The organism is Kribbella sp. NPDC026596 (assembly GCF_040638415.1).
Classification (GTDB): domain Bacteria; phylum Actinomycetota; class Actinomycetes; order Propionibacteriales; family Kribbellaceae; genus Kribbella.
Map to the genome: position 1 here is coordinate 1 of NZ_JBEZYF010000070.1, position 44,164 is coordinate 44,164.

The 44,164-nt window shown below is 69.0% G+C and carries 45 protein-coding genes; 36 read left to right on the forward strand and 9 right to left on the reverse strand.

Annotated elements, in window-relative coordinates:
- Positions 1-158 precede the first annotated feature (158 nt).
- The 12 genes from AB0E63_RS37720 to AB0E63_RS37775 all read left to right on the forward strand — a co-directional run bounded on the left by AB0E63_RS37720 (position 159) and on the right by AB0E63_RS37775 (position 13,572).
- Entirely contained in the window at positions 159-1,040 is an 882-nt protein-coding gene (locus tag AB0E63_RS37720; protein ID WP_360376973.1) for a TIM barrel protein, read from the forward strand.
- Complete coding sequence (iolC, locus tag AB0E63_RS37725) at positions 1,040-1,990, forward strand: 5-dehydro-2-deoxygluconokinase (RefSeq protein WP_360376975.1); 951 nt, start codon at positions 1,040-1,042, stop codon at positions 1,988-1,990. Before AB0E63_RS37720 ends, iolC begins: the two co-directional genes overlap by 1 nt.
- Positions 1,991-2,367: 377 nt before the next feature.
- On the forward strand, positions 2,368-3,246 hold the full coding sequence (locus AB0E63_RS37730) for a deoxyribose-phosphate aldolase (protein WP_360377084.1): 879 nt from the start codon (positions 2,368-2,370) through the stop codon (positions 3,244-3,246).
- A 76-nt stretch (positions 3,247-3,322) separates the two neighbouring features.
- Positions 3,323-4,222, forward strand: coding sequence for a 5-deoxy-glucuronate isomerase (gene iolB / locus AB0E63_RS37735; protein WP_360376977.1), 900 nt, complete (start codon positions 3,323-3,325; stop codon positions 4,220-4,222).
- The gene (iolD, locus tag AB0E63_RS37740) at positions 4,219-6,144 is read left to right on the forward strand and encodes a 3D-(3,5/4)-trihydroxycyclohexane-1,2-dione acylhydrolase (decyclizing) (protein WP_360376979.1); all 1,926 of its coding nucleotides are present in this window, start codon (positions 4,219-4,221) and stop codon (positions 6,142-6,144) included. The genes iolB and iolD overlap by 4 nt, the downstream gene beginning before the upstream one ends.
- A gap of 115 nt (positions 6,145-6,259) precedes the next feature.
- A complete protein-coding gene (locus AB0E63_RS37745) occupies positions 6,260-7,249 on the forward strand; it encodes a sugar ABC transporter substrate-binding protein (RefSeq protein WP_360376982.1) in 990 nt (329 codons plus the stop codon).
- 66 nt (positions 7,250-7,315) lie between these two features.
- Positions 7,316-8,374, forward strand: a complete 1,059-nt coding sequence (locus tag AB0E63_RS37750) for an ABC transporter permease (protein ID WP_360376984.1) — start codon at positions 7,316-7,318, stop codon at positions 8,372-8,374.
- Positions 8,371-9,270: an ATP-binding cassette domain-containing protein gene (locus AB0E63_RS37755; RefSeq protein ID WP_360376986.1), complete on the forward strand. Its 900-nt coding sequence runs from the start codon at positions 8,371-8,373 to the stop codon at positions 9,268-9,270. The genes AB0E63_RS37750 and AB0E63_RS37755 overlap by 4 nt, the downstream gene beginning before the upstream one ends.
- On the forward strand, positions 9,267-10,193 hold the full coding sequence (locus AB0E63_RS37760) for a sugar phosphate isomerase/epimerase (RefSeq protein ID WP_360376988.1): 927 nt from the start codon (positions 9,267-9,269) through the stop codon (positions 10,191-10,193). Before AB0E63_RS37755 ends, AB0E63_RS37760 begins: the two co-directional genes overlap by 4 nt.
- A complete protein-coding gene (locus tag AB0E63_RS37765; protein ID WP_360376991.1) occupies positions 10,193-11,209 on the forward strand; it encodes a Gfo/Idh/MocA family oxidoreductase in 1,017 nt (338 codons plus the stop codon). Before AB0E63_RS37760 ends, AB0E63_RS37765 begins: the two co-directional genes overlap by 1 nt.
- A 3-nt stretch (positions 11,210-11,212) precedes the next feature.
- Positions 11,213-12,079, forward strand: a complete 867-nt coding sequence (locus AB0E63_RS37770; protein ID WP_360376993.1) for a sugar phosphate isomerase/epimerase — start codon at positions 11,213-11,215, stop codon at positions 12,077-12,079.
- On the forward strand, positions 12,076-13,572 hold the full coding sequence (locus AB0E63_RS37775) for a CoA-acylating methylmalonate-semialdehyde dehydrogenase (protein WP_360376996.1): 1,497 nt from the start codon (positions 12,076-12,078) through the stop codon (positions 13,570-13,572). The genes AB0E63_RS37770 and AB0E63_RS37775 overlap by 4 nt, the downstream gene beginning before the upstream one ends.
- Before the next feature lie 391 nt (positions 13,573-13,963).
- Here the strand turns inward: AB0E63_RS37775 and AB0E63_RS37780 are convergent, their stop codons facing one another.
- Complete coding sequence (locus AB0E63_RS37780) at positions 13,964-14,995, reverse strand: LacI family DNA-binding transcriptional regulator (protein ID WP_360376999.1); 1,032 nt, start codon at positions 14,993-14,995, stop codon at positions 13,964-13,966.
- 108 nt (positions 14,996-15,103) lie between these two features.
- Between AB0E63_RS37780 and AB0E63_RS37785 the strand changes: the two genes are divergently transcribed.
- The 3 genes from AB0E63_RS37785 to AB0E63_RS37795 all read left to right on the forward strand — a co-directional run bounded on the left by AB0E63_RS37785 (position 15,104) and on the right by AB0E63_RS37795 (position 18,356).
- Positions 15,104-16,282, forward strand: a complete 1,179-nt coding sequence (locus AB0E63_RS37785) for a Gfo/Idh/MocA family oxidoreductase (RefSeq protein WP_360377001.1) — start codon at positions 15,104-15,106, stop codon at positions 16,280-16,282.
- Between the two features lie 18 nt (positions 16,283-16,300).
- Complete coding sequence (locus tag AB0E63_RS37790) at positions 16,301-17,296, forward strand: sugar phosphate isomerase/epimerase (protein WP_360377004.1); 996 nt, start codon at positions 16,301-16,303, stop codon at positions 17,294-17,296.
- 148 nt (positions 17,297-17,444) lie between these two features.
- Positions 17,445-18,356 carry a hypothetical protein gene (locus AB0E63_RS37795; protein WP_360377006.1) on the forward strand — a complete coding sequence of 304 codons (912 nt, stop codon included), beginning with the start codon at positions 17,445-17,447 and terminating at the stop codon, positions 18,354-18,356.
- Here AB0E63_RS37795 and AB0E63_RS37800 read toward each other — a convergent pair.
- Entirely contained in the window at positions 18,342-19,241 is a 900-nt protein-coding gene (locus AB0E63_RS37800; RefSeq protein ID WP_360377008.1) for a LysR family transcriptional regulator, read from the reverse strand. The two genes, AB0E63_RS37795 and AB0E63_RS37800, sit on opposite strands and share 15 nt — an antisense overlap.
- 65 nt (positions 19,242-19,306) lie before the next feature.
- Here AB0E63_RS37800 and AB0E63_RS37805 point away from each other — a divergent pair, with 65 nt between their 5' ends.
- Both AB0E63_RS37805 and AB0E63_RS37810 read left to right on the forward strand, forming a co-directional pair.
- Positions 19,307-19,999, forward strand: coding sequence for a hypothetical protein (locus AB0E63_RS37805; RefSeq protein ID WP_360377011.1), 693 nt, complete (start codon positions 19,307-19,309; stop codon positions 19,997-19,999).
- A 24-nt stretch (positions 20,000-20,023) separates the two neighbouring features.
- Positions 20,024-20,617 carry a histidine phosphatase family protein gene (locus AB0E63_RS37810; RefSeq protein WP_360377014.1) on the forward strand — a complete coding sequence of 198 codons (594 nt, stop codon included), beginning with the start codon at positions 20,024-20,026 and terminating at the stop codon, positions 20,615-20,617.
- Here AB0E63_RS37810 and AB0E63_RS37815 read toward each other — a convergent pair.
- Positions 20,614-21,615, reverse strand: a complete 1,002-nt coding sequence (locus tag AB0E63_RS37815; protein WP_360377016.1) for a Gfo/Idh/MocA family oxidoreductase — start codon at positions 21,613-21,615, stop codon at positions 20,614-20,616. The two genes, AB0E63_RS37810 and AB0E63_RS37815, sit on opposite strands and share 4 nt — an antisense overlap.
- A gap of 187 nt (positions 21,616-21,802) precedes the next feature.
- Positions 21,803-22,927, reverse strand: coding sequence for a phytanoyl-CoA dioxygenase family protein (locus tag AB0E63_RS37820; protein WP_360377019.1), 1,125 nt, complete (start codon positions 22,925-22,927; stop codon positions 21,803-21,805).
- 106 nt (positions 22,928-23,033) lie between these two features.
- Here AB0E63_RS37820 and AB0E63_RS37825 point away from each other — a divergent pair, with 106 nt between their 5' ends.
- The gene (locus tag AB0E63_RS37825; protein ID WP_360377021.1) at positions 23,034-24,050 is read left to right on the forward strand and encodes a LacI family DNA-binding transcriptional regulator; all 1,017 of its coding nucleotides are present in this window, start codon (positions 23,034-23,036) and stop codon (positions 24,048-24,050) included.
- On the opposite strand, the gene AB0E63_RS37830 is transcribed toward AB0E63_RS37825, so the two are convergent.
- The gene (locus AB0E63_RS37830) at positions 24,025-25,551 is read right to left on the reverse strand and encodes an FAD-dependent oxidoreductase (protein WP_360377023.1); all 1,527 of its coding nucleotides are present in this window, start codon (positions 25,549-25,551) and stop codon (positions 24,025-24,027) included. The genes AB0E63_RS37825 and AB0E63_RS37830 overlap by 26 nt on opposite strands.
- Before the next feature lie 50 nt (positions 25,552-25,601).
- Here AB0E63_RS37830 and AB0E63_RS37835 point away from each other — a divergent pair, with 50 nt between their 5' ends.
- Positions 25,602-26,330, forward strand: coding sequence for an AraC family transcriptional regulator (locus AB0E63_RS37835; RefSeq protein ID WP_360377026.1), 729 nt, complete (start codon positions 25,602-25,604; stop codon positions 26,328-26,330).
- On the opposite strand, the gene AB0E63_RS37840 is transcribed toward AB0E63_RS37835, so the two are convergent.
- On the reverse strand, positions 26,327-27,277 hold the full coding sequence (locus AB0E63_RS37840) for a LacI family DNA-binding transcriptional regulator (RefSeq protein ID WP_360377029.1): 951 nt from the start codon (positions 27,275-27,277) through the stop codon (positions 26,327-26,329). The genes AB0E63_RS37835 and AB0E63_RS37840 overlap by 4 nt on opposite strands.
- A 97-nt stretch (positions 27,278-27,374) precedes the next feature.
- Between AB0E63_RS37840 and AB0E63_RS37845 the strand changes: the two genes are divergently transcribed.
- From AB0E63_RS37845 to AB0E63_RS37890, 10 genes are all read left to right on the forward strand, one after another.
- The gene (locus AB0E63_RS37845) at positions 27,375-28,394 is read left to right on the forward strand and encodes a Gfo/Idh/MocA family oxidoreductase (RefSeq protein ID WP_360377032.1); all 1,020 of its coding nucleotides are present in this window, start codon (positions 27,375-27,377) and stop codon (positions 28,392-28,394) included.
- The gene (locus AB0E63_RS37850) at positions 28,391-29,164 is read left to right on the forward strand and encodes a TIM barrel protein (protein WP_360377034.1); all 774 of its coding nucleotides are present in this window, start codon (positions 28,391-28,393) and stop codon (positions 29,162-29,164) included. The genes AB0E63_RS37845 and AB0E63_RS37850 overlap by 4 nt, the downstream gene beginning before the upstream one ends.
- A 53-nt stretch (positions 29,165-29,217) precedes the next feature.
- Positions 29,218-29,961, forward strand: coding sequence for a GntR family transcriptional regulator (locus AB0E63_RS37855; RefSeq protein ID WP_360377037.1), 744 nt, complete (start codon positions 29,218-29,220; stop codon positions 29,959-29,961).
- 184 nt (positions 29,962-30,145) lie between these two features.
- Positions 30,146-31,426 carry an ATPase, T2SS/T4P/T4SS family gene (locus AB0E63_RS37860; RefSeq protein WP_360377040.1) on the forward strand — a complete coding sequence of 427 codons (1,281 nt, stop codon included), beginning with the start codon at positions 30,146-30,148 and terminating at the stop codon, positions 31,424-31,426.
- Positions 31,426-32,286 carry a type II secretion system F family protein gene (locus AB0E63_RS37865; RefSeq protein ID WP_360377043.1) on the forward strand — a complete coding sequence of 287 codons (861 nt, stop codon included), beginning with the start codon at positions 31,426-31,428 and terminating at the stop codon, positions 32,284-32,286. Before AB0E63_RS37860 ends, AB0E63_RS37865 begins: the two co-directional genes overlap by 1 nt.
- Positions 32,283-33,221, forward strand: a complete 939-nt coding sequence (locus tag AB0E63_RS37870) for a type II secretion system F family protein (protein WP_360377045.1) — start codon at positions 32,283-32,285, stop codon at positions 33,219-33,221. Before AB0E63_RS37865 ends, AB0E63_RS37870 begins: the two co-directional genes overlap by 4 nt.
- Before the next feature lie 14 nt (positions 33,222-33,235).
- Positions 33,236-33,433, forward strand: a complete 198-nt coding sequence (locus tag AB0E63_RS37875; protein ID WP_360377048.1) for a hypothetical protein — start codon at positions 33,236-33,238, stop codon at positions 33,431-33,433.
- Positions 33,433-33,828 carry a TadE family protein gene (locus AB0E63_RS37880; RefSeq protein WP_360377050.1) on the forward strand — a complete coding sequence of 132 codons (396 nt, stop codon included), beginning with the start codon at positions 33,433-33,435 and terminating at the stop codon, positions 33,826-33,828. Before AB0E63_RS37875 ends, AB0E63_RS37880 begins: the two co-directional genes overlap by 1 nt.
- Complete coding sequence (locus AB0E63_RS37885; protein ID WP_360377052.1) at positions 33,825-34,298, forward strand: hypothetical protein; 474 nt, start codon at positions 33,825-33,827, stop codon at positions 34,296-34,298. The genes AB0E63_RS37880 and AB0E63_RS37885 overlap by 4 nt, the downstream gene beginning before the upstream one ends.
- Positions 34,299-34,321: 23 nt before the next feature.
- On the forward strand, positions 34,322-34,720 hold the full coding sequence (locus tag AB0E63_RS37890; RefSeq protein WP_360377054.1) for a pilus assembly protein TadG-related protein: 399 nt from the start codon (positions 34,322-34,324) through the stop codon (positions 34,718-34,720).
- Here the strand turns inward: AB0E63_RS37890 and AB0E63_RS37895 are convergent.
- Entirely contained in the window at positions 34,713-35,528 is an 816-nt protein-coding gene (locus AB0E63_RS37895) for an NAD(P)H-binding protein (RefSeq protein ID WP_360377057.1), read from the reverse strand. The genes AB0E63_RS37890 and AB0E63_RS37895 overlap by 8 nt on opposite strands.
- Positions 35,529-35,599: 71 nt before the next feature.
- On the opposite strand from AB0E63_RS37895, the gene AB0E63_RS37900 reads away from it, so the two are divergent.
- From AB0E63_RS37900 to AB0E63_RS37910, 3 genes are read left to right on the forward strand one after another with little or no spacing between them, the layout of a single operon-like run.
- Positions 35,600-36,226, forward strand: a complete 627-nt coding sequence (locus AB0E63_RS37900; RefSeq protein WP_360377060.1) for a helix-turn-helix domain-containing protein — start codon at positions 35,600-35,602, stop codon at positions 36,224-36,226.
- A gap of 18 nt (positions 36,227-36,244) precedes the next feature.
- On the forward strand, positions 36,245-37,366 hold the full coding sequence (prfB, locus tag AB0E63_RS37905; RefSeq protein WP_360377062.1) for a peptide chain release factor 2: 1,122 nt from the start codon (positions 36,245-36,247) through the stop codon (positions 37,364-37,366).
- Positions 37,350-38,123: a pentapeptide repeat-containing protein gene (locus AB0E63_RS37910; RefSeq protein ID WP_360377065.1), complete on the forward strand. Its 774-nt coding sequence runs from the start codon at positions 37,350-37,352 to the stop codon at positions 38,121-38,123. The genes prfB and AB0E63_RS37910 overlap by 17 nt, the downstream gene beginning before the upstream one ends.
- 7 nt (positions 38,124-38,130) lie before the next feature.
- Here the strand turns inward: AB0E63_RS37910 and AB0E63_RS37915 are convergent, their stop codons facing one another.
- A complete protein-coding gene (locus tag AB0E63_RS37915) occupies positions 38,131-39,576 on the reverse strand; it encodes an MFS transporter (RefSeq protein ID WP_360377067.1) in 1,446 nt (481 codons plus the stop codon).
- Positions 39,577-39,677: 101 nt separating this feature from the next.
- On the opposite strand from AB0E63_RS37915, the gene AB0E63_RS37920 reads away from it, so the two are divergent.
- Positions 39,678-40,604, forward strand: a complete 927-nt coding sequence (locus AB0E63_RS37920) for a helix-turn-helix transcriptional regulator (RefSeq protein ID WP_360377070.1) — start codon at positions 39,678-39,680, stop codon at positions 40,602-40,604.
- 218 nt (positions 40,605-40,822) lie between these two features.
- On the opposite strand, the gene AB0E63_RS37925 is transcribed toward AB0E63_RS37920, so the two are convergent.
- Entirely contained in the window at positions 40,823-41,731 is a 909-nt protein-coding gene (locus tag AB0E63_RS37925; RefSeq protein WP_360377073.1) for a LysR substrate-binding domain-containing protein, read from the reverse strand.
- A 73-nt stretch (positions 41,732-41,804) separates the two neighbouring features.
- Between AB0E63_RS37925 and AB0E63_RS37930 the strand changes: the two genes are divergently transcribed.
- The 3 genes from AB0E63_RS37930 to AB0E63_RS37940 are packed head-to-tail and all read left to right on the forward strand — an operon-like array spanning position 41,805 to position 44,075.
- Positions 41,805-42,710 (forward strand): EamA family transporter, encoded by a 906-nt coding sequence (locus AB0E63_RS37930; protein WP_360377076.1) that lies wholly within the window; start codon positions 41,805-41,807, stop codon positions 42,708-42,710.
- A gap of 20 nt (positions 42,711-42,730) precedes the next feature.
- Complete coding sequence (locus tag AB0E63_RS37935; RefSeq protein ID WP_360377078.1) at positions 42,731-43,015, forward strand: antibiotic biosynthesis monooxygenase family protein; 285 nt, start codon at positions 42,731-42,733, stop codon at positions 43,013-43,015.
- Positions 43,016-43,019: 4 nt separating this feature from the next.
- On the forward strand, positions 43,020-44,075 hold the full coding sequence (locus AB0E63_RS37940) for a serpin family protein (RefSeq protein ID WP_360377081.1): 1,056 nt from the start codon (positions 43,020-43,022) through the stop codon (positions 44,073-44,075).
- The last annotated feature ends 89 nt before the right edge of the window (positions 44,076-44,164 follow it).

Below are 44,164 nucleotides of genomic sequence, written 5' to 3' on the forward strand. Positions count from 1 at the left end.
CTTGACAGTGTCGACGAACGGGCGCGGTCTTGGGGCCTCCCGGCCTGGACTGAGGAGCGCTGGGAGCGAAGCGACTGGAGCGACGAGGGAAGGCCGGGAGCCAAGGCCCATGACCCCGCCGGCGCCGAAGGCCCGGCCAAAAGTAAGGAGATCGGCCGATGACTGACCTTGCTCTCCGGATCGCCGGCGCCCCGATTTCGTGGGGCGTGTGCGAGGTCCCGGGGTGGGGCTGGCAGTACGACGCGCAGACGGTGCTGACCGAGATGCGCGACGCCGGCATCGCTGCGACCGAGTTCGGCCCGGACGGTTTCCTGCCCGACGACCCGGCCGAGAAGGCGAAGACGCTGGCCGACCGGGGCCTGCGCGCCGTCGGCGGCTTCGTCCCGGTCGTCCTGCACGATCCGTCGCACGACCCGGCACCCGAGGTGGCCACAGCGCTCGAAGGGTTCGTCGCCGCCGGTGCGACCACTTTGGTCCTGGCCGCAGCGACCGGCCAGGACGGGTACGACGGCCGCCCGGTGCTGGACGCGACCGGCTGGAGCACCCTGTTCGCCAACCTGGACAAGCTGTCCGCGCTGGCCGCCGACCGCGGAGTGCTGGCCACGATCCACCCACATGTCGGCACCATGGTCGAGAACGCGGACGACGTCGACCGCGTACTGGCCGGCTCGTCGATCGGTCTGACGTTGGACACCGGCCACCTCCTGATCGGCGGCGTCGACCCGGTCGCGCTGACCGTTCGGAGCACCGCCCGGATCAAGCACATCCACCTCAAGGACGTCGACGCGCAATGGGCCGCGAAGGTCCAGTCCGGTGAGGTGACCTACACCGACGCCGTCCGCCAGGGGATGTACCGCCCACTCGGTGCCGGCGACATCGACCTCGCCACCATCGTGAGCACGCTGGAGAAGGCCGGGTACGACGGCTGGTACGTCCTGGAACAGGACACGATTCTCCCGGACCGCCCGGCCGACGAGGGCCCGGTGGTCGACGTACGAGCGAGTATCGCCCACCTGCACGAGATCGCGGGGAGCGTGTGATGACCGGCCGAGTGGACGACGTACTGACGATCGGGCGGATCGGGGTCGACCTGTATCCGTTGCAGGTCGGCACGCACCTGGAGGACGTCGAGTCGTTCGGGAAGTTCCTCGGTGGCAGCGCGACGAACGTGGCGGTGGCCGCGGCGCGGCACGGGCGGAAGTCGGCCGTGATCAGCCGGACCGGCAACGATCCGTTCGGCACGTTCATCCACCGGACACTTGGCGAGCTCGGTGTCGACGACCGGTTCGTGAGTCCGGTCGACGGGCTGCCGACGCCGATCACGTTCTGCGAAATCTTCCCGCCGGACGACTTTCCCTTGTATTTCTACCGGTTCCCGAAGGCGCCGGATCTCGTCATCAACCCCTCCGAGCTGGATCTGCAGGCGATCCGGGACGCCCGGATCTACTGGTCGACGGTGACCGGGCTGTCGGCCGAGCCGTCGCGCTCGGCGCACTTCGCCGCCTGGGAAGCCCGTGGCCGGAAGGCGATCACGGTGCTCGACCTCGATTACCGGCCGATGTTCTGGGCCGATCCGAGTGAGGCGCACGAGCAGGTCAGCCGCGCGCTCGATCACTGCACCGTTGCCGTCGGCAACCGCGAGGAGTGCGAGGTCGCGGTCGGCGAGACGGACCCGGACAAGGCGGCGCAGGCACTGCTGGACCGCGGCCTGGATCTCGCCGTCGTCAAGCAAGGACCCAAGGGTACGCTCGCGCGCACCCGGGACGAGCGGGTCGAGGTGCCACCGTTCCCGGTCGAGGTCGTCAACGGCCTGGGCGCGGGTGACGGTTTCGGTGGTGCTCTCTGCCACGGACTGCTCTCCGGCTGGCCGCTGGAGAAGATCATCCGCTTCGCCAACACGGCCGGCGCGATCGTCGCGTCCCGCCTCGAGTGCTCCACCGCCATGCCCACCACCCAGGAAGTCCTGACATCCATGGGGGAGGAAGCATGACCACACAGGACCCGTACCCCGAAGAAGCGCGCCCGATCCCGATCCAGCGCGCACAGGCGAGCCCCGACGACGAACCAACCGTCTTCCAGCCCGGCCCCAACGACCCCACGGTCGCCGCCCAACGCCCCGGTGCGAACGACCCCACGGTGGTCGCTCAACGCCCGGGTGCGAACGACCCGACAGTGGTCGCCCAGCGTCCGGGTGCGAACGACCCGACGGTGGTCGCCCAGCGTCCGGGTGCGAACGACCCCACCGTCGAGGTCGCCGTACCGCGGGCGGCGGATGGGCAAACCACGGTGATCGGTGATCTCGAGCTGCCCGTCGAGGCGCCGGGGCGGCCGGTCAGCTCGCCGCGGTGGCGGGAGTACGGCGATCGGCTGGCGGAGCTCACCGAGATCCGGGTGCGGCACCCGGAGCGGCTGGCCGAGGCGTGGCAGCAGCGGCGGACCAGAGGGCTCGTCGGCGACGACGGCCGGCTGCTGATCGTCGCTGCCGACCACCCGGCGCGCGGTGCGCTCGGTGTCCGTGGCAACCGGATGGCGATGGCCAGCCGGCCCGACCTGATCGCCCGCCTGATGACCGCCCTGCAACGCCCCGGCGTCGACGGAGTCCTCGCGACCCCCGACATCCTGGAGGACCTGCTGCTGCTGGGAGCGCTGGAGGGCAAGGTCGTCATCGGCTCGATGAACCGCGGCGGGCTGCAGGGCGCCATCTTCGAGGTCGACGACCGCTTCACCGCCTACCGCTCCGCGGAAGAGATTGCCGCCCGCCGGCTGGACGGCGGCAAGATGCTGACCCGCATCGACCTCGGCGACGCCGGCACCGTGGCCACGCTGGAGTCCAGCGCCGCCGCCGTCACCGGCCTGGCCGAGCACAAGCTGATGGCGATGGTCGAACCGTTCTGGTCGACCCGCACCGAGGACGGCCGGGTGACGAACCTGCTCGACCCGGACTCGGTGATCAAGTCGATCCACATCGCCTCCGCACTGGGCGCGACGAGCGCCTACACCTGGCTCAAGCTCCCGGTCGTCGACGAACTGGAGCGGGTGATGGAGGCAACGACCCTCCCGACGCTGCTGCTCGGCGGTGACCCGACAGTCGCGCCGGAAGCGACGTACGCGTCCTGGGGCAAGGCGCTCAGTCTGCCCTCCGTGCGCGGTCTCGTCGTCGGCCGGGCGCTGCTCTTCCCACCCGACGGTGACGTGGCGGCCGCCGTCGACCACGCCGCGACTCTCGTCCACGGAGGTGCCGCATGACTGAGCGGAGCGAGGGAATCAGAAAGTACAGCCTGACTTGTGCCTCATGGGCGCCCGGAGCGAAGCGAGGACGTCCATGAGTCGATGGTTCAGGCCCGCCGGGACCACTGCGCGCGACGGGTTCGAGTTGGTGGTGCGCCCGGGCGAGGCCGACTGGCATCACACAGGCCTGTCGATTCGCACCCTGCTTCCCGGCCAGTCGGTCGAGATCGACACCGGCGACTGCGAGTACCTCGTGCTCCCGCTGAGCGGATCGGCCGAGGTCATCATCGACGGCGAGTCGGTTCCGCTCGGCGGTCGTGCCGACGTGTTCGCCGGCGCGACCGACCTCGCCTACGTCCCCCGCGGTACGACGTTCGCCGTCGTCAGCGCCGGCGGCGCCCGGGTCGCGTTCCCGAACGCCAAGGCCGCCAAGGACTTCCCGTTCCGGCGGATCGCGGTCGACGAGGTCGAGACCGAACTGCGCGGTGCGGGCGTCGCCTCCCGGCAGGTCCGGAACTTCGGCGTCCCCGGTGTCCTCGACGCCGACTCGATCATCGCCTGCGAGGTGATCACGCCGGCCGGCAACTGGTCGTCGTACCCACCGCACAAGCACGACGAGCACCGGCCGGGCAAGGAGAGCGAGCTCGAGGAGATCTACTACTTCGAGCTGCAGCTGTCCGACGACGTACCGGAAGGTGTCAAGGGCAACGATCCGATCGGCTACCAGCGGGTGTACGGCACCGAGGACCGGCCGATCGACGTTCTCGCCGAGGTGCGCAGCGGCGACCTGGTGCTCGTCCCGCACGGCTGGCACGGTCCGGCGATGGCACCGCCCGGCTACGACATGTACTACCTGAACGTGATGGCCGGCCCCGGCAGCGAGCGGCAGTGGCTGATCACCGACGACCCGCAGCACGCCTGGGTCCGGGAGCTGTGGAACACGCAGCCCATCGATCCCCGGCTGCCCTTCGGAGCAGGAGGAGAGAACTCATGAAGGTGCGCCTCACGGTCGCCCAAGCGCTGGTGCGCTTCCTGAGCGTGCAGTACTCCGAGCGCGACGGCCGCCGCCAGAAGCTCTTCGCCGGTTGCTTCGGCATCTTCGGTCACGGCAACGTGGCCGGCGTCGGCCAGGCGCTGCTGCAGTCCGAGCTGGCCGATCCGGACGCGCTGCCGTACATCCTGGCCCGCAACGAGCAGGCCATGGTGCACACCGCGGCCGCGTTCGCCCGCACCACCAACCGCCTGCAGACCTACGCGTGTACGGCGAGCATCGGCCCCGGCTCGACCAACATGATCACCGGCGCCGCCCTCGCCACGGTCAACCGGCTGCCCGTCCTACTGCTGCCGTCGGACACCTTCGCCACCCGGGTCGCGACGCCGGTGCTGCAGGAGCTGGAGAACTTCGGCGCCGGTGACGTCAGCGTGAACGACGCGTTCCGTCCGGTCTCGCGGTACTTCGACCGCGTCAGCCGCCCCGAGCAGCTGCCGTCCGCCTTGCTGAACGCGATGCGCGTACTCACGGACCCTGCCGAGACCGGCGCGGTCACCGTCGCACTGCCACAGGACGTGCAGGCCGAGGCTTTCGACTGGCCGGAGGAGCTGTTCGCCGAGCGCGAGTGGCACGTCTCCCGACCGTTGCCCGAGACAAGCATCCTCGACCAGGCCGTCGAGCTGATCCGCACCTCCCGGCGTCCGTTGATCGTGGCCGGTGGTGGAGTGGCGTACGCCGAGGCGAACGACGTACTTCGGACATTCGCGGAGTCGACCGGCATCCCGGTCGGGGAATCCCAAGCAGGTAAGGGGTCGCTGCACTACGACCACCCGCAGTCCGTCGGCGCGATCGGCTCGACCGGGACCACGGCCGCGAACGCGCTGGCCGAGTCCGCGGACCTGGTGATCGGCGTCGGCACCCGGTACGCCGACTTCACCACGGCGTCGCGCACTGCGTTCCAGAATCCCGACGTACGGTTCGTGAACATCAACGTGGCCAGGTTCGACGGCGGCAAGCACGCCGGGCTGCCGGTGGTGGCCGACGCCCGTGAGGCGCTCGTCGCGCTGAGCACCGAGCTGGGCGGCTGGTCGGTCGACGACGAGTACCGGGCCGAGACGCGGCAGCTCGCGAGTGAGTGGGACGCGATCGTCGAGCGGGCGTACAACCCGCCGGCCGAGGTGACCGGGAAGCTCGCCGACGGCCTGCTCACCCAGGGCGAGGTGCTCGGCTGTGTGAACGAGCTGTCCGACCCGCGCGACGTCGTCGTCTGCGCGGCCGGCTCGATGCCGGGCGACCTGCACAAGCTGTGGCGGACCCGCGACGGCAAGGGCTACCACGTCGAGTACGGCTACTCCTGCATGGGCTACGAGATCGCCGGCGGGATCGGCGTACGCCTCGGTGCTCCGGACCGGGACGTGTTCGTGATGGTCGGCGACGGGTCGTACCTGATGATGTCGACCGAGCTGGTCACCGCCGTCCAGGAGAACGTCAAGGTGATCGTGGTGCTGGTCCAGAACCACGGCTTCGCCTCGATCGGCGCCCTGTCGGAGTCGCTGGGGTCCCAGCGGTTCGGTACGTCGTACCGCTACCGCTCCGGAGACGGCCGGCTGGACGGCGACTACCTGCCGGTCGACCTGGCCGCGAACGCCCGCAGTCTCGGCGTCGAGGTGGTCGAGGTGGACAGCCGCGCCGAGCTGGAGAAGGCGATTGGCCTCGCGAAGGCGGCGGCCGGGCCGATGGTGATCCACGTCCGGACCGATCCGCTGGTCGGTGCGCCGGACAGCGAGTCCTGGTGGGACGTTCCGGTCAGCGAGGTGTCGACGCTCGCGTCGACCTCGACGGCGCGGACGGCCTACGAGGAGTCCAAGGCGGGGCAGCGCCCCTACGTGGCGCCGGTGACGTACACGCGGGAGGTGGACGACTGACGGTGCCACACACTCCACGGGGCTACGCGAATCACGGGCCGGGAACCGTCCGGCTCCTCATGCAGAAGGGTCCTCCACGAAGGGGAAGAGGAAGATGTTCGGATCAAGGAGGCGGTTGCTGACTGCCGTCGTCGCTGTGAGTCTGGTGGTCACGGCGGCAGGGTGCAGCAGCAGCGGGGGGAAGCAGTCCGAGGAGAACGCCGCGAACAACGCGGCGGCAGGCAAGGCGGACACCCCGAAGATCACGGTTGCGATGATCACCCACGCGGCCCAGGGCGACACGTTCTGGGACATCATCCGCAAGGGCGCGAACGCGGCATCGGCGAAGGACAACGTCGACCTGAAGTACTCGTCCGACCCGGACTCGACCAAGCAGGCGAGCCTGATCCAGAGCGCGATCGACAGCAAGGTGAACGGCATCGCGCTGACGCTGTCCGACCCGGCCGCGATCAGCCCGATGGTGAAGAAGGCAACCGACGCGGGGATCCCGGTCGTCGTCTTCAACCAGGGCTTCCAGGCCTGGCAGGAAAGCGGCGCGCTGTCGTACTTCGGATCGAACGAGCAGGAGGCCGGTGAACAGGCCGGCAAGCGGGCGGCGGAGGCCGGCGCCAAGCACATCCTCTGTGTGCCGCAGGCCCAGGGTTCGCTCGCCCTGGAGACCCGCTGCAACGGTGTCGAGAAGGGCTTCACCGGGGCGGGCGGCAAGTACACCAAGCTGTACGTGAACCAGCTCGACATGCCGTCCGTGCAGTCGACGATCACGGCGAAGCTGACCCAGGACAAGACGATCGACTACGTGATCACCCTGGGCGCGCCGATCGCACTCACCGCGATCCAGTCGATCAAGGCGGCCGGCAGCTCGGCCAAGCTGGGGACGTTCGACAGCAACCCGCAGATCATCGACCCGGTGAAGAACGGTCAGGTGCAGTTCGTCATCGACCAGCAGCCGTACCTGCAGGGTTATCTCGCGGTCGACTCACTGTGGTTGTACAAGGCCAACGGCAACGTCATCGGTGGCGGTCTGCCGGTTCCCACGGGTCCCTACTTCGTCGACAAGTCCAACGTCGACGCGTTCGCCAAGTTCGCGTCGGGCGGCACCCGCTAGGTGTGCCTCCGGGCCCTGCCGGCCACGAGCCGGCGGGCCCGGAACCCCGGGAATCGGAGGTATCGGATGAGTAAGACAGTGGCCGCTCCGGCCCCGGCGCCGACGGCGCCGGACGAGCGGGTCAAGCAGAAGTCGCTGATTCAGCGTCTGATGGGACGTCCGGAGGTCGGCGCGCTCGCGGGTGCGATCCTCATCTTCGTCTTCTTCTACATCGTGGCCCCGCCGTTCCGCGGCGCCGGCGCACTGGCGACCGTGCTGTACGTCAGCTCGACCTGGGGGATCCCGGCGGTCGCGGTGGCGCTGCTGATGATCGGCGGCGAGTTCGACCTGTCCGCGGGTGTCGCGGTGATCAGTTCGGCGTTGTTCGCGGCGATGTTCGCGTTCCAGCTCAGCACGAACGTCTGGGTGGCCGTCGTGCTGGCCCTGGTCTTCTCGCTGGCGGTCGGCTTCGCCAACGGCTGGCTGGTGGTGCGGACCGGCATCCCGAGCTTCCTGGTCACGCTCGGGACGTTCTTCATGCTGCGCGGCCTGAACCTCGGTATGACCAAGGTGATCACCGGCAACGTCGCGACCGACGACGTGTCGAACATGGACGGCTTCGCCTCGGCCCGCAAGGTCTTCGCCTCCACGGTGACGGTCGGCGGCGCCGAGCTGAAGGTCACGCTGCTGTGGTGGCTCGTCTTCGTCCTGGTGGCGACCTGGATCCTGCTGCGGACCCGGGTCGGGAACTGGATCTTCGCGGTCGGCGGCTCGGCGGACAGCTCGCGCGCGGTCGGCGTACCGGTCAAGAAGGTGAAGATCGGGCTGTTCATGGCGGTCGGGTTCACCGCCTGGTTCATGGGCATGCACAACCTGTTCGCGTTCAACACCGTGCAGTCCGGCAACGGCGTCGGCAACGAGTTCTACTACATCATCGCGGCGGTCGTCGGCGGCTGTCTGCTGACAGGTGGCTACGGCTCCGCGGTCGGTGCGGCGATCGGTGCGCTGATCTTCGGCATGTCCAACCAGGGCATCACGCTGGCCGGCTGGAACCCGGACTGGTTCTACTTCTTCGTCGGTGTCCTGCTGCTCGGCGCGATCCTGCTCAACACCTACATCCGTCGACGTGCGGAGGCTTCACGATGACCGCGACAGTGAAGGACGCGCCGACCAAGGCGCCCCTGGTCCGGCTGACCGGCTGCGACAAGAACTACGGCAACATCATCGCGCTCGGCGGCGTCTCGCTGGAGGTGGACGCGGGTGAGGTGACCTGCGTGCTCGGTGACAACGGGGCGGGTAAGTCGACGCTGATCAAGATCATCGCCGGCCTGCACCGGCCCAGCCATGGCACCTACGAGGTCGAGGGGGAGCCGGTCACGTTCGGCTCGCCGCGCGAGGCCCTGGAGCGCGGGATCGCCACCGTGTACCAGGACCTGGCCGTGGTCCCGCTGATGCCGGTCTGGCGGAACTTCTTCCTCGGCAACGAGGTACGGCGCAAGTTCGGGCCGGTCAGCCGGCTGGACATCGACTTCATGCGCAAGACCACCAAGAAGGAACTGCTCGACATGGGCATCGACCTGCGCGACGTCGACCAGCCGATCGGCCAGCTGTCCGGTGGTGAGCGGCAGTGTGTCGCGATCTCCCGGGCGGTGTACTTCGGTGCGAAGGTGCTGATCCTGGACGAGCCGACCGCGGCGCTCGGCGTCAAGCAGTCCGGCGTCGTGTTGAAGTACATCATCCAGGCCCGCGAACGCGGCCTCGGTGTCATCTTCATCACCCACAACCCGCACCACGCCTACCCGGTCGGCGACCGCTTCCTGCTGCTGAAGCGCGGCCGGGTCCTCGGGTACTACGCGAAGGACGAGATCACCCGCGAGGAGCTGACCGCGCTGATGGCCGGCGGCTCGGAGCTCGAGGAGCTGCACCACGAGCTCCAGCGCGGTGGGGCAGCGGCCGCCGAGGTGGCCCAGGAACTGCAGGCCGAGGTGCAGGAGCTCGGCATCACCGAAACGACCGCATCCGGAAGGACCACTGATTCATGACGACGATCGACCCCGCCGGCGGCCCTCGTCTGCACCTGGGCAGCTGCCCGGACTCCTGGGGGGTCTGGTTCGCGGACGACCCGCGGCAGACACCGTGGCAGCGGTTCCTGGACGAGCTGTCCGGTGTCGGCTACCAGTGGATCGAGCTCGGCCCGTACGGGTACCTGCCGACCGATCCCGCGCGGCTCACCGACGAGCTCGGCCGGCGTGGTCTCCGGGTCTCCGGCCAGGCCGTCGGCGCACCGCTGCACGACAGCAGTCAGTGGGAGTCGACGCTGGCCGAGGCCCGGCGGGTGGCGGAGCTCGTCACCGCGGTCGGCGGGAAGTTCATGGTGATCCTGCCGGGCGCGTACCGGGACGAGAAGACCGGTGCGTCGAAGGCGGTCCGCGAGCTCGACGCCGAGGGCTGGAACACCTTGATCCGAAACAACGACGAGCTCGGCCGGATCATCGGTGCGGAGTATGGCCTCACCGTGGCGTTCCACCCGCACGCGGACTCCCACGTGGAGACGCAGGCCCAGGTGGAGCGATTCCTGCACGACACCGATCCGCGCTATGTCTCGCTCTGCCTCGACACCGGGCACTTCGCCTACCGGCACGGTGACAACGTCGGGATCATCGAGAAGTACCCCGAACGGCTGGGGTTCGTGCACATCAAGGGCGTCGACCCCGAAGTGCTGAAGGTGGTCGACGCCGAGGATCTGTCCTTCGGTGAGGCGGTCAAACGCGGCGTGATGGCAGAGCCGCCGAACGCCGAGCCGAAGGTCGAGCCGATCGCCGAGGCACTGCGGGCGCTCGACCGGGACGAGGTCTTCGTGATCGTCGAGCAGGACCTGTACCCGTGCGAGTTCGACGTACCCGAGCCGATCGCACGGCGGACGTACGACTATCTGCGCAGCGTGGGAATCGGAGGTGACCAGTGATGACGGTCCGGGTCGGAGTGATCGGCGTCGGCATGATCGGGCAGGACCACATCCGGCGGCTCACCCACGTGCTGTCCGGTGCGCAGGTGGTCGCGGTGACCGATGTGGACCCGGCGCGGGCGCAGCAGATCGCGGACGGGCTGCCCGGCTGCGCGGTGCACGCGACCGGTCAGGAGCTGATCAAGGACGAGACGGTCGACGCCGTGATGGTGACGTCCTGGGGGCCGACGCACGAGGAGTACGTGCTGGCGTCGATCGAGGCCGGGAAGCCGGTGTTCTGCGAGAAACCGCTGGCCACCACGCAGGAGGCCTGCCGGCGGATCGTCGACGCCGAGGTGGCGAGCGGCCGGCGGCTGGTGATGGTGGGCTTCATGCGCCGCTACGACGCGGCGTACCAGGCGGTGAAGGCGGCCGTCGACGACGGGTCGATCGGTGCTCCGCTGCTGATGCACTGCGCGCACCGCAACCCGTCGGTCCCGCCGTACGGCTTCACCACCGAGATGATCATCACCGACTCCGCGATCCACGAGATCGACCTGGTCCGGTGGATGTTCGACGAGGACATCGCGGCGGCCACGGTGCTGAAACCCCGGCGGAACAGCAACGCGGCCGACGACCTGCACGATCCGCTGATGCTGCTGCTCGAGATGGCCAGCGGAGTCCTGGTGGACGTCGAGCTGTCGCTGAACATCCGCTTCGGGTACGACATCCGCGGCGAGGTCGTCGGTGAGCTCGGTACGGCGGCACTCGCGGAGACCTCCGGCGCGGTCGTCAAGAACGACGGCCGGTACGCCGGACGTGTGCCGGCGGACTGGCGGGAGCGGTTCATCCGCGCGTACGACATCGAGCTGCAGGACTGGGTCGACGCGGTCGCCTCCGGTGGGTTCACCGGTCCGAGCGCGTGGGACGGTCACCTCGCGGCGGTGGTGTCGGACACCTGCCTGGAGGCCTTGCGGACCGGTCAGCGAGTCGAAGTCGCCTCGCACGAACGGCCCGACTTCTACACGAAGGGCTGACCCATGAAACTTGCCCTCGACCCGTACATGTTCCGCGGTACGCCGTTGCTCGAGCTGCCGCGCCTGGTCGCCGACCTCGGCTACGAGTGGATCGAGCTGTCGCCGCGGGACGACTTCATCCCGTTCTTCAACCACCCCAGGGTGAACGACTCGACCGTCGCCGCCTTCAAGAAGGAGCTGGCCGCGGCCGGTGTCGGTGTCTCGTCCGTACTGCCGCTGTTCAAGTGGTCCGGCCCGGACGAGGACGACCGGCAGGCCGCGGTGCGGTACTGGAAGCGTGCCATCGAGATCACCGCCGCGCTCGGCGTCGACACGATGAACTCGGAGTTCAACGGCCGGCCGGAGCTCGCGGCCCGCAGCGAGGCGCAGTTCTGGCGCTCGCTGGAGGAACTGCTGCCGGTGTTCGAGCGCGACGGCATCAAGCTCGCGCTGGAGCCGCACCCGGACGACTTCGAGGAGGACGGGAAGGCCGCGGTCGACCTGATCCGCGGCATCAACAGCCCGTTGGTGACCTTCCTGTACTGCGCGCCGCACACCTTCCACATGGGGAACGACGCCAAGGGGATCATCGACTACGCCGGCGACCTGCTGACGAACATCCACGTCGCCGACTCGTTCGACCACACCGGCTCGTCGGGCCTGCGCTACATCGTCAACCCGCCCGGCTCGACCGTCCGGGTGCATCAGCACCTGGACATCGGCCAGGGCGAGGTCGACTTCGACGAACTGTTCGCCTGCCTGGCCGCGGCGGGTTTCAATGGCACCGTGACGACCTGTGTCTTCGCGTGGGAGGAACGAGCCCGCGAGTCGAGCACGTTCATGCGGGACAAGATCACCGAACTGATGACGAAGCAAGGGATGCAGCTGTGAGTACCGAGCGAATCACCCATCTGGTCGCCGGCACCCCGTGGGCCGGGGTCTCGGAGCGGACCAGCAAGGTCTACAACCCGGCCACGGGCGCGGTCACCGGCGAGCTCGACCTCGCCTCGGCGGCCACCGTCGACGAGGTGGTCAAGGTCGCCCACGAGGCGTCGAGGAGTTGGGCGCAGACGTCGCTGACCAAGCGCGCGCAGGTCCTGTTCGCCTACCGGGAGCTGGTGAACCGGGACAAGGAGCGGATCGCCGCGATCATCACCTCCGAGCACGGAAAGGTGCTGTCCGACGCGCTCGGCGAGGTGACCCGCGGCCTCGAGGTGATCGAGTTCGCCTGCGGCATCCCGCACCTGCTCAAGGGCGGCTTCAGCGAGGGCGTCTCGACGAAGGTGGACGTGTACTCGATCCGCCAGCCGCTCGGCGTCTGCGCGGTGATCTCGCCGTTCAACTTCCCGGCCATGGTGCCGATGTGGTTCGTCCCGATCGCGGTTGCCTGTGGCAACAGTGTGGTGATCAAGCCGTCCGAGAAGGACCCGTCGGCGGCGAACGCGATGGCCGGGCTCTGGAAAGAGGCCGGCCTGCCGGACGGCGTCGTCAACGTCGTGCACGGCGACAAGGAGGCGGTCGACCGGCTGCTCGAGCACCCGGACATCAAGTCGGTCTCGTTCGTCGGCTCGACCCCGATCGCTCGCTATGTCTACGAGAACGGCACCAAGAACGGCAAGCGCGTGCAGGCCCTCGGCGGTGCGAAGAACCACATGATCGTGCTGCCCGACGCTGACCTGGACCTCGCCGCGGACGCCGCGGTGAACGCCGGCTTCGGCTCGGCGGGTGAGCGTTGCATGGCGATCTCCGCGCTGGTCGCGGTCGAGCCGATCGCCGACGAGCTGATCGGCAAGATCAAGGACCGGATGGCCAAGCTCAAGACCGGCGACGGTACGCGCGGGTGCGACATGGGCCCCCTGGTCACCGGTGCGCACCGGGACAAGGTCTCCGGGTACGTCTCCGCCGGTGTCGAGGAGGGCGCCGAGCTCGTCGTCGACGGCCGCGAGGGTGACTTCGACGGCGGGGCCGAAGGGTTCTGGCTCGGTCCGACGCTGTTCGACAAGGTCACGCCGGAGATGTCGATCTACACCGACGAGATCTTCGGCCCGGTCCTGTCGGTCCTGCGGGAGCCGTCGTACGACGCGGCGCTCGACCTGGTGAACTCAAACCCGTACGGCAATGGCACGGCGATCTTCACCAACGACGGTGGCGCGGCCCGGCGGTTCCAGAACGAGGTCGAGGTCGGGATGGTCGGCATCAACGTGCCGATTCCGGTCCCGATGGCGTACTACTCGTTCGGCGGCTGGAAGAACTCGCTGTTCGGCGACACCCACGCGCACGGCATGGAGGGCGTCCACTTCTTCACCCGCGGCAAGGTCGTCACGTCGCGCTGGCTGGACCCCTCGCACGGCGGGCTCAACCTCGGCTTCCCGACCCACGACTGAAAGGGACTGCTTGGGTGTAGCGTCGAAGGCAACCCCCGGGGCATCAGGAGTACCGCGGCGTACGAAGGGCCGGTCGGCCCGTCCGAACCCAGCGAACATCAGCACCGGGAGTGCGTCATGGCGAAGAACAAAGGCGGACGCGAAGTCCGCAAACCCAAGCAACCCAAACAGCCGAAGGCCAACCCGGCCGACAGCGGGACCATCCCGCCCACCAAGCAGGCGCGGAAATAGCCGCACGTCGCGAACTCCCCGGCCGGGCCGAGGGCTGAGCTCCCCGGCCCCGGTCGGGGAGCCACTCGCCGGCTCGGAGACCGACGGCGTGGGCCGACCCACACCGCCGGCATCGGAACCGGCATACGCCGTGGCGGGCTTGCACCTACACGTCAGCTGGTTAGCCCGGAGGGGCGGTGCTGCCTCGGATGACGAGGTGGGGGGTGAGAACGAACTCCTCGGCGGTGGTGCGGCCGTTCTCCAGACGGTCGGCTGCCGCCTCGACCGCGTGCTTGGCCAGCTGGGTGGCGTCCTGATCGACCGAGGTCAGGTCGATGTGCGCCAGCCGGGCCAGGGTGCTGTTGTCGTACCCGACGAGCGAGACGTCGTCCGGCACCCGGACGCCGGCGCGCGTGAACGCGTCCTGCAGTCCGACGGCGCACATGTCGTTGGACGCGACCACGGCGCTCGGCAGTTGTCCGGTGCGCCGCGGGCCGCCCGCGGGCGAGCCGGCGGTCGAGTCGAGCAGCGCGCGACCGGCCTGCGCGCCGGCGAGTTCGTCGTGGCCGCCTGGGACGATCCGTAGCGAGTCCGCCAGGCCGTGCCGGCGCATCGCCGTCCGATAGCCACGCCGCCGCAGGGACGCGATCGGTCCCTTGCCGCCGTCGATGAAAGTGATGTCGCGGTGGCCGAGCTCCACCAGATGTTCGACCGCCTGTGCCACGCCGAGGTCGTCCGCGGCCCGGACCACGTCGATGTCGGTGCCTGTGTGCTTACCGATCGCGACGACCGGCAGATCGTGCTGGGGGATCGGTCCGGTCGGGCCGAGCAGAACGAGGGCCTCACAGCGGAAGTCGAGCAGCGTCTCGACCGCGCGTCGCTCGTCCCGATGCGCGGTGACGGTGCTGAGCACCAACTCGTAGCCACGGCCCGCGCTGGCATGGTGGAGGTCCTCGACCAGCTCGGCGTGGAACGGGTTCCGGATGTCGAGCAGGACGCCGAGCAGCCGCGTACGGCGGCGCGCCAGCAGGCTCGCGGTCCGGTCGGGACGGTAGCCGAGCCGGTCGGCAGCTTCACGCACCCGGCGCCGGGTGCCCTCGCTGGGTCCCGGCCGGTCGCTGAGCGCCAATGACACCGAGGACGGCGACATCCCGATCGCGGCTGCGACGTCCTCGAGCCGCGGACGTCTGCTCGTCGTACCTCGATCGCGCACGGAATCTCCCGGTTTCGAGCCCTTGACAGTGGTTTGTCAGGACAATCATAGTACAAGAGTCTTAAAGCGCTTGAAGTTCAACTATTGCAGGGAATCCGAGGAGTAGCCATGTCATCTTCGAGCATCGGAGTGGCGGTGATCGGTGCGGGGATGGCCGGTCGCGCCCACCTGGCCGGATACCGGTCCGCGACCGCGATCCATGGTGCCGGGCTGCCCGAGGTGCGGTTCGTCGCCGTCGGTGACGTGAACGCCGCGGTCGCCAAGGAGTCCGCCGACCGGTTCGGGTACCAGCGGGCCGAGACCAGTTGGCAGGCGATCGCCGACGCACCCGACATCGACGTGGTCAGCGTGGTGGTCGCCAACCCGCTGCACCGCGAGATCGTCGAGGGTTTGCTCGCCGCGGGCAAGCACGTGCTGTGTGAGAAGCCGCTGGCGCCGAGTGTCGAGGACGCGGCCGCGATGGTGGCCGCGGCCCGGGCTTCGGGCCGGCAGACGGCGACCGGGTTCACGTTCCGCCGGTCGCCGGCGATCAACGCGATCCGTGCGCAGCTCGAGTCCGGGACGATCGGCCGGCCGGTGCACCTGGACGGGCACTACTGGTGCGACTACGGCTGTGACCCGTTGGGGCCGATGAGCTGGCGGTACCAGGGTGGTCCGGGATCAGGCGCGCTCGCCGACATCGGTGCGCACCTGGTCGATCTGGCCGAGTTCCTGTGCGGACCGATCGAGTCGGTGAGTGGCGCGGTGCTGGCGACGTACATCACCGAGCGGCACCTGCCGGTGGGTGCGGTGGTCGGGCACGCGCTGGCGGAGATCAGCGAGGAGACCGAGCCGGTGGAGAACGAGGACCTGGTCAGCTTCACCGCGCGGTTCGCGTCCGGTGCCACCGCGACGTTGTCGGCCTCGCGGACGGCGTACGGACATCCGAACGGGCTCGGGTTCGAGGTCTTCGCCGAGCAGGGCGCGGCCACGTTCGACCTCGCCCGGGCGTCAGAGTTCGGCTTCGTCGACGGCACTGCGCCGCACGCCACCAGCGGGTACCGCCAGGTGCTGGTCGGACCGGAGCACCCCTACATCACCGGCGGTCTGCCGATGGACTTCCCCGGTGTCGGCCACGGGCAGAACGACCTGTTCGCCTTCCAGGCCAGGGCTTTCCTCGGCCAGGTGGCCGGCGTCGACGGTCTGCTGCCCTGCCCGACCTTCGAGGACGGTCTGCGCAACCTGCGGCTGCTCGGCGCAGTCGTCTCCTCGGCCCAATCCGGCGGCGCTGCCGTCACCATCGACTGACCTGGAAGGACCATCACCATGAAGCTCGGTGCCTACACCGCTTGCCTGCACGACGTACCCCTCGCCGACGCGCTGAAGACGCTGAGCGGTCTCGGCCTGGACAGTGCGGAGATCAACTCGGGCGGTTTCCTGCCCGCGCCGCACCTGCCGATCGACGACATCCGCGCCAGCCAGGACGCGCGCGATGAGTATCTGGCCCAGTTCGACGCCGCCGGGATCGCGCTCACCGCGCTGAACTGCAACGGCAACCCACTGCACCCCGATCCCGAGGTACGGCGCAAGCACGGGCAGGACGTCATCGACGCGATCGAGCTGGCCGCCTTGCTCGGCGTCAAGCGGGTCGTCACGATGTCCGGCCTGCCGGAGGCGCACGCCGGTGGTACGGCGCCGTCGTGGACGGTCCTGCCCTGGGTCAGCGTGTACCTGGACGCCCGCGACTACCAGTGGAACGAGGTGGCGATCCCGTACTGGAAGGACATCCAGGCCCGCGCCGCCGACGCCGACGTGAAGATCGCCATCGAGATGCACCCGCACAACCTGGTCTACAACCCGGCCACGATGGTGCGGCTGGCCGAGGAGATCAACGCCACCCACGTCGGTGCGGAGATGGACCCGAGCCACCTGTTCTGGCAGGGCATCGACCCGGTCGCGGCGCTGGACAGCCTCGGCGGGCTCGTCTACAACGCGGCCGCGAAGGACACCCGGATCAACGAGGCCGCCAAGATCAACGGCGTACTCGACGACCGGTTCGGGCGGGTGCTGCCCACCGATCCCGGTGCAATCGGTCTAGGTGGCAAGGACACGTTGAGCCGGTGGCCGGAGAACTCGTCCTGGGACTTCGTCGCCGTCGGCCGCGGCCACGACGTGGCGTTCTGGACCGACTTCCTGGCCGCGATCAAGCGGATCGACCCGGACATGGCCGTCAACATCGAGCACGAGGACCAGGAGCTCGGCCAACTGGAGGGCATCGAGTACGCCGCCAAGACGCTCCTCACAGCCGCCGCTTCCGTCTGACCGCGCCGTGGGGTAGCTTCTGGAGGGCGTTGTGAGGACGCGTCGAGACTCGCCGGAAGGCTGGAAGCCACCTCACGGTTCCTTGGTCGAGCGCGGTGGGTAACGCTCTCTTGTGGCCTGTGCGAGTCCGGGTGCGAGAGGACGCGTTGTGAGACTGCTGCCGGATCGACCGAGTATCGAGTACCTGCGCAAAGAGGCCAAGGATCTGCTGGGCGTACTGCGCGAATCCAATCCCGACGCGTCGTTGGCGGACGCGCAGCGGGCCTTGGCTGCCGAGTATGGCGAGCGCGATTGGCCGGCGCTGAAGGCTGAGGTCGAGCGGCGGGCCGCGGAGACGCCGACTGCTCCTGATGGGCTGGCTGAGGAGCTGGCCGGTGTGTTCGGGTTGGGCTCGCTGAGCGAGCCGGCGAGGCCGGTTTCGTTCACGCCGATGGGGCGGTGCTGGGCGGGTACGACGTACGGGACGCTGCATGCGCTGGCCATCCCGAGCGAGACGCCGATCAACCCGTACGTGATCTGGCGCCGTCCCGAGGCCGATTGGTATCTGCTGCGCGACAGAGCTCGTGCGGCCGGCAAACCGTGGGCCGAGCAGCTCGACGCGTTGCTTCCGGCTCTCCTCGATCTGCACGGGATCGAAGCAGACATCGCGTCTGCCAAGCTCATCCTCTGCAACCAGAACTGCATCCCGTCGCACGTCCGGCTAGGCCGTCACGGCGAGCTCGTCGTGATGGAGTGGGACTTCGCCGGGTCGCTCACCGCCGAACTGGAAGTCGGCATCGCGCTGACGCACTGGACCATGCGGCCGTCGATCAACCCGAAGGCGGTTGCGGCGTTCCGCGAAGGCTATCTCGACGTCGCGGAGTGGCCGAAGCTCGACCTGAGCTCGTTCGGCGTCGCCGTGACCGCTTGGCTCAACTGGACCTACAACGCGATCTGCGAGGCGATCGATCCGGATGATCCGAACGATCCGGAGCGCGCCGGGTTCCTCGAGCGGGAGGCCGTCGGCCTTCTCGACCGGCCGATGACACGTGCTGGCCTCGAGCAACTACTCGTCGTCTGACTCGCCCGAGAGTACGGACGCCAGCGCGGTGGCGGCCGGCTCCGTGAGGTGACCGTGCAGGAGCTCGATCCGGTGGACGAGCCGCGGCGTGGTGACAGGTACGGCGGCGGGGCCGGCAGAGGCGGCTGACTGGGGGAGGACGGCCAAGCCGTGGCCGGCGGCAACCAGGGTCAGCAGGCTGTGGAGGTCGGTGCCGGTGTAGGTGAGGGCGGGACGGAAGGCGTCGGACCCGGCCGCGGTGCGCAGGGTGGACAGCGGCGCGGCGAGGTCGGGCGCGTCGATCCAGCGGGCGTTGGCCAGGTCGTGAAGGGCGAGGCCGCGGCGGCGGGCCAGCGGGTGGTCTTTCGGGAGCGCCAGTACCAGCGGCTCGTGGGCGACGGCCGTGGTGCGGAGCGATCCGGCGTCGGACAAGCGGAGTGGATCACTGGGGGCCGCGATGCCGTCGACCAGGCCGAGGTCGAACTCGCCGGCCGCGACGCCTTCGGTGACCGCCGCGCGGCCGCAGACCGTCAGCGCGACCTCGGTTCCTGGCCGGGAGCGACGCACCTCGCGCAACGCGATGGCCAGGTGGCCCGCGGCCAAGGGGGAGGCGGCGATGGTGAGCGCGCCGGGTGGGTCGGCGATGGTACGGCGGACGTCGGCCCGGGCGGCGTCCAAGCGGAGAAGGATGGGACCGGCGTGTTCGAGGAGGCGCTCGCCGGACGGGGTCGGGACCACGGGTCGGCGGTGGAGAAGCGGCGTACCGAGGTCGTGTTCGAGGGCGGCGATGTGTTGGGAGACGGCCGACTGGGTGTAGCCGAGGCGGGCCGCGGCGGCGGAGAACGAACCGCACTCGGCGACCGCGACGAAAGTCCGCAGCAGGTGAGGATCCACGTCGATCAGCATCGCTTATCGACTGTGCAGAGATCATCGTTGGCACTGATGATGGTCGAGCGCACAGGATGAGTGCCATGAACGCATACTCCGGACGCATCGCCCTGGTCGCTGACCGCTCGCCGCACGTTCGCTCGCACACCCGGGTGCCCGGTCTGCTCGACCGGCTACGGGATCGCGACCAGCTCGATCTCGACGTGTACTGGGTGCCGACCGGCGAGGCAGACGAGGCACTGAAGGAGTTCGACGGGATCTGGCTGCTGCCCGGGAGCCCGTACCAGGACGAGGACGGCGCGCTGACCGCGGTTCGGATCGCGCGGGAGAACGGGATCCCGTTCCTCGGTACCTGCGCCGGCTTCCAGCACGCGATGCTCGAATTCGCCCGTACCGTGTGTGGCGCGGCCGGCGTGCAGCACGGTGAGAACAATCCGAAGTCCGACGACCTGCTCATCGTCCCGCTCGCGTGCTCACTGGTAGATCACGAGGCGCCGATCCAGGTGACCCCGGGGACCCGCGCCGCCGAGTTGCTCGGCGTCGAGCGGACCGTGGAGCGGTACCACTGCTCCTACGGCCTGGACAGCGGCCGGATGGATCTGCTCCGCGAGCACGGCATGGTCTTCAGCGGGTACGACGACGCCGGCGACCCCCGCATCGCGGAACTCCCCGACCACCCGTTCTACCTGGCCACCCTCTTCCAGCCGGAACTAGCCGGCGACGGCACCCGCCCCCACGCCCTGATCCAAGCCTTCGCCCGCGCAGCCAGTCAGTAAGGGCGGTGAGCAATGCTTGGGCGTGTGAGTGTTCGAGTGTGGTGCCTACGGCACGGCGAGTCGGAGAACGTCATCAAGCGGATGGCCGGCGCAGTGCCGAGTGAGCCCATGACCGAACGCGGCCATGAGCAAGCCCTGATCGCAGCCAGGAGCCTCGCGGGTGAGTCGATCAGCGGGGTCTACTCGAGCACCGCCGTACGCGCTCGACAGACCGCACAGCCGTTCGCCGTCGCGTCCGGCGTCGAGGTCCAGGCCGTGCCGGAGCTGGTGGAGGGTGGCGTCGGCAGGCACGAAGGAAGCAGTGATCCGGTCGTCCGCGGGCGTGCCGCTGAGGTGCTGCGCTCCTGGATCGTCGAGCGCGACCTCGGTCAGCGGGTCGCGGACGGCGAAAGCGGCCACGAGGTCCTGAAGCGCATGGCGGCAGCCTTTCAGCAGATCACCGAACGGCACACGGACGAGACCGTGCTGGTAGTCGGACATGTCGCCAGCCTCACCCTCGCGCTCGATCAGCTCTGCGACCTCGGCGCGACCGTGTGGGGAGCACCGCTACCCCACGCGGAGCCCTTTCTCGTCGAGTGGGACGGCTACAGCTGGCGCTGCCCGGCGTGGCCCGCCTAGATCTCGGAGACCGGTCGGGGCTGGAGGCCGGCGGCCTGGTAACAGGCGTCGATGAGCTCCATCGTCGCCAGCGCGTCCTGGGCGTCGGTGAGTACCGGGGCGCGGTTGCGGACCGCCGCTGTGAAGGCCTCTAGTTGGTAGGTGTAGGAGGTTCGGGTGCCCAGGTGTTCGACCCAGGTGTCCTCTTTGGTGGTGACTATGACGCGGTCGTCGTTGTGGGGGAGGACGAAGAAGGGGGCGAAGGCTTCGCCTCGGGTGCCGACGACCTTCAGGCTGAACTCGACGTTCTCGGCGGCCATGCTCGTGCGGACGGCACCGCTCGCACCGCTGGGGAACTCGAGGTCCGCGTTCAGCCACTCGTCGACGCCTGGCAGTCGCTTGCGTTCGCCGGCGCGGGCGCTGATGAGCTTCGGTGCACCACCGGCGTACGGCGCGAACATCCGCTGCGCGTGGATGGCGTAGCAGCCGACGTCCATGACGGCGCCGCCGGCGAGCGGTAGCGACCAGCGCGGGTCCTGGTCCGGCGGCGGAGGCATCACCATGGTGGCCTCGACGTGCTGCAGGTCGCCGAGCTCGCCCTTGGCCAGCAGCTCCTGCAGGCGGCGCATCACCGGGTGGTACGCGTAGTGGAAGGCCTCCATGAAGACCACGCCGCGTTCGAGGGCGGCGTCGCGCACCTGCACTGCCTCAGTGGCGTTGCTGGCCGACGGCTTCTCGGTCAGCACATGCTTGCCCGCGGCAATGGCGCGCAGGTTCCACGGCCCGTGCAGGCCGTTGGCCAGCGGGTTGTAGATCGCCTCGACCTCGGGATCGTCCAGCACGTCCTGGTACGACGCGTGCACCCGTTCGACCTGGTGTTCCGCCGCGAATGCCTCGGCTCGGCCGGAGTCCCGGGCCGCCACCGCGACCAGCCGGGCGCCGGTCGTCCTGGCCGGGGCCACGATCGCCCGGTCGGCGATCCGGGCAGCCCCGAGAATCCCGATACGCAGCGGTTCCATGCCTTCTCCTTCGATGGTCGGCCGTACGGGCGGCGTCCGGCGGGGTCCTCGATTGGCGCGCAGGTAAGGGTAGCCCTACTCCGACCTGGCGAACGTGCCATCCTGCCTGACGATCACCCCGCCCGAACACCACCTGCCCGAGATCCGGACCGGGTTCACCCAACGTTCACGTCCTTGCCGTGGGCACTCACTGAGTGTGGCGGCGGGTGGCGTGGTCGGTGAGGGCCTCCCGCAACCGGTCGGCGGGCCAGGCTTCGGCGAACGCCGTACGGACAAGGTCGGCCTGGGACTGCGGTGCGAGGCCGCCGATGGGCTGGTCGCGGTCGAGGTTGGTGGGGAAGGCGTACCCCTCGGCCGTGGCCGCGATGACGTTGTCGACAATCGCACGATCCGACAAGCGGAGCAGGACGGGGTAGACGGCGTCGATCATCCTGGCCCGGTCGACGCTCTCCATCGCACGGCCGAAGGCGGACGAGATCTGCAGCAGGTTGGCCATCCGCTTGATCTCGGCCGAGTGGTTGCTGCCGGCCGCATGGAACAGCGCCGGGTTGAAGAACACCGCGTCGCCCTTCTCCAACGGCAGCTGCACATGGTTCTCCACGAAGTACGACGAGTACTCGGGCCGCCGGTACGCCAGATACCCGAGCTCGTACTTCTGCGAGTGCGGCAGGTACAGCGTCGGCCCCGACTCCACCGGCATGTCACAGTGCGCGACCGCCCCCTGCAACGTCAGTACGGGCGACAACCGGTGCACGTGAGCCGGGTACTGCGCCGCCACGTCGTCGGACTGGAATCCGAGGTGGTAGTCGCGATGGACCGTCTGCCCGTCGCCACCCGGGTTCACCACGTTCACCTGCGACGTGACCTGGTACGCCGGACCTAGCCAAGCGGACGCGACGAGCGCGAGCAGGTCGTTGCCGTAGTACGCCGCGAACACCTCGGGCGCACCGACCGCCAGCTTCTCGAGGGCGTTCCAGACTCGGTCGTTCGCACCCGGCTTGGCGAAGTGGTCGCCGGCCGCGGTACCGGATCGGCGCTGCTCGTCGATCAGCCAGTTGAACTCGGTCGTCGTCGCATCGACCACCTCGTTGCCGAAGGCCCCCTTCAGGACGACGATCCCGGGCCCGTCGGCGAACGCGGTGACGAACTCGGCCTGCACGGCCCGGGGATCCGCGCTCCGCAGCCGCGCAGCGTCGTACACGGGCACCTGCTGCTCGATCCGCTCGGCGTGCGGGTAGTCCGCGGGGTCGGTCTGCTGCTTGAGCACGGTCAGCAGGTCCTCGAGCCGGACGTCGGACGTTGTCAACCACATGGGGGTGGCTCCTCTCTGCCTAGTTGTTCTAGCGTGGGGGTTTCCTGGTGGGTTTGGAATCCCCTGAATCCACCAAAAACCCGTCATTCCAGACAAGGCAGGGGCGATGGCACGCGAGCACAGGGTCCGCGACATCGCGGTCCAGGCCGGGCTGAGCGAGACGACCGTGGACCGGGTGCTGAACGACCGCGCCGGCGTGAGTGCCCGCGCCCGCCGTCAGGTCGACCAGGCGGTGCACGACCTGGACCGGCAGGCGACCCAGATCCGGCTCGGCGGGCGCACGCTGGTGATCGACCTGGTCATGCAGGCCCCCAGCCGCTTCTCCCAAGCGGTCCGCACCGCCCTCGAGGCGGCCCTGCCCGGTCTGCGTCCGGCAGTGATCAGAGCTCGGTTCGACCTGAGCGAGACCGCCTCCGCCGCCGACGTCACCGCGACCCTGGACAAGCTGCGCAAGCGCGGCTCGCAGGGCGTCATCCTCAAAGCGCCGGACGGACCCGAGGTGATCGAGGCCGTCGACCGCCTGGTCGCCGCCGGCATCCCCGTCGTCACTCTCGTCACCGATCTGCCCACCAGCCGGCGCCTCGCGTACGTCGGGATCGACAACCGCTCCGCCGGCGCGACCGCGGCGTACTTCCTCACGCAATGGCTGGGCACCGAGCCCGGCAACGTGCTCGTCACGCTGAGCCGTGGTTCGTTCCGGGGTGAGGAGGAACGTGAGATGGGCTTCCGGTCCACGCTGCGCCGGCTGTCACCGGACCGGTCGGTTGTCGAGCTGGCCGAGACGGACGGGCTCGACACGACCATGCACGGGCAAGCCTTGGCCGCACTGACCGCGGACCCGGCCATCAACGCGGTCTACTCCATCGGTGGCGGCAACAGTGCCATCGTTCAAGCATTCACTGATCTCAACCGCACGTACCGCTGCTTCGTCGCCCACGACCTCGACGCCGACAACGTCGCGCTACTCCGCTCCGGCGCCCTGTCCGTCGTCCTGCACCACGACCTCCCGACCGATCTCCACCACGCTTGCCAGCACGTCCTGCAGGCTCACCAGTTGCTCCCAGCGGTCCGTACGACGCCCAGCAACCTGCACCCGATCACGCCGTACAACCTGCCCGGATGACCTGACCGCGCTCGACGGTCCGCTGCTGCAACTCCGCCCCATCCACCTCCTGTACGTCGATCTGCGAGCGAAGCGACTGCACTGCGGCGACAGCGGCCGACTCGGCGAGCACACAGAAGACAGGCTCCATCCGGGTGGCCGCATAGCCGACGTGCGTCGCGGACAGACACACAGGTACGAGCAGGTTGCCGCAGTCTTCCTGCTTCGGCGTGATCGCCCGGTAGGGAACGGGATACGGCCGACCGGTGCCAAGGTGCCCGCCGATGAACATGTCGCCCTCGGTCGCGACCCCCAGCTGCCCCGACGCGTTCCGATGCGGGATCCGCCGTACCGGATAGATGTCCACACCGAACAGTGCGAGGCCGATGCTGTCGGTCGGGTCGGTCTGGTTGATCACGTCCGCATGCGTGATTGTGTAGCGGCCCTCCAGTCGCCGTGACACCCGCACGTACAGCTGCGGCGGCCAGCCGTCGGTGTCCGGGAAGACGCTCGCATCCAGCCCGTATGCCGCCGTCTCGGCACGGAACTCCGCAGGTACGGCGGGGTCGGTGGAGAGGAAGTGGTGGAGTCCGCGCAGATAGTCGAGGTGATGGCGCCAGATCCGCGAGCGATCGTCCCAGTCGCCGTCCTGGTACTCGCGGCTCACTCCGAGCGGAGCGTTGGTCACCAGAGACGCACGCTGGTAGTTGTACTCGCCAGAGTTGAGCCAGCCGGGGAAGATGCCCCGGAGACCCTCGAGGTCGAGGTGTTCGACGTACCGCCGGACCAGCTCGTAGTCATCTGGTGAGTAGTCGTCGGGGGCCGTGAGCTCAGCACGGCGCTCCGCGTCGGTGGTCACGTAGAAGCGGTAGTTGTAAGCCTGGGTGTAGTCATCGGCCGCACCGACCGGCAGACCGTGGTCTCGCTCGACCAGTGGGAGCAGTCCGCTGGTGCTGTCACCGGGTACGACGTACGGGTCGATCGGCGTCCAGTTCGTGACCGGGCAGACGCCGGCGACCTCTTCACCGAAGGCGTCGCGTGACTCGCGTCCGGTGCGGTAGGGGACACCGGCCTTCGCCATCAGGTCGCCCTCGTAGGACGCGTCGATGAAGACTCTCGCTCGCACCTCACCGTCGGGCACCGATTCCGCGGCCGGTAGCGGGACGCCCCATTGGTCCGGCGACGACGTCTCCAGGTGAAGGTCGGTGATGCGGTTGCCCTCTCGGGTCACCGAGCGAACGCGGCGCTCGAAGATCACCTCGATGCCGGCTTTGGCGATCCAGTCGTGAAAGGCGCGCATGACGTCGTACGGGTTGTCCCCGAAGCCGAAGACCACGTCGCGCGTGAGGCCGCCGACGGCTGCGGGGACAGGGCAGTCCTGCGCCGGCTTGATCCCCGCACTCAGCATCCCGCCGAGCCAGCGACCGGGCTCGATGAGGATCACGGACGCACCCTCCTGGTGTGCCGTCATCGCGGCGACGCAGCCCGCGGGCGTTCCTCCGTAGACACAGATATCGATCACTCATGCACTCTAAGAAGAGCGCAAGTACCAGCAGTATGGCGGATTTGAGCATGCACATGTACTTTCTTGCCGTGCTCACGCTCGACGGCTACCTGCTCGCGCCGCGCCGGACGCAGTTCAGCCTCAGCTTCGACACCTACGACAACTGGTGCCTGCTGCTGCCGCGGACCGGCTCGTTCACCTTCGAGGTCGGCGACGTCCGCGGGGTGGCGAGGTTCGGCGACATCGTCGTCTGCCCGCCGGGTGGCACGCTGCACCGCCGGATGACGTCGCCGACCTCGTTCTTCCATGCGCGCTTCAGCACCGACCTGGTGCCGCCCGCCGGATGCAGCCGGGTGCAGGATCTCGCACGCCTCCGCACCAATCTCTCCATGCTCGACAGTCACAGCGAGCCGGTGGTCGCTCATGTCGTCACCGATCTCATCCTGATGATGCAGCGCCAGGGTGTCCGCAGGGATCAGGTGGTGCGGAGTGCGACGACGTTCATCCTCGACCACTTCACCTCGCCGGACTTCTCCTTCGGCGAACTGGCGGCAGCGCTGGGGATCAGCCCCTCTCAACTCACGCGGCGATTCCACGCTGTTCACGGCGTCACACCGGTCGCCTACCTCAGAGGCGTCCGACTGCAGAAGGCCCGCGAGCTGCTGACCGAGACCGACGAGACGCTGCAGGCGATCGCCGTACGCAGCGGATACCGCAGCGCCTTCTACCTCAGCCGCGTCTTCACCAACCACACCGGCCAGTCGCCATCGGCGTACCGGCGATCCAGTCGGGTCTAGATAGGCCTGGTGGTCGCACGCACCAGCAGGTCCGGGTCGGTGATGATCTCCTGCGCCGGATCGCGGTCCTCGCAGATCGCGAGCCCGAGTGCAGCCGACGCGAGCCGATCGGCGTTCTGTGCGATGGTCGTCAGCTGGATGTGATCCAAGCGCGACGGCGTCGAGTCGTCGTACCCGATGATCGAAAGCTCCGGAGATCTCCGCGCATGCAGGAGACCGATCCCACAGGCGTCGTTGAAGGCAGCGACGGCGGTGACCTCGGGTGGCAACTCGCGCGCGGCGGCGGCGCCCGCGGCCTCGGTCAGGCCGCCGGGGATCACGAGTGGTTCGAGATGGGCGCGGCGCATCGTCTGGGTGTACGCCGTACGACGTTCGGCCGCGCCGGGAGCCCGCGCGCCGTCGACATGAGCGATCCGGGTGTGGCCGAGCGACAACAGGTGCTCCACCGCCAGACGTGAGCCGGCAGCGTCATCCGTGCGTACGACGTGAACGCCTGCGGCCCGTACTTTACGCGCGACGACAACCGTCGGCTGAGCCTCGGCCAGAGCGGCCAACGCAGCCCGCGGTGAGGTAGGACCAAGCAGCACGAGCGACTCGCAGCGGTAGTCCAGCAGGGACTGGACCGCGACCGCCTCACCTCGAGAGCCGGTGACCGCACTCAACGTGAGGTCGTAGCCGAGTGTTTCGGCCGCCGGGTAGAGCGCCTCGACCAGATCGCCGTGGAAGGGATAGCGAACGTCGAACGCCACGCCGATCAGCCGCGTGCGCTGACGTCCGAGCAGCCGGGCCCGACGATCCGGGCGGTACCCGAGGTCGTCGCCGGCCGCGAACACGCGGGCCCGGGTCTCGTCGCTCGCCCCCGGTACGCCGCGATAGACGATCGAGACCAGCGCACGGGACACCCCGGCGCGGGCGGCGACGTCCTCCATCGTCGGTCGGTGGTTCATCTCGGCGATTCTCCCAGGGTCTTGACCAGGGCCATCAAAGCAGTGTTCGCTAGCGATGACTAGAGCGCTCTAGTCCTTGCTGGTGAAGGGGTGGCGGATGCGCACAGACCACGGACTGCCGCTGGTGCGGCTCGGGCTGATCGGAGCCGGCCGGATCGGCACCATGCACGCGGGTAACATCGCGCGGCACGTGCCCGGCGCCGAGCTGGCCGCGGTCGCCGATGTCAGGCCGGAGGCGGCGGAGAAGCTCGCGGCGCGGTACGGCACCGAGGCCCAGGACGTGGACGGGTTGCTGAAGGACGTCGACGGCGTGGTGATCACCTCGATCGCGGCCGCCCACCTGGACCTGATCCAGCGCGCGGCCGCCGCGGGCAAGCCGGTCTGGTGTGAGAAGCCTGCCTCCTTGACGCTCGAGGAGATCGACCAGGCGATCGCCGCGACCGACGCCGCCGGGGTCGCCTTCCAGGTCGGCTTCAACCGGCGGTTCGCCAAGGACTTCGCCGCGGCGCGCCGGACCGTCGAGGACGGCGGGATCGGTACGCCGCAGTTGATGCGGTCGATCACCCGGGACCCCGGTCCGGCGACTTTGCGGGCCGGCATCCCGCCGTGGACGATCTTCCGCGAGACGCTCATCCACGACTTCGACACGCTGCTCTGGCTGAACCCTGGTGCCCGGCCGGTCGAGGTCTTCACGAAGGCGGATGCGCTGGTCGCCCCGGAGTACAAGAACGACGGCCTGCTCGATACCGCGGTCGTGCTGATCACGTTCGACAACGGCGCGATCGCGACCGCGGAAGCGAACTTCTCGGCGCTGTACGGCTATGACGTCCGTGGTGAGGTGTTCGGCAGCAAGGGCATGGTCGTCACCGGCGGCCTGCCGAGCAGTCCGCTGGTCCACTACGACGCGAACGGCCTGCGTCAGCAGACCTTCCGCAGTGACGAGGAGATGTTCCGCGACGCCTACGTGCAGGAGCTCGCCGACTTCGCCGAGGTCGTCCGGGCGAACGCGGCCCCGCCGGTCACCGGTGCCGATGCCCGCAATGCGTTGCGGGTCGCGCTGGCGGCGATCGCGTCGTACGAGGAGAACCGTCCGGTGCGGATCGAGGAGCTCGGATGAGGCTGGCCGTCTGCGCCGAGATGGTGTTCACCGATCTGCCCTTCGCCGAGCGGGTGGAGCGGATCCACGCGGCCGGGTTCGACGTCGAGATCTGGAACTGGACCACCAAGGACCTTGCCGAGCTGAAGAAGACCGGTGCGGTGTTCTCGTCGATGACCGGGTACGTCGGTGGATCGCTGACCCACGAGCAGGATCGGCTGCTGGAGACCGCGGAGCAGTCCGTCCACGTCGCCCTCGAGCTCGGGTGTCCACGGCTCAACCTGCACGGCACGGAGCTCGACGATCGCGGGCTGCCCGTCGTACCGGCGTACGAGGTGACCGGGCGGATGTGGCTGACGGCCGCGCGCACGCTGGAGAAGCTGGCGAAGCTCGGCGAGCGGTACGGCGTGATGTTCGTGCTGGAGAACCTCAATGCCGAAGTCGACCATCCCGGCGTGCCGTTCGGGAAGGCGGCCGACACGCTCGCGCTGGTCGAGGCTGTCGATCACCCGCAGCTGAAGCTGATGCTGGACCTGTACCACGCGCAGATCGGCGAGGGGAACCTGATCGAGCTGCTCGGCAAGGCGTTCCCGTATCTCGGCGAGATCCAGGTGGCCGACGTACCGGGCCGGTGTGAGCCGGGGACCGGTGAGATCAACTACCCCGCGGTCGCGGCTGCCCTGCGTGAGCTGGGATATGACGGCACGGTCGGGCTGGAAGCGTTCGCCGCCACGGACAGTGAGCTGGCCCTGCGTCGTTTCCGCGCGGCGTTCACCAACGAAGGGCTCTGATCAAATCAGGGTAGTGGGTCGACGGAATCGGCCCGAGGCCGCAAGATGTGCGCATGAGCACCGTCCAGGTCCGAGTCGATCGGAACAGCCGTACGCCGTTGCACGTGCAGTTGGCGCAGCAGCTCGAAGCGGCGATCCAGGGCGGTGAGTTGCCGGTCGGATCCCGGTTGAGCAACGAGGTCGACCTCGCGGAGGCCTACGGGTTGAGCCGGCCGACGGTGCGGCAGGCGATCGCGCGACTGGTCGACCAGGGACTGCTGGTGCGCAAGCGCGGCGTCGGCACGCAGGTCGTGGGGAACTCAGGGCAGGTACGACGTTCCCTCGAGCTCACCAGCCTGTACGACGACCTGGCCGCGGCGCACCGCAAGCCGGAGACCGAAGTACTGCGTTTCGGCATCACTCCGGCAACCGCGGAGGTCGCTGCCGCGTTGCAGTGTGAGCAGGGCGACCGAGTGCTTCGGCTGGAGCGCCTGCGGCGGGCAGACGGCGAGCCGCTGGCTCTGATGCGGAACTGGCTCCCGGCGGACCTCCTGGAGACGGACCCGGCCACGCTGGCCGAGCGTGGGCTCTACCAGTTGCTGCGCGCCGAGGGTGTCCGTCTGAAGGTGGCGCACCAGACGATCTCGGCCATCCCCGCCTCACTCGAGCACGCTCGCCTGCTGTCGGAGGAGCCGGGCTCACCACTCCTGGCCACGACCCGGATCACGTACGACGACCACGGTCAGCCGGTCGAGTACGGCTCCCACCTCTACCGGGCGAGCCGCTATTCCTTCGAGCACACGCTCGTCCATCGCTGAATCTGCAACAAGCTGCAATTTCGTGGCCTCGCCGTGAACTGGCGGATACGCTCGGTGAGCCTTTCGCATGTCACGGTTGTCCACAGGGCGCCGGAGGCGAGTGGCGCCGGGTGCCCCATGGTTGAAAGGATGGTCGCGCATGGTGACCGCGTGGTCGCCAGACGGGACACACACGGGGAGACCGATGACAGCCGACAGACTTGCCGCGCGCCGGTCGTCGGGCTGGGACGGTGCGGTCGAGTTGATCGACGCGCAGGTGCGCGATGTGGTCCGCCGGGAGGGCATCGACCCGCTCCGTGACCCGGCCGCGGTGAACGTGATCGTCGCCACCGTCGTCCGGGAGTACGACGAGCGCAGCCTGACCGGCGTGGTCCCGCCGATCGGTGACCTGGAGGCGGTCAGCCGCGAGGTGCACGACCGGGTCGCCGGCTTCGGCCCGCTGCAGCGGTATCTGGACGACCCGGCGGTCGAAGAGATTTGGATCAACGAGCCGAGCCGAGTCTTCATCGCCCGGGACGGCCGGCACGAGCTGACCACGACCGTGCTGACCGAGGAAGAGGTCAGCGATCTGGTCGAGCGGATGCTGAAGACGACCGGCCGGCGGATCGACGTGTCCCAGCCCTTCACCGACGCGCGGCTGCCGGACGGGAGCCGGGTGCACATCGTTCTCGGCGGCATCACCCAGCGGTACGCGGCGATCAACATCCGCAAGTTCACCGTGCGCGCGACCCGGCTGACCGATCTGGTCGCGCTCGGTTCGCTGACGCCGCACGCGGGCGCGGTGCTGGAGGCAGCGGTCGCGGTCGGGCTGAACATCCTGGTCTCCGGCGGCACGCAGGCGGGCAAGACCACGATGCTGAACGCGCTGGCCGGTTCGATCCCGGGCAGCGAGCGGGTGATCAGCTGCGAGGAGGTCTTCGAGATCAAGCTGCCGATCCCCGACTGGGTGTCGATGCAGACGCGGCAGGCGGGTCTCGAGGGCACCGGCGAGGTGCGGTTGCGCGACCTGGTCAAAGAGTCGCTGCGGATGCGTCCGTCGCGGGTGATCGTCGGTGAGGTGCGCGGCGAGGAGTGCCTGGATCTGCTGCTGGCGTTGAACAGCGGGCTGCCGGGCATGTGCACCATCCATGCGAATTCGGCGCGTGAAGCGCTGACCAAGATGTGCACGCTGCCGCTGCTCGCCGGGGAGAACATCGGCAGCCGGTTCGTGCTGCCGACGGTGGCCGGGTGTGTGGATCTCGTCATCCACCTCGGGATCGGGCCGGACGGGCAGCGGCGGGTGCGGGAGATCGTCGGGGTCAGCGGGCGGATCGAGGAGCAGACGATCGAGACCGAGACGATCTTCGGCACGGTCGACGGGCTGCTGCGCCGGGCCGAGGGGCACCTGCCGCATCCCGAGCGGTTCCTGCAGTCCGGATACAACCTGGCCGGGCTGCTCACCGAGCTGCCGCGAGGAGTGGGCTGATGGGGCTGCTGCTCGGGCTGTTCTTCGGGATCGGGTTGCTGCTGATCATCGCGACGTTCGTGGCGCCGGCCGAGACCGGGCCCGCTGCGGATGGCCGGTTGATCGCCCGAAGCCGCGAGCTTCTGGCGAGTGCCGGGGTTGAAGGCGTGACGCCTGGTGCTTTCATCGGCGCCTGCGTGATCACCGGGCTCGTCGGGTTCGTGGCGATGTTCCTGGTGTCGGGCGCGTGGCCGGTGGGCGTGGTGTTCGGCCTGATGGCCGGCGGGTTGCCGATCGCGGTGCTGCGGAGCCGGGCGCGGAAGCGGCTCGCCGAGTTCCGGGAGCTGTGGCCGGACGTGGTGGACAACATCGCGTCGGCGGTCCGGGCCGGGCTGTCGCTGTCCGAGGCGCTCGCGCAGGTGGGCGAGCGCGGGCCGCTGTCGTTGCGGGAGCCGTTCCGCCGGTTCGGCGCGGACTACGCGTCGACGGGCCGGTTCGCGGAGTCGCTGGATCGGTTGAAGGCGCGGCTCGCGGATCCTGTTGGCGATCGCGTGGTCGAGGCGTTGCGGATCGCCCGCGAGGTCGGTGGTGGTGACCTCGGCCGGTTGCTGCGCTCGTTGTCGACGTTCCTGCGCGACGACGCCCGGACCAGGTCCGAGCTCGAGTCGCGGCAGTCGTGGTCGGTCAACGGTGCCCGCGTCGCGGTGGCCGCGCCCTGGCTGGTGCTGGCGTTGCTGTCCTTCCAGGGCGATGTGATCCAGCGCTACAACTCGCCGATGGGCGCGCTGATCATCGGTGCGGGCGCTGTCGTCTGCGTGATCGCGTACCGGTTGATGCTGCGCATCGGACGACTGCCCGAGCCCGAGCGGGTGCTGCGATGAGCCCGGTGTTGATGGGAGGTCTGGTCGGTGCGGTCTTCGGTGCCGGCCTGCTCGTCGTCGTACGGCGCTTGCCGTTCCTGCGGAAGCCGACTGCGGACGAGCGCATCTCGCCGTACCTGCGCGATCTCGGTGGGCCCGAGGTGTTCGTCGGCGTGGTGGACTCGAGCTCACCGTTCTACGCGATCCTGCGGTTGTTCGGGCCGTCGTTGCGGGCGGGTGCCCGGCGGCTGGAGCGACTGCTCGGTGGAGCGGCCTCGATCCGGCGGCGGTTGGCGCGGGCGGGGCTGGAGCGGACGATCGAGGAGTTCAGGATCGAGCAGCTGCTGTGGGGGACCGTTGCCTTCGGCGCCGGTCTGTTCGCGTCGGCGGTAGCGCTGTCGCTCGGCAAGGGCAATCCGTTCGGGATGCTGGTGGTCTGTGCTCTGCTCGGCGTCCTCGGAGTGCTTGCCCGGGACACCTATCTGACCTCGCAGGTCCGGCGCCGCGAGCGCCGGTTGCTCGTCGAGCTGCCGACCGTGGCCGAGTTGCTGGCGTTGTCGGTGGCGGCCGGTGAAGGTCCGGCAGCGGCCCTCGACCGGGTGGCGCGGTCCTGCCGGGGCGAGTTGGCCGACGAACTGAAACGTGTCCTGGGTGAGACCAGGGCGGGGGAGACACTGATCCGCGCGCTGGACGCGCTCGCGGACCGCACGGGGTTGCTGGCGCTGTCGCGATTCGCGGACGGGCTGGCGGTGGCGCTGGAACGCGGCACCCCGCTGGCCGACGTGCTGCGGGCGCAGGCCGGCGACATCCGTGAGGCCGGGCGGCGCGAGCTGATCGAGTCCGGCGCGCGCCGTGAGGTAGCCATGATGGTCCCGGTGATCTTTCTGGTTCTGCCGGTGACCATCGCCTTCGCCTTCTATCCGGGCGCTGTCGGAATCCGGCTGATCGCCGGATGAACTGAGGAGAGGTCATGTCCCTGCTACTGACGAGAGTGTTCCTGGCGTTGCTGCTGAAGCCGCGCCCGGCGCGGCGGGAACGCGGCGATGTGCCCGGCTGGGTGCTCATCACCGTGATGACCGCCGGCCTGGTCGTCGCGATCTGGCAACTGGCCGGCACCCAGCTCAAGCAGATGCTCCAAGACGCCCTGGACTCCGTCGGCAGCAAGTGATGCTCCTGGGACCCCGGCCGCGGAGGGAGCGTGGTTCGGCGGTCGTCGACTTCGTGCTGGTGTCGACGCTCGTCGTGCCGTTGTTTCTGGGGATTCTGCAGGTGGGCATGTATCTGTACGTGCGCAACACGGTGACGGCGGCGGCGTCGGAGGGTGCGCACTATGCGGCCGTACTGAACCGGATGCCCGGCGACGGTGCGGCGCGGACGCGTGAGCTGGTGAGCGGTGTGGTTCGCGACCAGTTGATCGACTCGGTGTCGGCCGAGGCGACCGACGTCGACGGGCAGCCTGGGGTGGAGGTCGTCGTCAAGGCGCACATGCCACCGCTCGGTCTGTGGGGGCCGGGCATCGACTTCAGCGTCGAAGGACACGCCATCAAGGAGACCGGCGAATGAGTCCGCGCGACGCCTGGTGGCTCTTCCGCCGGCGGGATGAGCGCGGGAGTGCGGTGGTGGAGTTCTCCTGGCTGGCGATCCTGCTGATGGTCCCGTTGGTGTACGTGATGCTCGCGGTGTTCGACGTACAGCGGGCCTCGTACGGCGCGACCGCGGCGACCCGGGCAGCTGGGCGGGCGTTCATCATCGTGCCGGCCGGGTTGTCGGAGGACGACGCCCGGACGCGGGCGTTCGAGGCGGCACGGCTGGCGATGAAGGATCAGGGGATGGAGTTGAGCCCTGACCAGCTCACGATCACCTGCAGCCCCGCCTGCCTCGAGCCCGGCTCGACCGTGACGGTCACCCTCGACACCGAAGTACGCCTGCCGCTGATCCCGGACGCCCTCGGCGGCGAACCCCCGGCGATCCACGTCAGCGCCTCCCACACCGAGCCGTACGGCGACTACCGCGAAGCCAAAGGCAACGGATGAGGCGCCGCGACGAGCAAGGTCAGATGACCGTCCTGATCATCGGGTTCACGGCGATCATCTTGCTGATGATCGTGGTGGTGACCGACATCTCCAAGGTGTTCCTGGTACGCCGCGATCTGGACGCGACCGCGGACGGCGCCGTACTGGCCGCGGCGAACGGCCTGGCGGCGATCTACGCGCAGCCCGCGGCGGACGGAAACGCGGAGCTCGATCCGGACGAGGCGCGCCGACTGACCGCGGCGTACCTGGACCAAGTTGCCGCCAGCAACAGATTCGACGGCCTCGACTGGTCCGCCGACGTCGCCGGTACGACAGTCACCGTACGCCTCACTTCATCCGTCGACCTCCCCTTCAAGCCCCCAGGCTGGCAAGGCTCCGCCGACATCGCCTCAGAGGCCGCGGCCGTCGTACCGATCAGGTGAAGAGGCCTGGGTGGTCGGTCAGCCAGGTGGTGAAGGTGCGGGGTGAGTGGGCGGTGAGGAGTTCGACGCCGGGCTCGATGGGCTGGGAGACGCCGACGCGGGAGGCCCAGTAGGCGAGCAGCGTCTCGCGCTGGCCGGCGTCGCGCATCTGGAGCTCGGCCCGGGCCTGGTCGGCAGTGAGATCGACGGCCTCGATCGGTACGCCGGTGACCTGGGTGACGAGCTCGATCTGGTGGCGCCGGGTCATGGACGCCGGGCCGGTCAGGGGATAACCGCGACCGTCGTGGCCGTTGCCCGGACCGTCGAGGAGCACGCGGAGCGCGGCGTCGGCGATGTCCTGCTCGTGGATCGGGGCCTCCTCGGCGTCGAGGTACGGGAGCCGGATCTGCCCGGTCGCGCGGACCTGGTGGGCCCAGAACATCGCGTTGCTCATGAAGGCGCCGGGCTGCAGCCGGGTGGTCGCGTAGGACCCGCCGGCGATCACGTGCTCGGTCTTCGCATGCGGGTCCTCGGGACCTCCGAGCGCGGACAGCGACGAGAGCAGCACCACTTGCTTGACCCCGGCCGCGTCGGCCGCCGCGACGAATGCGAGTGCTAAGGACGGGTCGGAGTACAGGAAGACCTGGCTGACGCCGTCCAAGGCGGGTGCCGGGTCGGCTGCGTCGTACCCGGCGACGGTGATGCCAGGAGCGGCGGGTACGGCGGATGGCTCGCGAGAGGCCACACGGACGTTGTGGCCGGCGGCAGCCAGGCCGGTGGTGACGGCGCGGGCGATCTTGCCGCGGGCGCCGGTGACGAGGATCGTCATTGGATATGCTCCAAAAGTGTAGTGACTACAAGATTGGATGAAGTAAAGCAGGATGCCCTACGCTCTGTCCAATGGAGAAGAGCGGGCGCCGGGAGCGGAAGAAGCGGCAGACGCGGCAGGCGATCTCGGACGTCGCGACGACGCTGTTCATCGAGCGCGGGTTCGACGCGGTGACCGTGGCGGAGGTCGCGCGCGCCGCGGACGTCGCCGTACAGACGGTCTTCAACCACTTCCCGGCCAAGGAGGATCTGTTCTTCGACGAGCAGGGCTGGTGGCGCGGCCCGGCGCGGGCCATCCGGGAGGCACCGGCGGACGCGGATCCGGTGGATGTGCTGGAGGCGAGCTACCTGGCCGGGATCCGGGAACGGCTGGAGGTCGGGCACCTGGCGACCTGGAAGCAGTTCGTCCGGACGATCGAAGGCAGTGCCGCGCTGCAGGCCCGCCGGCGGCTGAACGCGGCCGAGATGGAGACGCTCCTCACCGCCGCGCTCGACGAGCGGCACCCCGGCCGGCTCCGGAACCGTCTGATCGCGGCCCAGTTCGCGGCGGCGATGAAGGTGCTCGAGGACGAGCTGATCCGGCTGCTGCCCGATGAGTCGACTGCTGTCGAACTGCCCCAAGTGCAGCAGAACTTCGAACGGTCAGTCTCCGAGGTGTTCGCCGTACTAAGGCATGGTTTAGCGACAACTACCGCCTAGCGGGTACGCTGCTTGGTTGTGGCTGGACTGGATTTTGACGCGGAGCTCAAGCAGCTCGACGCGACGCTGACCTCGATCGAGAAGGTGCTCGATCTCGACGCTCTGCGCCGCGAGATCGCCGACCTCGGTGAGCAGGTCGCCGCGCCGGACCTGTGGGACGACCAGGCGAACGCGCAGAAGGTGACGTCGCGGCTGTCCAGCCTGCAGTCCGACCTGGAGCGGGTGACCGCGCTGCGCAGTCGCGTCGACGACCTGGGGGTCCTGGTCGAGCTCAGTCGCGAGGAGAACGACGCGGACAGCCTGGCCGAGGCGGAGAAGGAGCTCGGCTCGCTGGGCAAGTCGATCCAGTCCCTCGAGGTCCGCACGCTGCTCTCGGGTGAGTACGACGAGCGCGAGGCGCTGGTCACGATCCGTTCCGGCGCGGGCGGTGTGGATGCGGCCGACTTCGCCGAGATGCTGCAGCGGATGTACCTGCGCTGGGCTGAGCGGCACGGCTACCCCACCGAGGTCTACGACACGTCGTACGCCGAAGAGGCCGGCCTGAAGTCGACCACCTTCGGGGTCAAGGCGCCGTACGCGTACGGCACGCTGAGTGTGGAGTCGGGCACGCACCGCCTGGTCCGGATCTCGCCTTTCGACAACCAGGGTCGCCGGCAGACCTCGTTCGCCGCGGTCGAGGTGGTTCCGGTGCTCGAGCAGACCGACGAGATCGACGTACCCGAGGAGGAACTGCGGATCGACGTGTACCGCTCGTCCGGCCCGGGTGGTCAGAGCGTCAACACGACCGACTCCGCGGTCCGGATCACGCACATCCCGACCGGCACCGTGGTCTCCTGCCAGAACGAGAAGTCCCAGCTGCAGAACAAGGCCTCCGCGATGGTCATCCTGAAGGCCAAGCTGCTGGCGCTGAAGAAGGCCGAGGAGCGGGCCCAGATCGACGCGCTGCGCGGTGACGTGCAGGGTTCGTGGGGCGACCAGATGCGGTCGTACGTCCTGCACCCGTACCAGATGGTGAAGGACCTGCGCACGCAGTACGAGTCCGGTAACACATCCGGCGTCTTCGACGGCGAGATCGACGAGTTCATCGAGGCCGGCATCCGCTGGCGCCGCACCGGCCAGACGGTTGCTGAGCAGAACTGATCTGCGCGCGGACTGCGGCAGTTGCTTCGGCCTCTGCTGCGTCGCGCTGACGTTCGCGAAGTCGGCGGACTTCGCTCTGGACAAGCCCGCGGGTGAGGCCTGCCCGAATCTCAGCCAGGACTTCCGTTGCACGATTCACAGCAAGCTGCGTACGGCGGGCTTCCAGGGGTGCACGGTCTACGACTGCTTCGGTGCCGGTCAGGAGATCTCACGCCGGGCCGGCCAGACTTGGCGGGAGCAGCCGGGACAGGAGATGTTCGCGGCGCTACCGATCCTGCGTCAGCTGCACGAGCTGCTCTGGTATCTCACGGAAGCCCTTGAATACAAGGCGTTCGACGCGGAGGTGCGGGCGGCCATCGAGCGAGTCGAGGGTGTCAGTCGTACGGCGGACCTCACGACGATCGACGTGATGGCGGAGCGGGCCGCGGTGAACGAGCTGCTGCTGAAGACCAGTCAGCTGGTCCGTGGCAAGCAGAGCAAGAAGAAGGAGCGCCGCGGCGCCGACCTGATCGGCGCCCGTCTCCGCGGCGCCGACCTCGCGAAGGCCAACCTGCGTGGTGCCTACCTGATCGCCGCGGACCTCCGCTATGCCGATCTCCGCCAGGCGGACCTGATCGGGGCGGACCTCCGCGACGCGGACCTGCGCGGCGCTGACCTGACCGGCGCTCTCTTCCTCACGCAATCCCAGGTCAACGCCGCCAGAGGCGACCAAGCCACCAAACTCCCGCAGGCAGTCAGCCGCCCGCCGCACTGGTGAGCACCGCTCAGGCGCGTGAGCGCAGTTGGTGCGTGATCGGAGTCATCAGCAGCGACACTGCGGTGATGGCCAGCGCTACCGCGGCGAGTGCCTTGCCCTGGCCCCACGACGTGCCAGCCAGTGCGAGGTACGCCGTACCGACCGTGGCCGTGCCCAGTGCGAGACAGGTCTGCTGGCTGGTGAGCAGGATGCCGCTACCCAGGCCGGCCTGGGTCGGCGGGACCTGACTGAGCACAACGCCGATCAGCGGCACCATGACCAGGCCGGAACCGAAGCCGGCGATCAGCATCGGTACGGCGAGCCTCCACGGGTCCACGTCCGGCCACAGGGTGAGGGCGACGACCGCGAGTACGGCGTACCCGACGGCCTGGATGATCCACCCGCGCAGGATCAGGCCGGCGCCGTACCGCACCTGCAGGCGGGGGCCGTAGATCGAGGTGATCAGGAACCCGACCGCCATCGGTAGCAGGCTCAGACCGCCTTCCAGTGGGGACATGTGCGCCTCACCCTGGGTGGCGAGCGCGAACACGAACATGAAGCCGCCGAACGTGGTGAAGAACGCCACCGCGAGCAGTAGACCGATCCGCATCGCCTTCAGCCGCAGCACGGTCGGTGGGATCAGCGGTGACTGGCCGGACCGCTCAGACCGGTGCTGGTGTACGCCGAGCACCGATACGGCCGGGATGGTTGCGGCGAGGCACAGCCAGGTCCACAGCGGCCAGCCGAGTGGTCGGCCCTCGGTGAGAGGCAGGAGCAGGAGCACCAGGGTCACTGCGAGCAGTGCGGCGCCGACGAGGTCCACGCGCTGTGCCTTGTCGGCTTTGGTCTCCGGCAGCAGCCGGATCGCGGCTGCGACAGCGAGGATGCCGACCGGGACGTTGACGAGGAACACTGCCCGCCAGCCGAGGTCGAAGACGTTGGCCTCGACCAGTACGCCGCCCAGGATCTGACCGAGTGCGGCCGCGGCGCCTCCGGCCACACCGAACATGGCCATCGCGCGGGCGCGGTGTTCGCCGGTGAGCAGGCTGGAGATCGAGGCGAGGACCTGTGGGGTCATCGCGGCGGCTGCTGCACCTTGGGCGACACGGGCCGCCAGGAGTACGCCGATGGTCGGTGCGATGGCGCAGATCAGCGACATCACGGTGAAGCCGATCAGGCCGATCAGGAACAGGCGCTTGCGGCCGAGGCCGTCGCCGAGCCGGCCGCCGACCACGAGCAGCGTCGCGTTGGCGATGCCGTAGCTGCCGACGACGAGCTGGAGCTCGCCGGAGCTGGCGTGCAGGTCGGATCCGATCGCGGGGAGCGCGACGTTGATGATGAAGAAGGAGAGCATCGGCAGGAAGGCGCCGAAGAGCAGGGTGGTCAGAGCCACCGGCCCCAGCGGCGACGCGACGGCAGGCGGCGGGGCGGCGGGGATGTCACGGGCGGTGGCAGCTTGGAGCTGGTCTGTCATGCCCCCACCCTGCGCTCACTCGCAGCCTGGTGGTGAGAGTCTACTTATCCTGGTATTCACACCACCTGGAACCAGGCTGCAGTTCCCCGCATGATGGAACCATGACCACCCTCCCACCCCCCACCGACACTCCCACCCGCGACGCCACGCGCCGCGTGGTTGGAGAGGCGGAGCGTCCTGCCCTGCCGATCCGGGACGGTGTGGGTAAGGGGGAGCGGCGGCGGGAGTTGGGGGTGTTTTTGCGGAGCCGGCGGGAGCGGATTCAGCCGGAGGAGGTTGGGTTCGCGCCGGGTGGGCGGCGGCGGACGCCTGGGCTGCGGCGGGAGGAGGTGGCGTTGCTCGCGGGCGTGGGCGTCACTTGGTACACGTGGTTGGAGCAGGGTCGCGACATCAACGTGTCGGCGCAGGTGCTGGAGTCCGTGGCCAACACGCTGCGGCTCGACAAGCTGGAGCGCGACCACCTCTACACACTGGCCGGTCTCCCACTCGGCCCTGCCCGTGGCGAGTGCACGGTGCTGCCCGCGTCCATCCAGAAGATGCTCGACACGGTCTCGCCGTACCCAGCGCTCGTACTCAACGCCCGCTACGACATCCTCGCGTTCAACGACGCGTACTGTGACGTCATCCTCGACCTGCGCGTCATCCCGGTCGAGGAGCGCAACATCCTCTGGCTGACCTTCGTGTCGAAACAGTGGCGGTGCAGTTTCACGGAGGCGGAGTCGATGAAGCACCATATGGTCGCCGCGTACCGGGCCGCGCTGGCCGATCATCTGGGCGAGCCAGTGTGGCAGGACCTGACCCAGCGGCTGCTGGCCAGTTCGGCGCTGTTCTCGGAGTTGTGGGAGCGGTACGACGTTGCCGCGCCGAGCACCCGGATCAAGGTGCTGGACAACGCGAAGGCCGGCATCCTGCGGATCGAGCCGGCGATCATGTGGCTGACCCGCGCCGGCCAACTCCGCGCCAACATCTACACCGCCGCCGACGAGGAAACCGAAACCAAACTCCGCACACTCGTCGGCTCCAGCTGAAAGGCCGGACGAAGGGCCGGCTGAGGGGCGGTCAGCCGGCCCGGAGTCCGGCCGCCGGGCGGACCGGCCGGCCGTACCCCGGCCGCCGGGCAGGGCGGCCGGGGTACTGCGTCGGGGCGGGGGCGAGAGGATGGTTAGGAAGGTTTCCTAATAGTTCAGTGAACCTAGTGGTCACTCCGGAGTGTTGTCAACCGGTCGCGCAAGGTGATCACATTCGATCATGCGGTGTCGCGGTCGGGCCAGGCTGTCTTCAATGTCTGCAGGGTGACCGAGATCGCCGGACGGCGGGAGGTCGTCGTCCGCCAGACGGCGTACAGGCGGCGGCTCGGGGCGGGCTGGAGCGGGATCACGACCACGCCGTCGGGGAGTGTGCCGCGGCCGAGCCGCGGGAGCAGGCCGATACCGATGCCGCGGGCAAGCATGGCCAGTTGGGTCTGGTACTCCGCGACCGAGTAGGCGACGTTCGGTTCGACGCCGGCGCGGCGCATCGTCCGGATCAGCCACTCGTAGCAGACCGAACCGGCCGGCTGGCAGATCCAGCGCTCGCCGACCAGGTCCTCGGCGCGGACGAACTCCTTGCCGGCCAGGCGATGCGTCGCCGGGACCAGCACATCCGCCGGATCCGACCCGAGCTTTACGCGGGACAGTCCCTCCGGCAGGCTGAGCGGCGCGTTGTGCCAGTCGTGCACGACCGCCACGTGCACCTCACCACGGTTGACCGCGGCAACGGCCTCGAACGGGTCGGTCTCGACGAGACGGACATCGAGGCCCGGATTGTCGTCCATCAACCGCCCCAAGGCATGCGGCAACAATCCTCGGGCCGCGGTCGGGAACGCGGCGATGGTCAGCGTCCCGATCGCCTGTCCCCGTTGCTCTTCCAGCGTCAGCTCGGCGTCCTCGACCAGCTCGAGAATCTGCGTCGCGGTCGCTGCCAGCTGCCGGGCCGCGTCGGTCAGCACGATCCCGCGTCCCTGGCGCTCGACCAGCGTCGTGCGCGTCTCCCGCTCGAGCTTGGCCAGCTGCTGCGACACCGCCGACGGTGTGTACCCGAGCACCTCGGCGGCGCGATTGACCGAGCCGTACTGCGCGACGGCCTGCAGAGCGCGGAGCCGGCCGAGATCCATCATGTAGCACTCCTACATCGAAGGCAGTAGAAATCAGTGCTGGTCCTTAAGTGTAGTCCCGCCGAGACTGGACGGCATGAAACCCCGTGACCTGCTGCTCGCGCTCGCCGTCGTCCTCGTCTGGGGCGTGAACTTCGTCGTCATCGAGGTCGGGCTGGAGGACTTCCCGCCGTTGCTGTTCTCGGCGTTGCGGTTCTTCTTCGCCGCCGTGCCCGCGATCTTCCTGCTCGGCAAGCCGCGGGTCGCCTGGCGGTACGTGATCGGCGTCGGCCTCGCGCTCGGTGTCGCGAAGTTCGGCCTGCTGTTCATCGCGATGAAGGGCGGCGTCCCGGCGGGTCTGGCGTCGCTGGTGCTGCAGAGTCAGGTGATCTTCACGGTCGTGTTCGCGATCGTCGTACTGCGCGAACGGCCGCGGCGGGCGCAGGTGGCCGGCATCGTGATCGCCTGCGTCGGAATGCTCCTGATCATGCTCGACCACGGACTCTCCGCGCCGCTCGGCGGGCTCGTCCTGGTGATCGCGGCCGGCGCCTGCTGGGGCGTCTCCAACACGATCACCCGGCATGCGAAGCCGCAGGACACGTTGCGCTTCATGATCTGGGTCAGCGCGGTGGCCGTCGTACCGCTGACGCTCTTGTCCCTGCTCACCGAAGGACCGCGGGAGGATCTGGACGCGCTGCGCGGGATCCAGCTCACCGGCATCGGCGCGATCGGATACCTCGCGTTCGTCGCCACCCTGTTCGGCTTCGGCACGTGGGGTTATCTGCTGCGCCAGTACGACGCCAGCACGGTGGCGCCGTTCTCCCTCTTAGTCCCGATCGTGGCGATGGCCACCGCCTGGCTGGTCCGCGGCGAGGCGGTCGGACTCCAGCAGGCGATCGCGGCGGCCCTGGTGATCGGCGGCATGGCCTGCACCGTGATCCGGCGGCGTCCGCAGCGCCCGGTGGAGTCCGGGGAACGGATCCTCAGCGAGTCGGCGGCCTGAGCCATGAGAAGGTTGGCGGCATGGTGCTCGAAGTCGCGTTGTTCGATGTGATCGCCGGCCAGGAGGACGCCTTTGCGACCGCCTATCTGGAAGCCCGCAAGCAGCTCGAGAACGCGGAGGGCAGCGGACAGATCCGGATGGTCCGCGGCATCGAGACGTCCACCCGCTTCGTCCTCCAGGTCGAGTGGGAGTCGGTCGCGGCGCACGAGGCGTTCCGCGCGAGCGACGCCTTCGGTGTCTGGCGCGGCCTGATCGGCCCGCACTTCGCGAACCCGCCGCACGTCGAGCACTTCACGGACGTCTGAGGCGATGGATGCCGGCAACGTCGCTCGTCTGACCGCTCGCTGGATCGAGAGCCTTCCCGGCGAGGACAGCACCGTCGTCTCCGGCCTCGGAGTCCAGCCCCTGCTCGCGATCCTCGCCGAGCTCGCCAACGACCCGGCGCGCAGCGAGCTCGCCGCGGCCGCCGGTGGACGGTACGACGGTCTCCCGCACACGACCGAACTCCGGATGGCCTTGGGGCTGTGGACCCGGCCGGAGATCGTGTTGCAGCCGGGCGTCGATCGGTTCCTGCCGCCGGAGGTTCAGGGCACGTTGACCGATCAGGCCGCCCTGGATGCTTGGGTGGTCGAGCGGACGGACGGTCTGTTGCGCCGGATGCCGATCCGGCTCACCCAGGATGTGCTGCTGGTGCTCGCGTCCGCGCTGGCGCTGAAGACCAAGTGGGCCCTGCCCTTCACCGAGTACCCACGCGGAGATCGTCGCTGGCTGGGCCGGACCGACTATGACCTCGACAGCGTTCGGGTTCATGAGACTCCGGTCGGTCGGCTCACGATTGTGACGGTCGTCGGCGTCGGGGAGTTCGACGTACGCCTGGTGGCGGGTGAGGCTGGTCGGGGCGCCGTACTGGCGGCTGCGCTCGAGCTGAGCGGCGACGGGGTGAGCGGGGCGGAGTTGCTGGCCGGCGAGCGGACTGCGCCCGCGTTGCAGGTGATCGAGTCGATGTCGCCGCAGCCGAGCGTGATCCTGTCGATGCCGTACTTCGAGGTCGACGCGGAACACGATCTGCTCGAGCATCCCGACGTGTTCGGGCTGCGGACGGCGATGGACAACAGCCGCGGGCACTTCCCGGGGCTGAGCTCGCACCCGCTGGCAATCGACCAAGCCAAGCAAGCGGTGATGGCACGCTTCTCCGCCACTGGGTTCGAAGCGGCCGCCGTGACCGCGATGCCGATGGCCGCCGGGTCCGCGCCGATGCCGGGTGGGAAGGCGCTGCTGGTGTCGTTGGAGCAGCCGTTCGGGTTCATCGCCGTACATCGGCCGACAGGTGTGCCCGTCGTGGCCGGCTGGGTGAACTACTCGTAGGGATTGGCCGGGGCGGTGACGGGATTGACCGTCTCTACTGTGAGGGCGGCGACGTCACCGTCGACGCGTTTGGTTGGCTCGGCCCACTG

Coding starts and splice junctions, on each gene's coding strand:
- AB0E63_RS37790 (WP_360377004.1), top strand. CDS start 16,301: ATGAAGCTCGGTGCCTACACCGCTTGCCTGCACGACGTACCCCTCGCC.
- AB0E63_RS37865 (WP_360377043.1), top strand. CDS start 31,426: ATGGGGCTGCTGCTCGGGCTGTTCTTCGGGATCGGGTTGCTGCTGATC.
- AB0E63_RS37820 (WP_360377019.1), bottom strand. CDS start 22,927: ATGTGGTTGACAACGTCCGACGTCCGGCTCGAGGACCTGCTGACCGTG.
- AB0E63_RS37925 (WP_360377073.1), bottom strand. CDS start 41,731: ATGATGGATCTCGGCCGGCTCCGCGCTCTGCAGGCCGTCGCGCAGTAC.
- AB0E63_RS37900 (WP_360377060.1), top strand. CDS start 35,600: ATGGAGAAGAGCGGGCGCCGGGAGCGGAAGAAGCGGCAGACGCGGCAG.
- AB0E63_RS37895 (WP_360377057.1), bottom strand. CDS start 35,528: ATGACGATCCTCGTCACCGGCGCCCGCGGCAAGATCGCCCGCGCCGTC.
- AB0E63_RS37870 (WP_360377045.1), top strand. CDS start 32,283: ATGAGCCCGGTGTTGATGGGAGGTCTGGTCGGTGCGGTCTTCGGTGCC.
- AB0E63_RS37770 (WP_360376993.1), top strand. CDS start 11,213: ATGAAACTTGCCCTCGACCCGTACATGTTCCGCGGTACGCCGTTGCTC.
- AB0E63_RS37805 (WP_360377011.1), top strand. CDS start 19,307: ATGAACGCATACTCCGGACGCATCGCCCTGGTCGCTGACCGCTCGCCG.
- AB0E63_RS37880 (WP_360377050.1), top strand. CDS start 33,433: ATGCTCCTGGGACCCCGGCCGCGGAGGGAGCGTGGTTCGGCGGTCGTC.
- AB0E63_RS37920 (WP_360377070.1), top strand. CDS start 39,678: ATGACCACCCTCCCACCCCCCACCGACACTCCCACCCGCGACGCCACG.
- AB0E63_RS37750 (WP_360376984.1), top strand. CDS start 7,316: ATGAGTAAGACAGTGGCCGCTCCGGCCCCGGCGCCGACGGCGCCGGAC.
- AB0E63_RS37755 (WP_360376986.1), top strand. CDS start 8,371: ATGACCGCGACAGTGAAGGACGCGCCGACCAAGGCGCCCCTGGTCCGG.
- AB0E63_RS37765 (WP_360376991.1), top strand. CDS start 10,193: ATGACGGTCCGGGTCGGAGTGATCGGCGTCGGCATGATCGGGCAGGAC.
- AB0E63_RS37835 (WP_360377026.1), top strand. CDS start 25,602: ATGCACATGTACTTTCTTGCCGTGCTCACGCTCGACGGCTACCTGCTC.
- AB0E63_RS37885 (WP_360377052.1), top strand. CDS start 33,825: ATGAGTCCGCGCGACGCCTGGTGGCTCTTCCGCCGGCGGGATGAGCGC.
- AB0E63_RS37845 (WP_360377032.1), top strand. CDS start 27,375: ATGCGCACAGACCACGGACTGCCGCTGGTGCGGCTCGGGCTGATCGGA.
- iolC (WP_360376975.1), top strand. CDS start 1,040: ATGACCGGCCGAGTGGACGACGTACTGACGATCGGGCGGATCGGGGTC.
- AB0E63_RS37855 (WP_360377037.1), top strand. CDS start 29,218: ATGAGCACCGTCCAGGTCCGAGTCGATCGGAACAGCCGTACGCCGTTG.
- AB0E63_RS37815 (WP_360377016.1), bottom strand. CDS start 21,615: ATGGAACCGCTGCGTATCGGGATTCTCGGGGCTGCCCGGATCGCCGAC.
- AB0E63_RS37720 (WP_360376973.1), top strand. CDS start 159: ATGACTGACCTTGCTCTCCGGATCGCCGGCGCCCCGATTTCGTGGGGC.
- AB0E63_RS37825 (WP_360377021.1), top strand. CDS start 23,034: ATGGCACGCGAGCACAGGGTCCGCGACATCGCGGTCCAGGCCGGGCTG.
- AB0E63_RS37785 (WP_360377001.1), top strand. CDS start 15,104: ATGTCATCTTCGAGCATCGGAGTGGCGGTGATCGGTGCGGGGATGGCC.
- AB0E63_RS37940 (WP_360377081.1), top strand. CDS start 43,020: ATGGATGCCGGCAACGTCGCTCGTCTGACCGCTCGCTGGATCGAGAGC.
- AB0E63_RS37850 (WP_360377034.1), top strand. CDS start 28,391: ATGAGGCTGGCCGTCTGCGCCGAGATGGTGTTCACCGATCTGCCCTTC.
- AB0E63_RS37930 (WP_360377076.1), top strand. CDS start 41,805: ATGAAACCCCGTGACCTGCTGCTCGCGCTCGCCGTCGTCCTCGTCTGG.
- AB0E63_RS37875 (WP_360377048.1), top strand. CDS start 33,236: ATGTCCCTGCTACTGACGAGAGTGTTCCTGGCGTTGCTGCTGAAGCCG.
- AB0E63_RS37935 (WP_360377078.1), top strand. CDS start 42,731: ATGGTGCTCGAAGTCGCGTTGTTCGATGTGATCGCCGGCCAGGAGGAC.
- iolD (WP_360376979.1), top strand. CDS start 4,219: ATGAAGGTGCGCCTCACGGTCGCCCAAGCGCTGGTGCGCTTCCTGAGC.
- AB0E63_RS37915 (WP_360377067.1), bottom strand. CDS start 39,576: ATGACAGACCAGCTCCAAGCTGCCACCGCCCGTGACATCCCCGCCGCC.
- AB0E63_RS37840 (WP_360377029.1), bottom strand. CDS start 27,277: ATGAACCACCGACCGACGATGGAGGACGTCGCCGCCCGCGCCGGGGTG.
- AB0E63_RS37860 (WP_360377040.1), top strand. CDS start 30,146: ATGACAGCCGACAGACTTGCCGCGCGCCGGTCGTCGGGCTGGGACGGT.
- iolB (WP_360376977.1), top strand. CDS start 3,323: ATGAGTCGATGGTTCAGGCCCGCCGGGACCACTGCGCGCGACGGGTTC.
- AB0E63_RS37890 (WP_360377054.1), top strand. CDS start 34,322: ATGACCGTCCTGATCATCGGGTTCACGGCGATCATCTTGCTGATGATC.
- AB0E63_RS37760 (WP_360376988.1), top strand. CDS start 9,267: ATGACGACGATCGACCCCGCCGGCGGCCCTCGTCTGCACCTGGGCAGC.
- AB0E63_RS37800 (WP_360377008.1), bottom strand. CDS start 19,241: ATGCTGATCGACGTGGATCCTCACCTGCTGCGGACTTTCGTCGCGGTC.